The sequence below is a fragment of the Craterilacuibacter sinensis genome, assembly GCF_009831765.1.
GTDB classification, from domain to species: Bacteria; Pseudomonadota; Gammaproteobacteria; order Burkholderiales; family Chromobacteriaceae; genus Craterilacuibacter; species Craterilacuibacter sinensis.
On sequence record NZ_WSSB01000001.1, the window covers coordinates 280,029 to 335,442 of the forward strand.

The 55,414-nt window shown below is 58.9% G+C and carries 56 protein-coding genes and 7 tRNA genes (2 of these 63 only partly in view); 29 read left to right on the plus strand and 34 right to left on the minus strand.

Translation table 11 applies throughout. The annotated features are described in order from the left end of the window. Positions 1-201, plus strand: the end of a protein-coding gene (coq7, locus tag GQF02_RS01430; RefSeq protein WP_124734139.1) for a 2-polyprenyl-3-methyl-6-methoxy-1,4-benzoquinone monooxygenase. The gene continues 420 nt to the left of window position 1, outside the view; 201 of the gene's 621 nt are visible here — the last part of the coding sequence; its start codon lies off the left edge, out of view; its stop codon occupies positions 199-201. A gap of 37 nt (positions 202-238) precedes the next feature. On the opposite strand, the gene GQF02_RS01435 is transcribed toward coq7, so the two are convergent. The 7 genes from GQF02_RS01435 to GQF02_RS01465 form a co-directional block, all read right to left on the minus strand. Then, positions 239-1,531 (minus strand): L-cysteine desulfidase family protein, encoded by a 1,293-nt coding sequence (locus GQF02_RS01435; RefSeq protein ID WP_160794341.1) that lies wholly within the window; start codon positions 1,529-1,531, stop codon positions 239-241. Between the two features lie 142 nt (positions 1,532-1,673). Beyond that, positions 1,674-1,748: transfer RNA gene (locus tag GQF02_RS01440), tRNA-Ala, on the minus strand. A 4-nt stretch (positions 1,749-1,752) separates the two neighbouring features. Then, positions 1,753-1,829, minus strand: a tRNA-Arg gene (locus tag GQF02_RS01445). Between the two features lie 31 nt (positions 1,830-1,860). After that, a tRNA-Ala gene (locus GQF02_RS01450) sits at positions 1,861-1,935 on the minus strand. A 5-nt stretch (positions 1,936-1,940) separates the two neighbouring features. Beyond that, positions 1,941-2,017 (minus strand) — tRNA-Arg (locus GQF02_RS01455). Positions 2,018-2,048: 31 nt separating this feature from the next. Further along, positions 2,049-2,123, minus strand: a tRNA-Ala gene (locus GQF02_RS01460). Between the two features lie 5 nt (positions 2,124-2,128). Further along, a tRNA-Arg gene (locus tag GQF02_RS01465) sits at positions 2,129-2,205 on the minus strand. A 241-nt stretch (positions 2,206-2,446) separates the two neighbouring features. On the opposite strand from GQF02_RS01465, the gene GQF02_RS01470 reads away from it, so the two are divergent. Next, positions 2,447-3,850, plus strand: a complete 1,404-nt coding sequence (locus GQF02_RS01470) for an exonuclease domain-containing protein (RefSeq protein WP_160794343.1) — start codon at positions 2,447-2,449, stop codon at positions 3,848-3,850. Here GQF02_RS01470 and GQF02_RS01475 read toward each other — a convergent pair. The 6 genes from GQF02_RS01475 to flhB are packed head-to-tail and all read right to left on the minus strand — an operon-like array spanning position 3,847 to position 10,948. After that, a complete protein-coding gene (locus GQF02_RS01475; protein ID WP_124734142.1) occupies positions 3,847-4,596 on the minus strand; it encodes a flagellar motor protein in 750 nt (249 codons plus the stop codon). The two genes, GQF02_RS01470 and GQF02_RS01475, sit on opposite strands and share 4 nt — an antisense overlap. A 15-nt stretch (positions 4,597-4,611) precedes the next feature. Next, positions 4,612-5,358, minus strand: coding sequence for an RNA polymerase sigma factor FliA (locus GQF02_RS01480; protein WP_160794345.1), 747 nt, complete (start codon positions 5,356-5,358; stop codon positions 4,612-4,614). 2 nt (positions 5,359-5,360) lie between these two features. Next, the gene (locus GQF02_RS01485) at positions 5,361-6,224 is read right to left on the minus strand and encodes a MinD/ParA family ATP-binding protein (RefSeq protein ID WP_124734144.1); all 864 of its coding nucleotides are present in this window, start codon (positions 6,222-6,224) and stop codon (positions 5,361-5,363) included. A 1-nt stretch (position 6,225) separates the two neighbouring features. Further along, a complete protein-coding gene (gene flhF, locus GQF02_RS01490) occupies positions 6,226-7,656 on the minus strand; it encodes a flagellar biosynthesis protein FlhF (protein WP_160794347.1) in 1,431 nt (476 codons plus the stop codon). Positions 7,657-7,670: 14 nt separating this feature from the next. After that, the gene (flhA, locus tag GQF02_RS01495; protein ID WP_160794349.1) at positions 7,671-9,773 is read right to left on the minus strand and encodes a flagellar biosynthesis protein FlhA; all 2,103 of its coding nucleotides are present in this window, start codon (positions 9,771-9,773) and stop codon (positions 7,671-7,673) included. Positions 9,774-9,781: 8 nt separating this feature from the next. Continuing rightward, positions 9,782-10,948: a flagellar biosynthesis protein FlhB gene (gene flhB, locus GQF02_RS01500; protein ID WP_124734147.1), complete on the minus strand. Its 1,167-nt coding sequence runs from the start codon at positions 10,946-10,948 to the stop codon at positions 9,782-9,784. 193 nt (positions 10,949-11,141) lie between these two features. On the opposite strand from flhB, the gene GQF02_RS01505 reads away from it, so the two are divergent. Further along, positions 11,142-11,936, plus strand: coding sequence for a thymidylate synthase (locus GQF02_RS01505; RefSeq protein ID WP_124734148.1), 795 nt, complete (start codon positions 11,142-11,144; stop codon positions 11,934-11,936). After that, a complete protein-coding gene (locus tag GQF02_RS01510; RefSeq protein WP_124734149.1) occupies positions 11,933-12,421 on the plus strand; it encodes a dihydrofolate reductase in 489 nt (162 codons plus the stop codon). Before GQF02_RS01505 ends, GQF02_RS01510 begins: the two co-directional genes overlap by 4 nt. Positions 12,422-12,447: 26 nt before the next feature. On the opposite strand, the gene GQF02_RS01515 is transcribed toward GQF02_RS01510, so the two are convergent. From GQF02_RS01515 to GQF02_RS01540, 6 genes are all read right to left on the minus strand, one after another. Next, entirely contained in the window at positions 12,448-13,113 is a 666-nt protein-coding gene (locus GQF02_RS01515) for a GntR family transcriptional regulator (protein ID WP_160794351.1), read from the minus strand. A gap of 337 nt (positions 13,114-13,450) precedes the next feature. Continuing rightward, complete coding sequence (gene ubiG / locus GQF02_RS01520) at positions 13,451-14,149, minus strand: bifunctional 2-polyprenyl-6-hydroxyphenol methylase/3-demethylubiquinol 3-O-methyltransferase UbiG (protein ID WP_160794353.1); 699 nt, start codon at positions 14,147-14,149, stop codon at positions 13,451-13,453. Next, positions 14,146-15,477, minus strand: coding sequence for a TRZ/ATZ family hydrolase (locus GQF02_RS01525; protein WP_124734152.1), 1,332 nt, complete (start codon positions 15,475-15,477; stop codon positions 14,146-14,148). The genes ubiG and GQF02_RS01525 overlap by 4 nt, the downstream gene beginning before the upstream one ends. Before the next feature lie 321 nt (positions 15,478-15,798). Beyond that, the gene (gene lysS, locus GQF02_RS01530) at positions 15,799-17,304 is read right to left on the minus strand and encodes a lysine--tRNA ligase (protein WP_124734153.1); all 1,506 of its coding nucleotides are present in this window, start codon (positions 17,302-17,304) and stop codon (positions 15,799-15,801) included. 63 nt (positions 17,305-17,367) lie between these two features. Beyond that, a protein-coding gene (prfB, locus tag GQF02_RS01535; protein WP_220789270.1) for a peptide chain release factor 2 occupies positions 17,368-18,475 on the minus strand; the annotation gives its coding sequence in 2 pieces (ribosomal slippage) (positions 17,368-18,390 and positions 18,392-18,475; 1,107 coding nt in all). Between the two features lie 113 nt (positions 18,476-18,588). After that, positions 18,589-19,575: a malate dehydrogenase gene (locus tag GQF02_RS01540; RefSeq protein WP_124734154.1), complete on the minus strand. Its 987-nt coding sequence runs from the start codon at positions 19,573-19,575 to the stop codon at positions 18,589-18,591. A gap of 201 nt (positions 19,576-19,776) precedes the next feature. Here GQF02_RS01540 and GQF02_RS01545 point away from each other — a divergent pair, with 201 nt between their 5' ends. From GQF02_RS01545 to sucD, 14 genes are all read left to right on the plus strand, one after another. Then, positions 19,777-20,502 carry a GntR family transcriptional regulator gene (locus GQF02_RS01545; protein WP_124734155.1) on the plus strand — a complete coding sequence of 242 codons (726 nt, stop codon included), beginning with the start codon at positions 19,777-19,779 and terminating at the stop codon, positions 20,500-20,502. Positions 20,503-20,717: 215 nt separating this feature from the next. Then, positions 20,718-21,092, plus strand: coding sequence for a succinate dehydrogenase, cytochrome b556 subunit (gene sdhC / locus GQF02_RS01550; protein WP_124734156.1), 375 nt, complete (start codon positions 20,718-20,720; stop codon positions 21,090-21,092). After that, positions 21,086-21,433, plus strand: a complete 348-nt coding sequence (sdhD, locus tag GQF02_RS01555) for a succinate dehydrogenase, hydrophobic membrane anchor protein (protein ID WP_160794355.1) — start codon at positions 21,086-21,088, stop codon at positions 21,431-21,433. The genes sdhC and sdhD overlap by 7 nt, the downstream gene beginning before the upstream one ends. Beyond that, complete coding sequence (gene sdhA / locus GQF02_RS01560; RefSeq protein WP_160794357.1) at positions 21,430-23,217, plus strand: succinate dehydrogenase flavoprotein subunit; 1,788 nt, start codon at positions 21,430-21,432, stop codon at positions 23,215-23,217. Before sdhD ends, sdhA begins: the two co-directional genes overlap by 4 nt. A gap of 13 nt (positions 23,218-23,230) precedes the next feature. Beyond that, on the plus strand, positions 23,231-23,941 hold the full coding sequence (locus GQF02_RS01565; RefSeq protein WP_124734159.1) for a succinate dehydrogenase iron-sulfur subunit: 711 nt from the start codon (positions 23,231-23,233) through the stop codon (positions 23,939-23,941). Further along, positions 23,938-24,189 carry an FAD assembly factor SdhE gene (locus GQF02_RS01570; protein ID WP_124734160.1) on the plus strand — a complete coding sequence of 84 codons (252 nt, stop codon included), beginning with the start codon at positions 23,938-23,940 and terminating at the stop codon, positions 24,187-24,189. The genes GQF02_RS01565 and GQF02_RS01570 overlap by 4 nt, the downstream gene beginning before the upstream one ends. Positions 24,190-24,232: 43 nt before the next feature. Next, positions 24,233-25,522 (plus strand): citrate synthase, encoded by a 1,290-nt coding sequence (gltA, locus tag GQF02_RS01575; protein WP_124734161.1) that lies wholly within the window; start codon positions 24,233-24,235, stop codon positions 25,520-25,522. A 128-nt stretch (positions 25,523-25,650) separates the two neighbouring features. Then, the gene (locus GQF02_RS01580) at positions 25,651-28,479 is read left to right on the plus strand and encodes a 2-oxoglutarate dehydrogenase E1 component (RefSeq protein WP_160794359.1); all 2,829 of its coding nucleotides are present in this window, start codon (positions 25,651-25,653) and stop codon (positions 28,477-28,479) included. A 59-nt stretch (positions 28,480-28,538) separates the two neighbouring features. Beyond that, positions 28,539-29,771, plus strand: coding sequence for a 2-oxoglutarate dehydrogenase complex dihydrolipoyllysine-residue succinyltransferase (gene odhB / locus GQF02_RS01585; protein ID WP_160794361.1), 1,233 nt, complete (start codon positions 28,539-28,541; stop codon positions 29,769-29,771). Positions 29,772-29,842: 71 nt separating this feature from the next. Then, positions 29,843-30,028 carry a hypothetical protein gene (locus GQF02_RS01590; RefSeq protein ID WP_124734164.1) on the plus strand — a complete coding sequence of 62 codons (186 nt, stop codon included), beginning with the start codon at positions 29,843-29,845 and terminating at the stop codon, positions 30,026-30,028. 51 nt (positions 30,029-30,079) lie between these two features. Next, the gene (gene lpdA / locus GQF02_RS01595) at positions 30,080-31,510 is read left to right on the plus strand and encodes a dihydrolipoyl dehydrogenase (RefSeq protein WP_124734165.1); all 1,431 of its coding nucleotides are present in this window, start codon (positions 30,080-30,082) and stop codon (positions 31,508-31,510) included. Between the two features lie 45 nt (positions 31,511-31,555). Further along, complete coding sequence (locus tag GQF02_RS01600; protein WP_124734166.1) at positions 31,556-31,819, plus strand: hypothetical protein; 264 nt, start codon at positions 31,556-31,558, stop codon at positions 31,817-31,819. A 102-nt stretch (positions 31,820-31,921) separates the two neighbouring features. Continuing rightward, positions 31,922-33,091, plus strand: a complete 1,170-nt coding sequence (sucC, locus tag GQF02_RS01605; RefSeq protein ID WP_124734167.1) for an ADP-forming succinate--CoA ligase subunit beta — start codon at positions 31,922-31,924, stop codon at positions 33,089-33,091. A gap of 27 nt (positions 33,092-33,118) precedes the next feature. Continuing rightward, complete coding sequence (gene sucD / locus GQF02_RS01610) at positions 33,119-34,003, plus strand: succinate--CoA ligase subunit alpha (protein WP_124734168.1); 885 nt, start codon at positions 33,119-33,121, stop codon at positions 34,001-34,003. 52 nt (positions 34,004-34,055) lie between these two features. Here sucD and GQF02_RS01615 read toward each other — a convergent pair whose 3' ends face one another. Next, a complete protein-coding gene (locus GQF02_RS01615; RefSeq protein WP_160794363.1) occupies positions 34,056-35,135 on the minus strand; it encodes a glycerol-3-phosphate dehydrogenase/oxidase in 1,080 nt (359 codons plus the stop codon). Positions 35,136-35,279: 144 nt separating this feature from the next. Here GQF02_RS01615 and GQF02_RS16045 point away from each other — a divergent pair, with 144 nt between their 5' ends. Next, positions 35,280-35,411, plus strand: coding sequence for a hypothetical protein (locus GQF02_RS16045; RefSeq protein WP_268890983.1), 132 nt, complete (start codon positions 35,280-35,282; stop codon positions 35,409-35,411). Between the two features lie 38 nt (positions 35,412-35,449). Here GQF02_RS16045 and GQF02_RS01620 read toward each other — a convergent pair whose 3' ends face one another. The 4 genes from GQF02_RS01620 to GQF02_RS01635 form a co-directional block, all read right to left on the minus strand. Further along, entirely contained in the window at positions 35,450-35,701 is a 252-nt protein-coding gene (locus tag GQF02_RS01620) for a hypothetical protein (RefSeq protein ID WP_124734171.1), read from the minus strand. 94 nt (positions 35,702-35,795) lie between these two features. Continuing rightward, a complete protein-coding gene (locus GQF02_RS01625; RefSeq protein ID WP_160794365.1) occupies positions 35,796-36,044 on the minus strand; it encodes a hypothetical protein in 249 nt (82 codons plus the stop codon). Positions 36,045-36,324: 280 nt separating this feature from the next. After that, positions 36,325-36,789 carry an LEA type 2 family protein gene (locus GQF02_RS01630; RefSeq protein WP_160794367.1) on the minus strand — a complete coding sequence of 155 codons (465 nt, stop codon included), beginning with the start codon at positions 36,787-36,789 and terminating at the stop codon, positions 36,325-36,327. After that, complete coding sequence (locus GQF02_RS01635) at positions 36,786-37,685, minus strand: LysR family transcriptional regulator (RefSeq protein ID WP_160794369.1); 900 nt, start codon at positions 37,683-37,685, stop codon at positions 36,786-36,788. The genes GQF02_RS01630 and GQF02_RS01635 overlap by 4 nt, the downstream gene beginning before the upstream one ends. A gap of 101 nt (positions 37,686-37,786) precedes the next feature. Here GQF02_RS01635 and GQF02_RS01640 point away from each other — a divergent pair, with 101 nt between their 5' ends. Further along, positions 37,787-38,206 carry a CidA/LrgA family protein gene (locus tag GQF02_RS01640; RefSeq protein ID WP_124734175.1) on the plus strand — a complete coding sequence of 140 codons (420 nt, stop codon included), beginning with the start codon at positions 37,787-37,789 and terminating at the stop codon, positions 38,204-38,206. After that, entirely contained in the window at positions 38,194-38,877 is a 684-nt protein-coding gene (locus tag GQF02_RS01645; protein WP_160794370.1) for an LrgB family protein, read from the plus strand. The genes GQF02_RS01640 and GQF02_RS01645 overlap by 13 nt, the downstream gene beginning before the upstream one ends. A gap of 67 nt (positions 38,878-38,944) precedes the next feature. Here GQF02_RS01645 and GQF02_RS01650 read toward each other — a convergent pair whose 3' ends face one another. Further along, entirely contained in the window at positions 38,945-39,601 is a 657-nt protein-coding gene (locus GQF02_RS01650; protein ID WP_160794371.1) for an OmpA family protein, read from the minus strand. A gap of 254 nt (positions 39,602-39,855) precedes the next feature. Between GQF02_RS01650 and GQF02_RS01655 the strand changes: the two genes are divergently transcribed. Together GQF02_RS01655 and GQF02_RS01660 are read left to right on the plus strand one after the other, a co-directional pair. Beyond that, entirely contained in the window at positions 39,856-40,332 is a 477-nt protein-coding gene (locus tag GQF02_RS01655; RefSeq protein WP_220789271.1) for an acyl-CoA thioesterase, read from the plus strand. A gap of 26 nt (positions 40,333-40,358) precedes the next feature. Next, positions 40,359-41,015, plus strand: coding sequence for a TIGR01621 family pseudouridine synthase (locus GQF02_RS01660; RefSeq protein ID WP_160794616.1), 657 nt, complete (start codon positions 40,359-40,361; stop codon positions 41,013-41,015). On the opposite strand, the gene GQF02_RS01665 is transcribed toward GQF02_RS01660, so the two are convergent. The 3 genes from GQF02_RS01665 to GQF02_RS01675 form a co-directional block, all read right to left on the minus strand. Beyond that, positions 40,989-42,260 (minus strand): DEAD/DEAH box helicase, encoded by a 1,272-nt coding sequence (locus GQF02_RS01665; RefSeq protein WP_220789272.1) that lies wholly within the window; start codon positions 42,258-42,260, stop codon positions 40,989-40,991. The two genes, GQF02_RS01660 and GQF02_RS01665, sit on opposite strands and share 27 nt — an antisense overlap. 133 nt (positions 42,261-42,393) lie before the next feature. Next, positions 42,394-44,160, minus strand: a complete 1,767-nt coding sequence (feoB, locus tag GQF02_RS01670) for a ferrous iron transport protein B (protein ID WP_160794372.1) — start codon at positions 44,158-44,160, stop codon at positions 42,394-42,396. Continuing rightward, positions 44,157-44,384, minus strand: a complete 228-nt coding sequence (locus GQF02_RS01675) for a FeoA family protein (protein WP_124734179.1) — start codon at positions 44,382-44,384, stop codon at positions 44,157-44,159. The genes feoB and GQF02_RS01675 overlap by 4 nt, the downstream gene beginning before the upstream one ends. 64 nt (positions 44,385-44,448) lie before the next feature. Here GQF02_RS01675 and GQF02_RS01680 point away from each other — a divergent pair, with 64 nt between their 5' ends. From GQF02_RS01680 to GQF02_RS01695, 4 genes are all read left to right on the plus strand, one after another. Next, the gene (locus GQF02_RS01680) at positions 44,449-44,604 is read left to right on the plus strand and encodes a hypothetical protein (RefSeq protein ID WP_160794374.1); all 156 of its coding nucleotides are present in this window, start codon (positions 44,449-44,451) and stop codon (positions 44,602-44,604) included. After that, positions 44,601-45,170, plus strand: coding sequence for a dCTP deaminase (dcd, locus tag GQF02_RS01685; protein WP_124734180.1), 570 nt, complete (start codon positions 44,601-44,603; stop codon positions 45,168-45,170). Before GQF02_RS01680 ends, dcd begins: the two co-directional genes overlap by 4 nt. Before the next feature lie 116 nt (positions 45,171-45,286). Continuing rightward, a complete protein-coding gene (locus GQF02_RS01690; protein ID WP_124734181.1) occupies positions 45,287-45,565 on the plus strand; it encodes a hypothetical protein in 279 nt (92 codons plus the stop codon). Positions 45,566-45,751: 186 nt separating this feature from the next. After that, on the plus strand, positions 45,752-46,366 hold the full coding sequence (locus tag GQF02_RS01695; protein ID WP_160794376.1) for an RBBP9/YdeN family alpha/beta hydrolase: 615 nt from the start codon (positions 45,752-45,754) through the stop codon (positions 46,364-46,366). Here the strand turns inward: GQF02_RS01695 and mutL are convergent. The 6 genes from mutL to tgt form a co-directional block, all read right to left on the minus strand. After that, positions 46,350-48,269, minus strand: coding sequence for a DNA mismatch repair endonuclease MutL (gene mutL, locus GQF02_RS01700; RefSeq protein WP_160794378.1), 1,920 nt, complete (start codon positions 48,267-48,269; stop codon positions 46,350-46,352). The two genes, GQF02_RS01695 and mutL, sit on opposite strands and share 17 nt — an antisense overlap. Further along, positions 48,266-48,913, minus strand: coding sequence for a DedA family protein (locus tag GQF02_RS01705; RefSeq protein WP_220789292.1), 648 nt, complete (start codon positions 48,911-48,913; stop codon positions 48,266-48,268). Before GQF02_RS01705 ends, mutL begins: the two co-directional genes overlap by 4 nt. Before the next feature lie 118 nt (positions 48,914-49,031). Continuing rightward, on the minus strand, positions 49,032-49,967 hold the full coding sequence (gene secF / locus GQF02_RS01710; RefSeq protein ID WP_124734185.1) for a protein translocase subunit SecF: 936 nt from the start codon (positions 49,965-49,967) through the stop codon (positions 49,032-49,034). 9 nt (positions 49,968-49,976) lie between these two features. Further along, on the minus strand, positions 49,977-51,821 hold the full coding sequence (gene secD, locus GQF02_RS01715; RefSeq protein WP_160794380.1) for a protein translocase subunit SecD: 1,845 nt from the start codon (positions 51,819-51,821) through the stop codon (positions 49,977-49,979). A 55-nt stretch (positions 51,822-51,876) separates the two neighbouring features. Further along, positions 51,877-52,197, minus strand: coding sequence for a preprotein translocase subunit YajC (gene yajC, locus GQF02_RS01720; RefSeq protein WP_124734187.1), 321 nt, complete (start codon positions 52,195-52,197; stop codon positions 51,877-51,879). Positions 52,198-52,357: 160 nt separating this feature from the next. Then, positions 52,358-53,470 carry a tRNA guanosine(34) transglycosylase Tgt gene (tgt, locus tag GQF02_RS01725; protein ID WP_160794382.1) on the minus strand — a complete coding sequence of 371 codons (1,113 nt, stop codon included), beginning with the start codon at positions 53,468-53,470 and terminating at the stop codon, positions 52,358-52,360. A 121-nt stretch (positions 53,471-53,591) separates the two neighbouring features. Here tgt and GQF02_RS01730 point away from each other — a divergent pair. Both GQF02_RS01730 and thrS read left to right on the plus strand, forming a co-directional pair. Beyond that, positions 53,592-53,668: transfer RNA gene (locus tag GQF02_RS01730), tRNA-Val, on the plus strand. Between the two features lie 184 nt (positions 53,669-53,852). After that, positions 53,853-55,414, plus strand: partial view of a threonine--tRNA ligase gene (thrS, locus tag GQF02_RS01735; protein ID WP_124734189.1) — the 5' portion only. Its footprint extends 340 nt past the window's final position; the window shows 1,562 of its 1,902 coding nt (coding positions 1-1,562); the start codon lies at positions 53,853-53,855; the stop codon falls past the right edge of the window.

A 55,414-nucleotide genomic window follows, 5' to 3' on the forward strand; every position in this document is an offset into this window, starting at 1 on the left:
GGCGCGCATCTGGATAGCCATTTGCAAAGCCTGCCCGAAGAGGATGGCAAAAGCCGGGCCATTGTGACGCAGATGCGTGATGACGAGCTCAGACACGCGGATATGGCGCATGCGCTGGGCGCGGCGCGTTTGCCCCTGCCGGTGCGCCAAGGGATGAAGCTTTCATCCAGGCTGATGACAGCCGCCAGCTACCGCATCTGATGGCTGTTCAGGGCGACCGTTACCGGTCGCCTGTTTTTTAACGCGCTTTTTGCACCATGATTTCGATAATCTGGCGGTCGGTTTCCAGCATGCTGCGGCTGGCGAGTGCGCACAGATTGCTGATCGACTCGTCGACATCATGCGCCACAATGCCTTCGTGGCCGGTGACACGGCTGTCGTCCAGTGCCATCAGTACCGACTTGTAGGCCGATGCGGCCGAGGTTGAGACTTTCATGGCGCAGCTATTGGATGCGCCATCGCAGATCATGCCTGCCAGGTCGCCTACCATGCTGCAAATTGCCATCTTGACCGACTCTTCCTTGCTGTCCAATAGCCAGGCCATGCCGGCGGCGGCCCCCATGGAGGCGGTGGTGACTGCGCACAGGGCGGACAGGGCAGGCAGCTTGCTGTGGATGTAGACGGCCGTCAGGTGGGACAGCATGAGCGCACGCGCCAGCTTTTCATTGTCGGCATTCAGGTGGCGGGCAACCACGACGACCGGCAAGGTGGCGGCGATGCCCTGATTGCCCGAACCGGAATTGCTCATGGCCGGTAGTGGGGCGCCGCCCATGCGGGCGTCCGATGCTGCCGTGGTGCGCATCATGATTTCGGTCAGCAGGCCCTGGGAGAGCAGGCCTTGTTTGACCTGACGCTGCAAGGTTGCACCGATATGCAGGCCGTAGCGGCCGCTCATGCCTTCATCCGATAATGCATTGTTCAGGTGCGCGGCCTCCAGAATGAATTCGATCTCGCTCAGTGGCGCCTGGGTGGCGAATTCGTAGACATCATGCATGCGGGCATGGCCTAGCGAATAGTGGCCGCCTGCTGTCGTGCTCTGACTGGCGGCCTGCCACAGGGTTTCGCCGTTTTTCTCGATCAGGATTACATTGGTGTGGGCGTTGGCAATGCAGACGCGCACCGATTCGCCTCCGGCGTAGAGTGTCGCTTCGCTGTAGAGGATGTTGGGAACGTCGGTGATGCTGACGCTGACTTGCCTGGCATCCAGCATGGCTTTGCCCGATGCGACCTGTTCGGGGGTCAGCTTCTTCAGTACCTGCAAGCCGCCTTGCGGATCGCCGCCAATGGCGCCGACGGCTGCGGCAATGGCCAGGCCGACCATGCCGGTGCCGGGGACGGTCACTGCCATGCCGTTTTTCATCAGGTTGGAGGATACTTTGGCGTCGATGCGTTCGGGCAGGGTGCCCAACTGTTCACGCGCGATGGCGGCGGCCAGTGCCAGCGAGATGGGTTCGGTGCAGCCTAGTGCCGGAATGACTTCGTGTTTGACGGCCTTGATAAACTCGGCCCAGAGTGGTGTCGGATTGCTCATGATGTGCAGCCTCTTGTGCGGAACAGGCCCGGCCGGAGGGCGGGCAAGCAAATGGCGGATATTTTATACAGAAATGAAGTGCGGGGATGGTGTGTAAATGCAATAAGGCCACTATCGGGTGATAGTGGCCTTATTTTTATTCTGGCGTCCCCACGGGGAATCGAACCCCGGCCGCCGCCGTGCAAGGGCAGTGTTCTAACCGCTAAACTATAGGGACTATGTGGTGCACCCGGAGCGATTCGAACGCCCGACCCTTTGGTTCGTAGCCAAATACTCTATCCAACTGAGCTACGGGTGCACAGGTAAAACATCTTACAAGCAAGTGGTGCTGGCGTCCCCACGGGGAATCGAACCCCGGCCGCCGCCGTGCAAGGGCAGTGTTCTAACCGCTAAACTAGAGGGACTTCGCTGGTGCACCCGGAGCGATTCGAATGCCCGACCCTTTGGTTCGTAGCCAAATACTCTAGCCAACTGAGCTACGGGTGCACAGGTAAAACATCTTACAAGCAAGGGGTGCTGGCGTCCCCACGGGGAATCGAACCCCGGCCGCCGCCGTGCAAGGGCAGTGTTCTAACCGCTAAACTATAGGGACTTCGCTGGTGCACCCGGAGCGATTCGAACGCCCGACCCTTTGGTTCGTAGCCAAATACTCTATCCAACTGAGCTACGGGTGCACTGTTTCTTGCTGTGTCTCGCTGCGTTGTCTGCTGCGAGAGATGCGAACTATACGGAATCCTTCTTTTTTCGTCAACACTTTTTCTGATTAAATTGTTCGTCGTCGTTTAGAATACGCCCTTATTGTTGCCATTTTCCGACAGTATCGCGTTAAAAATGCCTTATTTGTCAGTGGTTTGTGAATCTCTGTTTTTGGCCGGCCAGGCTGAAAAATATTTCGGTTTTTAAGCGGATCTGCCCATGTTGTTTGAACAAGCTTACGTAATTGTCGATCTGGAAACGACGGGAGGCCACATTACCCGCGACCGGATTACTGAAATCGGCCTGATTCTGGTGGACGGCGAAAACGTCGAACGCATCGAAATGCTGGTCAACCCCGGCCAGCCCATCCCGCCCTTCATCGAAGACATGACCGGGATCAGCAATGCGATGGTGGCCGATGCGCCGGCATTCGCCGAACTGGCACCAGCCTTGTGGAAAAAGCTGGAAGGGCGCTTGCTGATTGCCCATAACGCGCGTTTCGATTACGGTTTTCTCAAAAATGCATTTCGCCGTGCCGGCTTGGCGTTCAACGCCAATACCCTGTGCTCGGTCAAGTTGTCGCGCCGCTTGTACCCGCAATACTTCAAACACAGTCTGGACAGCATTATCGAGCGGCACCAGCTCGTGCTGCCGGCACGACACCGTGCGCTGGCGGATGCCGAGGCCGTATACCGGTTTTTATGTCTGGCACGGAACGAATTGGGTGCCGAGGCTGTGTGCTCTGCGGCAGCAGCCTTGTTGGCGCTTCCTAGTGTGCCGGAGGGCATGGCGCAGGAGCTGGCTGATACCCTGCCGGATACGCCGGGGGTGTACACCCTTTATGCCGCCAATGGCGAGGCGCTCTATGCCGGGCGTTGCCTTAACCTCAGGCAAAGGGTGTTTGCCCACTATGGTGCGGGGACGCTGGACGCCAAACTGCCGCGCATTCATGAGCGCATCGCCCATGTAGCGTGGCAGGAAACACTGGGTGAGTTTGGCGCAGCATTGCTTGAGTTGCAGCAGTTGTCCGCCTTGCGGCCGCGTTACAACCCGCGTGCGCGCCAGACGAACGAATTGTGTGCCTTGCAATTGAGCGAAGCGGGGGAGGATGGCTTGTTGCGGGTGAGTGTCAGCCTTGCGCGCACGCTGGACTTTTCGCGTACGGCCGATTTGTATGGCCTGTTTCGTAGTCCGCGCGAAGCCAAAAAGGCATTGAGCGAGCTTGCGCGTGCACATCAGCTATGTCCGGCCATTCTGGAGGTCGAAACGGTCACGACCCGCAAAGGTGCACCATGCCAAAGCTTTAAAAACCGGCGCTGTCTGGGGGCCTGTTGCGGCAAGGAAAGCGCCGCTGCGCATAATGCGCGCTTGCAAAATGCTTTGCTGCGCCTGAAAACCCAAAGCTGGCCGTATGCCGGCGCGATTGCATTGACCGAAAACGACGAGGTGACCGGCGAGTCGGTGTCCCATGTATTCGAGCGTTGGTGCTACTTAGGCTCGGGCGATGATGTGGCCTGCTTGCAAGGCACGCCGGTGTTTGATCTGGCGGTATACAAACTATTGCAGCACTGGCTGAAAAAGCCGGCACCCGGGGTCACGCTGCACGAGTTGCCGGCAGCTTAGGCATACATGGCAAGGAAGCCGCGCAGGCGGCTTTCGATAATGCGCGGGTTCTCGCCGTTGGCAATAGCGATAACGCCTTCCAGTATCAGCTCCTTGGTGGCAATTTCGGTCGCGATCAGGTTTTTGAGTTTGACGGCGACCGGCAGGAAAAACAGGTTGGCCGAGCCGACGCCGTACACGGTGGCGACAAAGGCAACGGCAATACCCGAGCCCAGTTTGGTCGGGTCGGACAGGTTTTCCATGACATGGATCAGGCCAAGAACCGCGCCGATAATGCCGATGGTTGGCGCGTAGCCGCCGGCGGATTCCCAGATTTTGGCGGCTTGTTTGCGCGCATGTTCAAACATGGTGATCTCGACTTCCATCACTGAACGCAGTGTTTCGGGGGCCGCACCGTCAACCAGCATCTGCAGGGCTTTTTTGGTGTAAGGATCGTGCTGCAGGGAGACATAGCCCTCCAGCGACAGCAAGCCGCCTTTGCGCGCACTTTGGCTCCACTGGATGATGTCGCGTATCATTTTTTCATGATTGAACTGCGGCGGGTAAAACACCCACTTGAGCATTTTCAGGCCGTTGACGAACTGGCGTGGTGTGCTTTGCAGCATGACGGCGCTGGCCGTGCCGCCGATGACGATCATAAAGGCGGTAAGTTGCAGTAGCGAGCCTAAGTGGCCACCTTCCAGTGCTTGTCCTGCCAGAATGGCGGTCAGCCCGCCCATGATGGCAATGATGCTGAGTTTATCCACGTCTATCCTTGTTGTTTACAGCCATTCGCGTAGCTTGCTGCGAATGCGGGTGACGGCCTGGGTATGCAGTTGGCTGACGCGGGATTCGGAGACCCCCAGTACCGCGCCGATTTCCTTGAGGTTGAGATCCTGCTCGTAATACAGGCTCATCACCAGCTGGTCACGTTCGGGCAAGGTCGCGATGGCGTCTATCAGCGCCTGGCGAAAACCGCTGTCGGCCAGCGTCAGGAGCGGGTCCGGCGTATTGTCGTCCGCGATATTGGCCAGTGCATCATTCAGTTCTTCGCCGTCATGGCTATGAAAGTCTTCAAAGTACACCAGACGCACGCCCATGCAGTCGCCCAGCATGGCCTGGTAATCCTCCAGCGATACCGCCAGCTCGTCGGCAATTTCACTTTCACTTGGCGCATACCCCAGCGTTTGGGTCGCGCGTTTGATCGCGTCTTCAATCATGCGGGCATTGCGCCTGAGCTGGCGCGGCATCCAGTCTATGCGCCGCAGCTCATCGAGCATGGCGCCCTTGATGCGCGTGCCGGCAAAGGTTTCGAACTGTACGCCTTGCAGCGGATCGAACTGGCGTGCGGCTTCCAATAGCCCGATCATGCCGACTTGTACCAGATCATCCAGTTCGACCGATGCCGGCAGGCGGGCCATCATCAGGCTGGCAATCTTCCTGACCAAAGGGGTGTACTGCATTACATCCGGGCGATCGGTGGCAGCCGCTTGTGCGTAGGCGTGGGCTTGATGCGTGGCCAGAGCCATGGTTAACGATCCGTGATTTCGGTAAGGGTCTTACTGGTGCTCAATAATTGTTCCAGATAACTGGAGCGGGCATGGCCGGTGTCCGGTGCATGCCATAAAGGCAGCATGGCGGCCAGCTGGCTGAATGCCTGGGCCGCTTCGCTGTCCGGAAAGGCTTCCACCACTGGCCGGCGTAATGCCTGACTCTTGCGTATGGCCTGATCTTCCGGCACAAAACCGACCCAGCGCAAGGAAACGCCGAGATAGTCGCCGGCTACGGATGACAAGCGGGCGAACACGTTTTGCGCTTCTTCCTGCCCGCTTGCCCGGTTGACCAGCACATTGAAACGGCGGCGGCCGAATTCGCCGGCCAGCCGTTTCATGCTGGCATAGCCGCGCGTGATGGATTCGGCTTGCGGGCTGATGACCAGAATCAGGTTGTCGGCAATCACCAGTGGTGCTGCATCCTGGGTCGGGTCCGGCGCATCGACCAGCGTCAGGCCGCAGTCTTTTTCCAGCGCGGAAAATTCGCTGGCCAGACGTTGCCACACGCGGGCAGACAGGCGGTGGCGTTCTTCCGGCTGGGCATACAGATTAACCAGCGTTACGCCATGACGCGAATTCACCATCAGGTCAGTCAGACCGCCGCGGCTGATGTTCAGGCTGGCCAGCGACGCGGAGGGGGGAACGCCAGCCAGGCGTGCCAGCTCCTGGCCATTCTGGTGATCCAGCAACAGGGGGCGCTTCCCCTGTAGCGCGCTGGCCGCGGCCAGCCCCGCGCACAGGGTCGAGATGCCGCTATGGCTGGCACCGGTGAGGGCGAATAAGGGCGGCAGGTGCGCGCTTTGCTGGCTGAGTTGCCTTAGGCTGGCGGCCTGGTCACTCATGTTACAACCAGCCTGACTGTGCGGCATTGATCATCGGGATTTCATCGGCCTGCCCGTGAAACGGGGTCGCCAGTTGCCCTGCGCGCAAGGCCCGATCAATCAGAAAGTCCGCATTGGCACAATGCAGGTCTTCCGGTACGCGCTGGCCATTGGTGATGTAAAACAGGCGCAGGCGGTTGCGGATGATGACGTCCAGGCTGGCACCCAGCATGACGGCTTCGTCGACCTTGGACAGTACGCAACCGGTCAAGTCATCACTGCGAAAATGTTTGACCACGTCTTCCAGCGTGCGGCCATCGGCATTGGCAGCCAATAGCAGCAGACGGCGTACCGGCCGCCCGGCCGTGGCAAACATGCGGATTTGCTGCAGGACGCGCTGATCGCGCTGACTCATGCCGACTGTATCGATCAGCACCACCCGGCGCTGGGTCAGATCGGCCAGTGTCAGCTGTAAATCGCCTTCGTTTTGCACCGAGAATACCGGCACACCCAGAATCTTGCCGTAGATGCGCAGTTGATCCTGTGCGCCGATACGATAGCTGTCGGTGGTGATCAGCGCCACACCCTCGGCACCGTAGCGCATGGTGGCGCGGGCGGCGAGTTTGGCGACTGTTGTTGTTTTGCCAACACCGGTGGGGCCGACCAGTGCAAAAATCCCGCCCTGGTCGATGATGTCGCTGGCCGGATCCATGCATTTCAAATTATGCATCAGTGCCGAACGCGCCCATTTTTGCGCGACTTCGGCATCGTACTGCGGGGGGAGTTTCTGGGTGAGCTGGCGTATCAGCGCCGGGCTAAAGCCTGCCGTCAGCAAATAGCGGAACAGCTCGGCACGATTGGGTGTTTGCCCTTCCATTTCCGACCAGGCAAAGGTTGCCAGCTGGTTTTGCAGCAGGCTTTTCAGCAGGCGGATTTCTTCACCGATATGGCGGATGTCGTCGGCAATGTCTTCTTCTGGCGGCTGGGGCGCGCGTGCGGCTTGTACGGCTGCCGATGGCTTGGTTTCTGCTGCCGGGGCAGGGGGCGGGGCTACGGGCGCTGGCGGGGCCGGCCGTGCTGCGGCGCTGAAAACGGCAGGGCGTGCAGGCTCGGCGGCTGCGGCTTGCCTGTGTTCCGGCTGCGCCGTGGCCGGTGGCTCTTCCAGCGGTTCGATCGGCATGGCATAGCTGCGCGACAGGGCGCGTGCGGCTGCATTGCCTTGAGCGGGCAGGATGGCCGCCGGCGCCGGCGTCTTACGCGGCGGGTGGCGTGTGGCGGCAGGTGCCAGCGTATCCGACAGGGCGGCAACATCGGCATCGGCTACGGCCATGATCTCTACGCCACCGCCCTGGGTTGGGCGGTTGGACAGGATCAGCGCGTCTGCGCCCAGCGCCTCGCGGACCTGGCGCAAGGCATCGCGCGTAGTTTTACCGTAAAACTTTCTGACCACCATCTGTTATGTCGTCCTCAACCCTTGCCGGCTCCAATAACTGCGATTATACGGATGGTTTTGCTATCCGGTATTTCATTATGCGAAATCACGCGTAACTGCGGCAGCGCCCGACGCAGAAAACGCGCAAGCAGGGGACGCAAACCCGGAGGTGTCAGCAACACCGGATTCAGGCCCTGGTTTTCGACTTCTTCGGTCTGGTGGGCGGCATTGGCCAGCAGGTTTTCAGCCAGCCCTGGCTCCAGTCCGCCGCCGGCCTTGGACTGCACCGCCTGCAACAGAATGTTTTCCAGCTGTGGGTCCAGCGACATGAGCGGCAGTTCGTTCTCGCCGGGGAACAGTTGCTGGACAATGGCGCGCGACAGGGCGGTACGCACGGCCGCGGTCAGCTCGTCGATGTCCTGGGTAATGGGGACATGGTCGGCCAGCGTTTCGATAATGGTGCGAAAGTCACGGATATTGAGGCCGTCGCTCAGCAGTTGCTGCAGAACTTTTTGCAAAATGCCGACCGCAATGACTTTGGGTACCAGATCTTCGATCAGCTTGGGCGACTCTTTGGCCTGATGGTCGATGAGTGCCTGTACTTCTTCGCGTCCCAATAGTTCGGCGGCATGTGACTGCAGCAGGTTGGACAGATGGGTGGCGACCACGGTGCTGGCATCGACCACGGTGTAGCCCAGGCTTTGTGCCTCTTCGCGCCGGGCTGCATCTATCCATAGCGCGGGCAGGCCGAAAGTCGGGTCGGTGGTCGGCGTGCCGGGCACTTCAGCGCTGACATGGCCGGGGTTGATGGCCAGAAACTGACCGATATAGGCGTCGCCTACGCCGACTTCGACTCCTTTGAGCAGGATGCGGTAGGCATTGGGGCGGATTTCCAGATTGTCGCGGATATGGACGGCGGCGACCAGAAAGCCCATCTCTTGCGCCATTTTCTTGCGTATGCCGCGAATGCGGCGCAACAGCTCGCCATCCTGATCGCGATCGACCAGTGGAATCAGCCGGTAACCGACCTCCAGCCCCAGCATGTCCACCGGCTGTACATCATTCCAGCTTACCTCGGTCATGGCCTGTTCGCCGCCCGAAGCCGACAAAGCGGTGGGTGTGGCGATCTGGCTGGATTGTGCTTGCGCCAGTTTTTCCCTTTGCTGGCGCTTCTCTTGCCACCAGGCCAGCGCCGCCAGTGAGCCGGCAATCATCAGGAAAGCCGTATGCGGCATATTGGGGATCAGGCCGATCAGGCCGATCACACCTGCCGTGATATAGAGCACATGCGGGTTGGAGAATAGCTGGCCGATAAACTGCTCGGACAGGTCCTTGTCGGTGCCGACGCGTGCCACCACGATGCCGGCGGCAGTGGAGATGATCAGGGCCGGAATCTGGGCGACCAGGCCATCGCCAATGGTGAGCAGGGTATAGGTCTTGGCGGCTTCGCCTGCCGGCATATCATGCTGCATCATGCCGATGATCAGACCGCCGACAATATTGATCACGATGATCATGATGCCGGCCATGGCATCGCCACGGACGAATTTGGACGCACCATCCATGGCGCCGAAGAAGTTGGCTTCTTCGGTAATGGTCTGGCGACGGTTTCTGGCATCGTCCTCGCCGATCAGGCCAGCATTGAGGTCGGCATCAATCGCCATCTGTTTGCCCGGCATCGCGTCCAGCGTAAAGCGGGCCGATACTTCGGCAATCCGGCCTGCACCTTTGGTGATCACCATAAAGTTGATGATGGTCAGGATAATGAACACGATAATGCCGATGGCGACATTCTCGCCGATCAGGAAGTGGGCAAAGGATTCGATCACCTTACCGGCGGCGGCCGGGCCGGTATGGCCTTCCATCAGAATCACCCGGCTGGAGGCGACGTTAAGCGACAGCCGCAACAAGGTGGTGATCAGCAGCACGGCGGGAAAGGCGGAAAACTCCAGCGGATGGCGCGTGTTGATGCCGACCATCAGCACAATGACCGAAATCGCGATATTGAAGGTAAAGAAGATATCCAGTATTACCGGCGGTAGCGGCAGTACCATCATCGCCAGAATCAGGATGATCAGTACCGGCCCTGCCAGTTTGCTCAACTTGAGCATCTTCAGTGAATCTAGAATCTGGTTCATGCCGTCAGTCAGTGCGCATCAGCCGGTCTGGCTGCTGCTTTTTGTTTATTGTTCGGGTCCAGTTCAGGCGGGACTTCCAGCTTTTCCGGGTAAACCGGTGCCAGACCGCCCTGGCTTTCATAGACCTTGAGCTGGTAGATATAAGCCAGCACCTGCGCCGCCGCCGAGAACAGTTTGGGCGGAATGTCAGCGCCCAGTTCGGCATGAAAATACAGGGCGCGGGCAAAGCTGGGCGCGCGCATGGTGGCAATCTTATGCTCGCTGCCGGCGGCAATGATGCGCTCGGCCAGTTTAAGCGTGCCCTTGGCCACGACTTGCGGCGCGCGCATATCGTCGCTGTATTTGAGTGCCACAGCGTAATGGGTCGGGTTGGTGACGATCACATTGGCGCCCGGAATTTCCTGCATCATGCGCCGCCGCGCCGCCTCGCGCTGCAGCTGGCGGATACGGCCTTTGACTTCGGGCGAGCCTTGCTGCTCCTTGCTTTCCTGCTTGAGCTCTTCCTTGGTCATCCTGAGCTTTTTGTGGTACTGCCACAGCTGCAGCGGCACATCCACCGCCACCAGCAACAGCATGGCACCGACCACGATCAGGAAAGTGTGTTCGATCAGCCCCATCATGCTGCCCAGTGCCTGCTCCAGCGGCTGGCTTACCAGCCCCATCAGCTCGCCGCGCTCGCTCCAGATCACCCAGGTGGCGACTCCGCCGATCAGTGCGCTTTTCATAATGGCCTTGCCGCCCTCGGCCAGCGCCTGTACCGAAAACATGCGCTTGATGCCTGAGGCCGGGTTGAGCTTGGAAAATTTCGGCTCAATCGCCTTGAGCGTCAGATTCCAGCCGCCGATCAAGAGCGGTGTGAATAGGGCGACGATGGCCAGGCCGCCTAAAAAGGGCAGTAGCGCCATAAACATGTCGATACTGGCGCTTTTGAATGCCTCGACCGCCAGTTCCGGCGTTTTCAGCTTCTGGTTGTCAAAGCGCAGCATGCCTACTGCGATGTCGCCCACCGCGCGGTAAAGGGCCGGCCCCTGCGCGATCAAGAGCGCAACCCCGGTCATGGTGACGGCAAAAGTCGCCAGCTCACGCGAGCGTGGCACATTGCCGTCTTCGCGCGCCTGTTGCAGCCGGCGCTCTGAGGCGGGTTCTGTGCGTTCCAGATCGGAGTCTTCTGCCATGCGTGCTGCCGGTTTTTTTATTCAGGGTTCAGGGTATGGCGGCGAGTTTACCATTGACGGAGTTTCAAGTCCCTCATATTCAAAATGCTTGAATTGTTGTTGTATTTTTTGCAAATAAGCTGGTTTTTCAACGCTGTTGGACGCGCTTTTTTGCCTGTAAACTAGATAGCCTGAATTTTAACGGATGTGCGCCATGAAGCAGTACCAAGACCTGATGCGCCATGTGCTTGAACATGGCGATGAAAAATCCGACCGCACCGGTACCGGCACCCGTTCGGTGTTCGGCTATCAGATGCGTTACAACTTGCAGGACGGCTTTCCATTGGTCACGACCAAGAAGCTGCACCTGAAGTCCATCGTGCACGAATTGCTGTGGTTTTTGTCCGGCGACACCAATATCCGTTACCTCAAGGAAAACGGCGTGCGCATCTGGGACGAGTGGGCCGATGAGAACGGCGACCTGGGGCCGGTGTACGGTTACCAGTGGCGTTCATGGCCGGCGGCCGATGGCCGTCATATCGACCAGATTGCCAATGTGGTGCAGATGATCAAGACCAATCCGGACTCGCGCCGGCTGATGGTGTCGGCGTGGAATCCGGCGCTGGTAGACGAGATGGCCTTGCCGCCTTGCCACAGCCTGTTCCAGTTCTATGTGGCGGGTGGCCGCCTGTCGTGCCAGCTGTATCAGCGCTCGGCCGATATCTTCCTGGGCGTACCGTTCAATATCGCCAGCTATGCCTTGCTGACCATGATGGTGGCGCAGGTGTGCGATCTTGAACCGGGGGACTTCGTGCATACGCTGGGCGATGCCCACCTCTATAGCAATCATCTGGAGCAGGCCGAGCTGCAGTTGTCACGCGCACCGCGCGCTTTGCCGCGCATGAAGATCAATCCGGCGGTCAAAGACCTGTTTGCCTTCCGTTTTGAAGACTTCGAGCTGGAAGGCTACGACCCGCATCCGCATATCAAGGCGCAGGTGGCGGTATGAGTACGCCACTGATGACCTTGGTGGTCGCCATGGCAAACGACAGGGTGATAGGCGTGGACAACCGCCTGCCTTGGCATTTGCCTGAGGATCTGAAACATTTCAAGGCGGTGACGCTGGGTAAGCCCATTATTATGGGGCGCAAAACCTGGGACTCCATCGGCCGGCCTTTGCCCGGGCGGCGCAATATCGTGGTGACGCGCCAGATGGACTGGCAGGCCGAGGGCGCCGAGGTTGTGCACTCGCTCCCTGAAGCGCTGGCCTCTGTTGCCTCGGTGGCCGAGGCCTGTGTGATCGGTGGCGGCGAGCTGTTTGCACAGGCTTTGCCGCTGGCGGCAAAAATGGAGCTGACGCTGATTGATCTGGATGTCGCGGGAGATGCCCATTTTCCGGCTTGGGCTGAAAATGAATGGCAGCAGACGGCAGAAGAAGGGCATAGCCGGGAAGACGGTTTGCGCTGGTCGTATCAGACCTGGTTGCGCAAATAAGGCTGACGGGGCATGGCCCCGTTTTTTTATGCCTTGGCCAGTGTCGCAGTGGCCTCTTGTACCAATGCGCGGTAGGTGTTGCTTAAATGCTGGGTGACCGCATCCAGACGCGCAAGGTCGCGTGCGATGATGGCTTTAAGCAGGTCACTGATAAAACATTGCGCGCGCTCCAGTTGCATGTCGCCGCTACGGAAAATGGCGTACAGGCAGCGCTGGGTCACCGGCTGCAGGTTATTCAGGGCATCCTCGAGATAGCGGTTGCCGGCAAAGTCGTACAGCGTCTGTAAAAAGATAAAGCTGGTGTCAAAAAAAGCATTGAAATCGGCATGCAGCTTATGCTCGGCCAGCTCCGCTTCCAGCGCAAAAAAATGCGCCAGATCATCATTTTTCCAGGACAGGGCCAGATTGGTGGCGGCCCGGTTTAGCAATAAAAACCACAGCTCAAAAAATGCCCTGACATCTTCCTGCGTCAGGCTGGCGACGACGGCGCCGCGGCGCGGGTAGATCTCGACCAGATGACGCCTTTGCAGAATCAGCAGGGCTTCGCGTACCGAGCCGCGACTGACGTCCAGTTCGGTGGCGATTCGTAACTCCTGAATACGCTCTGCCGGGGCGAGCGTGCCCTGGATAATGAGTTTGCCCAGATGCTGGGCGATTTGCTCGGTCAGTGAGTCGTTGGCTTTAAAGGACATGCAGGCTTGGCGTGATCTGTCGGGTTGGCTGTGGCGGCTATTTTAGCATTCACCACAACTTTGTAGTTGTGGCGGAAAACCATCACTTATGTCTTGGTTGGCGTGAAATGCCTTGCGGGTATTTTGCTGTGGACGTAGGATTCAAACGCTTGTTTGATCTGGGCCGCGCGAGGGTAAAAACAGGGGCTAACAGTTCTTCGCTAAATTCATATCATGCAAGCAAGTCTGGCTGCCATTTCGGGATGGCAACAGGCGCTCCTCTTGGGGAGTCTTGCAGGAACGACACGGGTGTTGACCTCTCCGGCCATAGGCTGGAGAGGTTTTTTTCATTGATGTATCAGTCAATGCGGCGGCAAGCCATCAGATAATTGACGTCGGTGTCGGATCCCAGCTTGTGGATGCCGGTAACCGGGTTGTAACTCATGCCGCGGATATCCAGTAGCTCCAGCCCGGCGTTGCGTGCCATGCGTGACAGCTCGGAAGGCTTGAGGAAGCGGGCATAGTCGTGGGTGCCGCGGGTAAGCAGATTGAGTACGTATTCGGCACCTACCACCGCCAGCAGGTAAGCCTTGGGGTTGCGGTTGAGCGTGGAGAAAAACACGGTGCCACCCGGTTTGACCAGACGCGCGCAGCTACGCACGATGCTTTGCGGATCCGGTACATGCTCGAGCATTTCCATGCAGGTCACCGCGTCGTAATAGCCCGGCTTTTCTGCCGCCAGATCTTCCACCGCCACGCAGCGGTATTCGACAGGCACACCCGATTCCAGACTATGCAGCTGCGCCACTTTCAGTGATTTCTTGGCCAGATCAATACCGGTCACGCTGGCACCGCGCTCTGCCATGCTTTCGGCCAGAATGCCGCCGCCGCAGCCCACATCGAGTACGGTCTTGCCGGCGAGCGCAGCATAGCCATCGATAAAATCAAGGCGCAGCGGGTTGATCTCGTGCAGCGGCTTGAACTCGCTGTCTTTGTCCCACCACTTGTGGGCTAGCTGGCTGAATTTTTCCAGTTCTTGTGCGTCGACATTGCTCATGCGTTTTGATCTCCTGCCAGAATGCGTTCACGCCAGCTTCTGCCGCTGGCTATCAGTTGTGCTTCGTCCAGTGTCTTGAGCTGGCGCTGTGCCATCAGGGCTTGCCCCTTGACCCAGACATGGCTGACCTGCTCGCGCCCTGCGGCGTAAACCACATGGGAAATCGGGTCGAACACGGGAGCGGTTTCTACGGTGGCCAGATCAATGGCAATCAAATCGGCCTGTTTGCCGACCTTGATGCTGCCAACCTTGTCGGCAATGCCCAAAGCCTGTGCACCATTGAGTGTCGCCATGCGGATGGCGGTGGCCGCCGGCACGGCGGTCGGGTCCATCGCGCCGACCTTGGCCAGCAAGGCGGCCATGCGCGTTTCGGCCAGCATGTCCAGCTTGTTGTTGGAGGCTGCGCCATCGGTGCCGATGCCGACATTGACACCACCGGCCAGCAACTGGGGAATGCGGGCAATGCCCGAGGCCAGTTTCATATTCGAGCTTGGGTTGTGGGCGACCGAGATGCCGTGGCGGGCGGCCAGCTCGATCTCATCGTCCGAGAGATGCACCATATGTGCGGCAATCAGGCGCGGAGAGAGCAGCCCCAGTGCTTTCAGGCGTGCCAGTGGCCGCTGGTGGTGGTCGCGCATGCTGTCGCTGATTTCGCCTGCCGACTCATGGATGTGGCAATGGATCAGCATGTCCTGTTCTTCTGCCAGCATCACCACCTTGCGGAACGTGTCGTCGGCAACGGTGTAAGGCGCATGCGGTGCCAGGGTAAAGGTAATCAGCTCTTCACCCAGAAATTCACGCCGCTCATCCAGCGCGCGGCTGATGTATTCGTCGGCATTGTTGGCGTAATTGGTCGGAAACTCGAGGATGGAGGCGCCGACAAAGGTACGCATGCCCGCGGCGAGGCCGGCGCGCGCCATGGCCCCGTGATAGAAGTACATGTCGTTGATGGTGGTGGTGCCGCCACGGATCATTTCCGCCATGGCAATCAGCGCGCCATCAAAGACAAATTCGTCCCGCACATGTCGGCCTTCGGCGGGCCAGATGTGATTGGACAGCCAGTCCATCAGCGCCTTGTCGTCTGCCAGGCCACGCAGCAGGGTCATGGCGCTGTGGCCGTGCAGATTGATCAGGCCGGGCATCAATACATGATTATCCAGCCGCACATGCTGCTTGGCGGTGGCGGCAGCCGACTCCGAGGGCGTCAGCAGGGCGACAATCGTCCCGTTATTGATGGCCAGGGCATGGTCTTCCAGGATTTCACCATCTTGTTCAACGGTGATCATCCAGCGGGCAGAAATCAAGAGATCAAAAACAGGGTTCGACATGGTAGGGGTCCTGATGGCTGAGCTTGGCGCGATTGTAGGCACGGCATGACACTTCGGCAACCTGAGGCTTGCAATGGACATGATGACTGGCATGCCTGTGTGCGAAGTAAATATCCTCGGCGCAGGCGTCTTTATGCGCTGGCGGCAGGATTTGTGCGAAATGAGCCACGGGTATGGCTACCGCTATGAGCCGGCATGCAAATCGCTGGCGGCACTTGCAATATGCCGGGAGCAGGAAGCGGCGAGTTTTCGGCATAAAAAACCCCCGGCAGTCTTGGCTGGCGGGGGTGTGGTCAAGCTAGGCAAGCAATGCGTTCAAACTCACTCCGGGCGCATGTGCGGGAACAGGATCACATCGCGGATCGATGGTGCGTCGGTCAGCAGCATCACCAGACGGTCGATACCGATGCCGCAGCCGCCGGTCGGTGGCAGGCCGTATTCCATGGCGCGGATGTAGTCGGCGTCATAGTGCATGGCTTCGTCGTCGCCGGCGTCTTTCTGTTCAACCTGGCTCATGAAACGGGCAGCCTGGTCTTCCGGGTCGTTCAACTCGGAGTAGCCGTTGGCCAGTTCGCGGCCGACGACAAACAGTTCGAAACGCTCGGTGATCGACTGGTCTGCATCCGAGCCGCGTGCCAGTGGCGACACTTCGACCGGGTAGTCGATGATGAAGGTCGGGTTCCACAGCAGGCCTTCGGCGCACTCTTCGAACAGGGTCAGCTGCAGGCTGCCAAGGCCCGGCGCCGGTGGCAGTTTGCCGCCCAGCTTCTTGATCTCGCTCTTCAGCCATTCGGCGTCGGCCAGCTGTTCATCGCTGTATTGCGGGTTGAAGTGCTGGATAGCGCCGACGATGGTGAAGCGCGCGAACGGGCTTTCCAGGTCGACATCTTTGCCACCGTAGCTGATGCGCGTGGTGCCGCAAGCCGCCATGGCGCAGGCACGGATCACTTTTTCCGTCATTTCCATCATGCGTTCGTAGCCGCTATAGGCTTCGTAGAACTCCATCATGGTGAATTCTGGGTTGTGACGGGTGCTCATGCCTTCGTTGCGGAAGTTGCGGTTGATCTCGAATACACGCTCAAGACCGCCGACTACCAGACGCTTCAGATACAGCTCGGGTGCGATACGCAGATACAGCGGCATATCCAGCGCATTGTGGTGCGTGGCAAACGGCTTGGCTGCGGCGCCGCCCGGGATCGGGTGCATCATCGGCGTTTCGACTTCGAGGTAGTCTTCGCCCACCATCACGTCGCGTACCGTTTGTACGATCTTGGAGCGCTTGATGAAGGTGTCGCGCGAGGCTTCGTTGACGATCAGGTCGACATAGCGCTGGCGATAGGTCGTTTCCTGGTCGGCCAGACCGTGGTGCTTGTCCGGCAGCGGACGCAGGCTCTTGGACAAGAGGCGCAGCTCGGTGACATTGATCGACAGTTCGCCCTTGTTGGTGCGGAACAGTTCGCCCTTGGCGCCCAGAATGTCGCCCAGGTCCCAGTGCTTGAAGGACTCGTGCTTTTCGGCGCCGACGCCCTGGTCGTTGATGTAAAGCTGGATACGGCCGCTGCTGTCCTGCAGCGTCGCGAAGCTGGCCTTGCCCATGACACGCTTGAGCATCATCCGTCCGGCTACGACTACCTGGATCTTCTGGGCTTCCAGATCTTCCTTGCTCTTGTCGCTGCACTTCTTGGCCAGGTCGCCGGCCATGTCTTCGCGGCGGAAGTCGTTCGGGAAGGCCACGCCGCCTTCACGCAGCGCTTTTAGCTTGCTGCGGCGCTCGGCCATGATCTGGTTTTCATCCTGGATGGGTGATGCGGTTTCGTGTTCAGACATTGTGTCTCCAGTCATTACGGATTGACGCAGCAGCGGGGCCGCATTTCGGTTGTTGTAGCCAATTTAGACCCCTTGCTTGAGGCTGGCTTCGATAAATGGATCGAGGTCGCCGTCCATCACGCCCTTGATATTGCCGACTTCATAGCCGGTACGCAGGTCTTTGATGCGCGACTGGTCAAAGACATAGGAGCGGATCTGGTGTCCCCAGCCTACATCGGTTTTGCTGTCTTCCAGTTCCTGCTTGGCGGTGTTGCGCTTTTTCAGTTCCAGTTCGTACAGCTTGGCACGCAGCATCTGCCACGCTTCATCGCGGTTGCGGTGCTGCGAGCGGTCATTCTGGCACTGCACCACGATACCGGTCGGGTTGTGGGTCAGGCGCACGGCCGAGTCGGTCTTGTTGATGTGCTGACCACCGGCGCCGGAGGCACGGTAGGTGTCGGTACGCACGTCGGACGGGTTGATGTCGATTTCGAACGAATCATCCACTTCCGGGTAGACGAAGACCGAGGAAAACGAGGTGTGGCGGCGCGCGTTGGAATCGAACGGCGACACGCGTACCAGACGGTGTACGCCCACTTCGGTGCGCAGCAGGCCATAGGCGTATTCGCCTTCGATTTTGATGGTGGCGCTGGTGACGCCGGCGACTTCACCTTCGGACTCTTCCAGTACTTCGACCTTGAAGCCGCGGCGTTCGGCCCAGCGCACATACATTCTGAGCAGCATGCCGGCCCAGTCCTGTGCTTCGGTACCGCCTGCACCGGCCTTGATGTCGACGAAGCAGTTGTTCGGATCCATCGGATCGCTGAACATGCGGCGGAATTCAAGGTTGGCCAGCTTGGCTTCGGCTTCGGCCAGATCGGCCTGTACGGCGAGGATGGTGTCGTCGTCTTCTTCTTCGCGACCCATGTCGAACAGTTCGCGGCTGTCGGTCAGTGCCGACTGTATGCCTTCGATGACCAGTACGACATCTTCCAGCATCTTGCGTTCGCGCCCCAGTTCCTGGGCTTTTTTCTGGTCATTCCAGATGTTCGGGTCTTCGGTCAGGCCGGTGACTTCTTCCAGACGGTCTTTTTTGCCGTCGTAGTCAAAGATACCCCCGAATATCGGTGTTGCGGGTCGTCAGATCGGTCAGCTTGGCATCGATCTGGTTGAGGATTTCGGCTTCGATCATGGTGGTGATCTCCATTTAGTTCAGAGAATAATTAAATACAAATGTATCGCGTGTCTAGATGCAAAGACAAAAAAGCGCACCAAAAGGTGCGCTTTTTTTAGCGGGGCGGGAAATCAGCCCAGCAGGTGAGCAATCGCTGCGCGCTCTTCTTCCAGCTCGTTCAGGGTGAAGTTCATCCGGTCGCGGCTGAATTCATCAATTTCCAAGCCTTGCACAATCTCGTATGCGCCATTTTCGCACGTTACCGGGAATCCGTACATCACACCCTCAGGGATGCCGTAGCTGCCGTCGGACGGAATGCCCATGGTGGTCCACTTGCCGTTGGTGCCCAGTGCCCAGTCGCGCATATGGTCGATGGCGGCATTGGCGGCGGAGGCGGCGGAAGACAGACCGCGTGCTTCGATAATGGCGGCGCCGCGCTTGCCTACGGTTGGCAGGAATACGTCGCGGTTCCAGGCTTCGTCACCAATCATGGCCTTGACGCTTTCGCCATTGATGGTGGCGAAGCGGTAGTCGGCGTACATGGTTGGCGAGTGGTTGCCCCAGACCAGCAGTTTTTCGATGGAGGCAACAGCCTTGCCGGTTTTGGCCGCGAGCTGGCTGGCTGCACGGTTGTGGTCCAGGCGCAGCATGGCGGTGAAGTTCTTGGCCGGCAGGTCCGGTGCGCTCTTCATCGCGATATAGGCATTGGTGTTGGCCGGGTTGCCGACAACCAGCACCTTCACGTCGCGGTGGGCAACGTCATTCAGTGCCTTGCCTTGTGCGGTGAAGATCTTGGCGTTTTCCTGCAGCAGATCGGCGCGCTCCATGCCCGGGCCGCGTGGACGGGCACCGACCAGCAGAGCGTATTCGGCGTCCTTGAAAGCCACCAGCGGGTCATCGGTACCAACCATATCAGTCAGCAGCGGGAAGGCGCAGTCCTGCAACTCCATCATCACGCCCTTGAGCGCCTGCTGTGGCTTTTCAAACGGCACTTCCAGCAACTGCAGGATGACTGGCTGGTCTTTGCCCAGCATTTCACCGCTGGCAATGCGGAACAGCAGGCTGTAGGCGATCTGGCCGGCAGCGCCGGTAACGGCAACACGTACGGGGGCTTTCATTTCTCGCATTCTCCTTTGATATTCACAGCTCGGAATGGTGCTTTGCAATATTGCGGCAAATGAGTTTACCACGGCCATTTATTTATTTGTGCTGGTTTGTGTGTGGATTGATACAGGTATTTTTAGAGTTGTGCGTCAACTTGTGTGTCTTATATAAGACTTGTATTTACTCGGCGGAAATTTGGTGATAAAAAGCATGCGATGAATGCAAATGCCATCAGTAAAGAACCGCTCTATCGCCAGGCCAAGGCGCATCTGTTGCAAAGGGTGTGTGCCGGGGAGTGGGGCGAGAGCGAGATGCTGCCCAGCGAGTGGGATCTGGCTGCCGAACTGGGGGTGAGCCAGGGGACGGCGCGCAAGGCGCTGGCGGAGCTGGTCGCGGATGGTGTGTTGCTGCGTTTGCAGGGTAAGGGGACTTTTGTCGCGCCGCTGCCGGGAGACTGGGGCGGCGGGGCGGTTGTGATGCCGGGTGTGTTTGGCGGGCCGGCCGATGTACTGGTGCGGGAATTTCTCGGCGTGTCGCGATTGAGTGCCGGCGAGGAGGTTGCATCGGCCCTGTTGCTGAGGCGGGGAGCGCCGCTGTTTCGGGTGCGCTTGTTGTGGCGGCATCAGGGCTTGCCGGTTGCGACCGACGAGATCCTGCTCAGCGCCGAGCGTTTTGACGATCTGGATGCGCGCGCTTTGCGTGCGCGTTCGGCCAGTCTGCATGAGCTCCTGTTGCGACGCTATGGAGTGAGGGTGCATGTGCATGCCGAGCAGTTCCGGGTCGAGCACTTGCCGCGGGAAGAAGCGGCGCTTTTGAGTGTGGAGCCAGGACGTGCAGCGTTGTCGGTGCTGTCCTTGTCCGGTCCGCTGATGGGGGATGCGGTGCTATGGCGGCAGCGTTACTGCCTGACCGACGCCTTGGCTTATACGGTAATGCCTTAAGGTTATCGCATAGCACAAAATAATGACGAACTCGATGATAATGTCGTTTGTGTTTGGTAGAATGGCGCAGCCATCTAGTCGATGGCGCACTGCGTCAAGCAGGGTTGGTCAGGCTTTTGTCTCCGGCTTTGCAAGATGAAGCACTGGTTTGGTGGGCTTGTCGTCCAGAGCCCGGTTACAACGGTTTGGTCAAAAAAACATACTTAGGAAGCCATATGCAGAAGCAACGACCAAAGCACCTAGATCTTGGCAAGATCAGATTGCCCGTGCCGGGTATCGTCTCGATCCTGCATCGGGTCAGCGGTGTGGCGCTCTTTTTCTCCCTGCCTCTTTTGATGTACCTGTTTGCAGGTACGCTGAGTTCTGCTCAGGACTTCGATACTTTTCGCGCCATCATCGCCTATCCGCTGATGAAGCTGGTGCTGATCGGCTTTTTGTGGGCTTACCTGCACCACTTCTGCGCCGGCATCCGTTTTCTGTTTCTTGATGTGCACAAAGGCTTGGAGCTGGAAACCGCGCGTGCGACCGCCAAGCTGGTGCTGATTGTCAGCCTTGTCCTGACCGCTATTCTGGGGTTCTTGTTATGGTAAACCGCAACGTGGTTGGTGCCCATTACGGCTTGCGCGACTGGATCATGCAGCGCGTGACCGCTGTCGTCATGCTGGCTTACACCGTAGCACTGGTCGTGCTGCTGCTGGCCATGCCTTCCGATTTCGACAGCTGGAAAGCCCTGTTCAGCCAGACCTGGGTGCGCCTGTTTACCCAGATCACCTTGCTTGCGCTATTTTTGCACGTCTGGGTCGGTATCCGTGATGTCTGGATGGACTACATCAAGCCTACCGGTCTGCGCCTGAGCCTGCATGTGTTCACTATCGTGTGGCTCACGGGCTGTTTCATCTATTCGGTTAAAGTTGTCTGGGGTCTGCAATGAACGTACCAGTTCGCCATTTTGATGCAGTAATCGTCGGCGCCGGCGGCGCCGGCATGCGCGCAGCCTTGCAGTTGTCTGAAGCCGGTCTCAAGACCGCAGTCATTTCCAAGGTTTTTCCGACCCGCTCGCATACCGTAGCGGCGCAGGGCGGGGTGTCCGCCAGCTTGGGCAACTCCGAAAAGGATCACTGGCACTGGCATATGTACGATACCGTCAAGGGTTCGGACTGGCTGGGCGACCAGGATGCCATCGAATACATGTGCCGCGAAGCACCGAAAGTGGTGGTTGAGCTCGAACACTTCGGCATGCCGTTTGACCGCAACGACGATGGCACCATCTACCAGCGTCCGTTCGGCGGCCATATGTCGAACTTTGGCGAGAAGCCGGTGCGCCGTGCCTGTGCCGCTGCTGACCGTACCGGTCACGCCATGCTGCATGCTTTGTATCAGCGTAATGTACGCGCCAATACCCAGTTCTTTGTTGAATGGATGGCGCTGGATCTGATTCGCGACGCCGACGGCAATGTCCAGGGCGTGGTCGCCATGGAAATGGAAACGTCGGAAATCGTCGTATTCCAGGCCAAGGCCACCTTGTTCGCCACCGGCGGTGCCGGCCGTATTTATGCTTCGTCCACCAATGCCTTCATCAATACCGGTGACGGCCTGGGTATGGCGGCACGTGCCGGCATCCCGCTGGAAGACATGGAATTCTGGCAGTTCCACCCGACCGGCGTTGCCGGTGCGGGCGTGCTGATTACCGAAGGCGTGCGCGGCGAAGGCGGTATTTTGCGTAACTCGGACGGCGAGCGCTTTATGGAGCGTTACGCGCCGAACGCCAAGGATCTCGCTTCGCGTGACGTGGTGTCGCGCGCCATGGTGACTGAAATTAATGAAGGCCGTGGTTGCGGCCCGAACAAGGATCATGTGCTGCTGGATATCACCCACCTCGACCCCGAGGTGATCATGTCCAAGCTGCCGGGCATCCGCGAGATTTCGATCAAGTTTGCCGGTGTCGACCCGATCAAGGCGCCGATTCCGGTGGTGCCGACCTGCCACTACCAGATGGGCGGCATTCCGACCAACTACAAGGGCGAAGTGGTGCTGTCCACCACCGACAACCACAGCGATATCGTCAAGGGCTTCTACGCCGCCGGCGAATGCGCGTGCGCCTCGGTGCATGGTGCCAACCGGCTGGGTACCAACTCGCTGCTCGACTTGCTGGTGTTCGGCAAGAGCTCGGGCAACTCGATGATCGACTTCATCAAGACCCAGCCCGAGAATCTGCCTGAGCTGAATATGGCGGCCATCGAGCGTTCGGTAGCGCGTGTGGCGCGACTGGACGGCCAGAAGAACGGCACCAATGTGCACGAAGCGCGCAGCGCCATGCAGCGCACCATGCAGGCGCATTGCGGCGTGTTCCGCTTCAAGGACATGCTGGCCCAGGGCGTGGCCAAAATTCTCGAAGTCGAAGAGATGATCAAGACCATCGAAATCGCCGACAAGTCCAAGGTATTCAATACCGCCCGCCTGGAAGCGCTGGAGCTGGAAAACCTGATCGAAGTGGCCAAAGCCACCATGATCTCGGCCAATGCCCGTACCGAAAGCCGTGGTGCCCATGTGCGCGACGATGCCGAGGATACGCCGGCCAATCCGAACGGCCGTGATGACCAGAACTGGCTCAAGCACACGCTGTGGCACCGCGATGGCAACAAGCTCGACTACAAGCCGGTCAATATGACCCCGCTGACCGTCGAAGCCATCGCCCTGAAGACCCGTTCCTACTGAGGCGACAGACATCATGACTAACGAAACCATCCAGTTCCGCGTCTATCGCTACAACCCGGATCAGGACGCCAAGCCCTATATGCAGGATATTTCGGTCGAAATCGATTCGACCGACCGTAAACTCCTGGACGCGCTGGTCAAGCTCAAGGTCAAGGACGAGACCATTTCTTTCCGCCGCTCCTGCCGCGAAGGCGTGTGCGGTTCGGATGCGATGAACATCAACGGCAAGAACGGCCTGGCCTGCCTGACCGATGTGCGTGACCTGAAGCAGCCGATCGAACTGCGTCCGATTCCCGGCTTGCCGGTGATTCGCGACCTGATCGTCGACATGACCCAGTTTTTTACCCAGTACCACTCGATCAAGCCGTATGTGGTCAACAACAGCCCGGCGCCAGAGCGCGAGCGCCTGCAGTCGCCCGAAGACCGCAAGGAGCTGGACGGCCTGTACGAGTGCATCCTGTGCGCCTGCTGCTCGACCTCGTGCCCGAGCTTCTGGTGGAACCCGGACAAGTTCGTCGGCCCGGCCGGCCTTTTGGCCGCCTACCGCTTTATCGCCGACACGCGCGACGAAGCAACCAGCGAGCGTCTGGACAATCTGGAAGACCCGTACCGCCTGTTCCGCTGCCACAGCATCATGAACTGCGTCGATGTCTGCCCTAAAGGCCTGAACCCGACGCGCGCCATCGGCAAGATCAAGGACCTGATGGTCAAGCGTGCGGTATGAGTGAACTCATCGATCCGATCGAAAAAAAGCGGGTGCGCTGGCGCTCGCGCCGCGGCCTGCTGGAGCTGGATCTGGTGCTGACGCGTTTTCTGGCCGAGCGTTACGACCAGCTGACGCCTGACGAGTTTGCCGCCTATGTGCGGATTCTGGATCTGCCGGATACGGAATTTCTGGAACTGGTGAACGGCAAGGTGGAAACCGACGATGTGACGCTCGCGCCTATCGTCGCCATGTTGCGCAGTGTCTGAGTAGTGGTCGCAAAACAATACCTATATACCAGGGAGTAAGTCTGTGGAAACGAACAAGAAAGTTACGCTGTCCTACAACGAAGGCCGCGACCAGATCGAAATGCCGGTGCTGGCTGGTACGTTGGGGCCGGAAGTGGTGGATATCCGCTCTTTCAACAAGACCGGCATGTTTACCTTCGACCCGGGCTTCTTGGCGACGGCTTCGTGCGAATCCAAGATCACCTTTATCGATGGCGATCTGGGCATGCTGTACTACCGCGGCTACCCGATCGAGCAGCTGGCCGAGAAGTGCGACTACCTCGAAGTCTGCTATCTGCTGTTGAACGGCGAGCTGCCTAATGCCGCCCAGCGCACCGAGTTCGTGCGCGGCATCATGCGTCACAATATGCTGCATGATCAGCTGTTCAGCCTGTTCAAGGGCTTCCGCCGCGATGCACACCCGATGGCAGTCATGGTGGGTGTGGTTGGCGCGTTGTCTGCCTTCTATCACGACTCGCTCGACATCACCAATGCCGAACACCGTCGCATTTCGGCGCATCGCCTGATCGCCAAGCTGCCGACTATTGCCGCCCAGGCTTATCGCTACAGCAAGGGTCTGCCGTTCTCCTATCCGAAGAACGGTCTGACCTATGCCGAGAACTTCATGCACATGATGTTCTCGACCCCGTGCGAAGAGTACAAGGTCAATCCGGTACTGGCGCGCGCGCTGGACCGTATCTTCACGCTGCATGCCGATCACGAGCAGAACGCGTCGACTTCGACCGTGCGTCTGGCCGGCTCGTCCGGTGCCAACCCGTTTGCCTGTATCGCTGCCGGTATCGCCTGCCTGTGGGGTCCGTCGCATGGCGGCGCCAACGAGGCGGTACTGAAGATGCTGGACGAAATCGGCAGCGCCGACAATGTGGCCGAATTCATGGATGGCGTGAAGGACAAGCGCTACAAGCTGATGGGCTTCGGTCACCGCGTGTACAAGAATATGGACCCGCGTGCCGCGATCATGAAAGAGACCTGCGACGAAGTACTGCGCGAACTGGGCCTGCAGGATGATCCTAAGTTCAAGCTGGCGATGGCGCTGGAGAAGATTGCGCTGGAAGACCCGTACTTCGTCGAGCGCAAGCTGTATCCGAACGTCGATTTCTACTCCGGCATCGTGTTGTCGGCCATTGGTATTCCTGTCTCCATGTTCACGCCTATCTTCGCGCTGGCGCGTACCGTGGGCTGGATTGCACACTGGACCGAAATGATTGCCGACCCGCAACAGAAAATCGGCCGTCCGCGCCAGTTGTACACCGGCGCCGAGCGTCGCGATGTGGCACCGGTCAGCGACCGCTGATTGATGCAAGGCCGGCTGCCCGTACCTTGGGTGGCCGGTTTTTTCCACGGGAGCGTTGCGGCAAGCCAAAGGGGTTTGCCAGAACGCTTCTGGTAGCTGTCTTAAACCGAATCAAAGGGCCCGAACCCATGATGCAAGCCATGTTTGGCCATTCCTACCTGTTTGGCGGGAATGCACCTTTCATCGAGGAGCTGTACGAGCAGTACCTTGCTGATCCGAGCTCCACCCCTGACCAGTGGCGTGAATATTTTGACAAGCTGTCCCTTGCCCCGGGTGCGGCCGAGCGCGATGTGCCGCATCTGCCCATCCAGCAGTCGTTTATCCAGCTGACGAAAAAGCCGGTAGCCGGCCAGCGTGTGAGCGCGGTAGGCGACTGGGAGTCCATGCAAAAGCAGGTGGCGGTACTGAAGCTGATTTCGGCTTACCGCGTACTGGGTTCGCGTCACGCCAACCTTGACCCGCTCAAGCGCATGGATCAGGTGCAGTTGCGTGAACTCGATCCGGCCACCCATGGCCTGACCGATGCGGATATGGCTTTGCAGTTCAATATCGGCTCAATGATCGGCCCGCAGCAGTTGCCGCTGTCCGAGATTCTGGCCCGCTTGAAGCAGACCTACTGCGGCAATATCGGCGTCGAGTATATGCATGTCACCCAGACCGAGGAAAAGCGCTGGGTACAGCGCCGCTTCGAGGGCGACCTGTCCACGCCGCATTATGATGCCCAGAGCAAGCGCCGCATCCTCAAGCAGATTACCGCCGCCGAAACGCTGGAGCGCTATCTGCATACCCGCTATGTCGGCCAGAAGCGCTTCTCGCTCGAAGGTGGCGAAAGCATGATCGCGGCGCTGGATCATCTGATCCAGAACGCAACGGCGCAGGGCGTGCAGGAACTGATTATCGGCATGGCCCACCGTGGCCGTCTGAACGTACTGGTCAACACGCTGGGCAAGCTGCCGCGCGACCTGTTTGCCGAGTTCGAAGGCAAGCCGGCGAAGGAGTTGGCTTCCGGCGACGTGAAATACCATATGGGCTTCTCCAGCGACATTCCGACGCCTAACGGCCCGATGCATGTTTCGCTGGCGTTCAACCCGTCCCACCTCGAAATCGTCAACCCGGTGGTTGAAGGTTCGGTGCGCGCGCGCCAGCAGCGACGCAAGGATGGCGAGCGCAAGACCGTGGTGCCGGTGCTGCTGCACGGCGACTCGGCCTTTGGCGGCCTGGGTGTCAACCAGGGTACGTTCAACCTGTCGCAGACGCGCGGTTACGGTACCGGCGGCACCATCCATATCGTGATCAACAACCAGGTCGGTTTCACCACCTCGGACACGCGCGATATCCGCTCTACCAGCTACTGCACCGACGTAGCCAAGATGATCGAAGCACCGATTTTCCACGTTAACGGCGATGACCCGGAAGCGGTGTGCTATGTGATGCAGGCGGCTCTCGACTACCGCATGACCTTTAACAAGGACGTGGTGATCGATCTGGTGTGCTTCCGTAAACTGGGCCACAACGAGGGCGATGATCCTTACCTGACCCAGCCGATGATGTACAAGAAGATCGCCAAGCATCCGGGCTCGCGTGCGCTGTACGCCGAGCGTCTGGTGGGCGAGGGCGTGATGAGCGCCGAAGAAGGGCAGGCGCTGATTCAGGCTTACCGCGATGCACTGGACAAGGGCGAGCACGTCGAGCAGACCGTGCTGACCAACTACCGCCGTGAGTTTGCCGTCGACTGGACCCCGTTTATGGGGACGGACTGGGCGCACCCGACCGATACCTCCTTGCCGCTGGCCGATATCCAGCGCCTGACCGAGAAATTCACCCAGGTGCCGGAAGGCTTCAAGCTGCACAATACGGTGGATCGCGTGGTCAAGGGCCGTATCGCCATGGCCGCCGGCGAGCAGCCGGTAGACTGGGGCATGGCCGAAACGCTGGCTTACGCATCCCTGGTCGAGTCCGGCTATGGCGTGCGTATCTCGGGTGAAGACTCGGGACGCGGCACCTTCAGTCACCGCCATGCGGTGTTCCATGACCAGAACCGCGAGAAGTGGGACGACGGCAGCTATGTGCCGCTGCGCCATATGTCGGAAAACCAGGGCGACTTCCTGGTCATCGACTCCATCCTCAACGAAGAGGCGGTGCTGGCCTACGAGTATGGCTATGCCTGCAACAGCCCGGACCAGCTGGTGATCTGGGAAGCCCAGTTCGGTGACTTCGCCAACGGCGCCCAGGTGGCCATCGACCAGTTTATCGCCTCGGGCGAAACCAAGTGGGGCCGCCTGTGCGGTCTGACCACCATCTTGCCGCATGGCTACGATGGTCAGGGCCCTGAGCACTCGTCGGCTCGTCTGGAGCGCTGGTTGCAGCTGTGCGCCGAGCACAATATGCAAATCGTGATGCCGTCCGAAGCCAGCCAGATGTTCCATGTGCTGCGCCGCCAGATGCTGCGTCCGTTCCGTAAACCGCTGGTGATCTTCCTGTCCAAGCGTCTGTTGCGCTTCAAGGATTCGATGAGCGCGATCGAGGATTGCAGCAACGGCTCCTTCCGTGCCGTGATTGGCGACAACGCGATGGCCGACCCGAAAAAGGTCAAGCGCGTTCTCTTGTGTGCCGGTCAGGTGTATTACGACCTGGTTGCCGGCCGCAAAGAGCGCGAACTGGAACAGGATGTCGCCATCGTGCGCATCGAGCAGCTCTATCCCTTCCCGACCGAACAGGTGGCCGCAGAGCTTGCCCGCTTCCCTAAGGCGAGCGAGGTGGTGTGGGTGCAGGAAGAGCCGAAGAATCAGGGCGCCTGGTACCAGTTGCGTCACCGTCTGGAAGACCTGATGGGGGCCAAACAGACGCTGTCTTATGCGGCCCGCCCTTCGTCCGCATCGCCGGCGGTTGGCTATATGAGCAAACACGTAGCCCAACTGAAGGCTTTTGTCGAAGAAGCCCTGTCGTTCGGCAAATAAGATCACACCTGAAGTGCTAGTTCCGGGGCCGCATGCAGCGGCCCCCAACGGAGAAGAATATGATTATCGAAGTCAAAGTTCCGCAACTGCCCGAGTCCGTATCCGAAGCCACGCTGATGAGCTGGCACAAAAAGGTCGGTGAAGCCGTCGCCCGCGACGAAAACCTGATCGATCTGGAAACCGACAAAGTCGTGCTGGAGTTGCCGGCACCGCTGGCAGGTGTGATCGTTGAAATTATCGAAGCCGATGGCGCTACCGTCGTGTCCGGTCAGCTGATTGCCCGTATCGACACCGCAGCCAAGGCAGGCGACGTTGCCCCTGCTGCCGCGCCGGAAGTGGCGGCAGTTGCCGCTGCGCCTGCTGCAGCCATGCCGTCGGCCGCCAAACTGGCCGCCGAGAGTGGCGTGAATCTGGCGAATGTTGCCGGTTCCGGTCGTGATGGCCGCATCCTGAAAGAAGATGTACAGGCTGCCGCTGCCAAGCCGCTGGCGCCGGTACAGGCCGGCCCGGTACTGGCTGCGCCTTCCAGCGTGAGCGGTGCAGCGCTGGCCAGCACCCCATCGGTGGTAAACGCCGGTGCGCTGCTGTCTGATCGTCCTGAACAGCGCGTGCCGATGAGCCGCCTGCGTCAGCGCGTAGCCGAGCGTCTGCTGCAAAGCCAGGCTCAAAACGCCATCCTCACCACCTTCAATGAAGTGAATATGAAGCCGGTGATGGATCTGCGCGCCAAGTACAAGGACAAGTTCGAGAAGGAGCACGGCGTCAAGCTGGGTTTCATGTCCTTCTTCGTCAAGGCGGCAGTCGCAGCACTGAAGAAATTCCCGGTGGTGAACGCCTCGGTTGACGGCAATGACATCCTGTATCACGGCTACTTCGATATCGGTATCGCCGTGGGCAGCCCGCGCGGTCTGGTGGTACCTATCCTGCGCAACGCCGACCAGATGTCTATCGCCGAAATCGAGAAGCAGATTGCCGAGTTTGCGGTCAAGGCACGCGACGGCAAGCTGTCGATGGAAGACCTGACCGGCGGCACCTTCTCCATCACCAACGGTGGCACTTTCGGCTCGATGATGTCCACGCCTATCATCAACCCGCCACAATCGGCGATTCTGGGCATGCACGCGACCAAAGATCGCGCAGTTGTTGAGAATGGTCAGATCGTTGCGCGCCCGATGATGTATCTTGCGCTCTCTTACGACCACCGTATCATCGATGGTCGCGAGGCGGTGCTGACGCTGGTGACGATCAAGGATCTGCTAGAAGACCCGGCCCGCCTCATTCTTGATTTGTAATCCGGCCTGCCGGCTGCGGCGCCCGTGAAGGGCGCAGCAGCCGGTGCGCCACAAGACATGAACGGAGCTTTATGAATATCCCCGACTGGTTCTACGGCATTGCTTCCATCCTCGCCGCTTTTGCTTTGGCTTTCTTGATGATCAAGAAGCGCAAAATGGGGGTGAAGGAAGACTGGTTCTCGACCTTCGGTAAATCCATCCTGATCCTGTTCATGATTGCATTCGGTATCTTGCTGCTTGCTGTCAGCAAGACCTGAGCCGGCGCCTGCCCACTGCGGGTAGCGCTTGGCCTATCAAGGGAATACACCATGAGCCAACAATTCGACGTCGTTGTGATCGGCGCCGGCCCCGGCGGTTATGTTGCCGCTATTCGTGCCGCCCAGCTGGGCTTTAATACTGCCTGTATCGATGCCTTTGTCGGTAAAAGCGGCAAGCCATCGCTGGGCGGTACCTGCCTGAACGTCGGTTGCATTCCATCCAAGGCGCTGTTGCAGTCGAGCGAAAACTTCCACGCCATTGCCCACGATTTTGCTGAGCACGGCATCAGCGTGGAAGGCGCCAAGTTTGACGCGGCCAAGATGATTGCGCGCAAGGATGGCATCGTCGACAAGCTCACCGCCGGTATCGGTTTCTTGTTCAAGAAGAACAAGGTGACCAGTCTGCATGGCCTGGGCTCGCTCAAGGGCCGCAGCGGCGAGAAGTGGCAGCTGGAAGTGAAAAACGGCGACACGGTCGATGCCATTGAAGCGACGCATGTGATTGTTGCCACCGGCTCCAGCGTGCGCCAGTTGCCGGGTGTCACCATCGACAACGTCACCGTGCTCGACAACGAAGGCGCGCTGAATGTAGATGCCGTGCCTGCCCGTCTGGGCGTGATCGGTGCCGGTGTGATCGGTCTGGAAATGGGTTCGGTGTGGAAGCGCGTCGGTGCCGACGTCACCATCCTAGAAGCCATGCCGACCTTCCTCGCCGCGGCCGACCAGCAAATTGCCAAGGAAGCCTTCAAGACGCTGACCAAAAACACCGGGCTGGATATCAAGCTGGGCGTGAAGATAGGCGAGATCAAGAATCTGGGTGACAAGGTCAGCGTAGCTTATGAAGTCGGCGGCGAAGCGACGGTGGCCGAATTCGACAAGCTGATCGTCTCCATCGGCCGCGTGCCGAATACCAGCGGCCTGGGGGCCGACGCGGTCGGCTTGCAGCTGGACGAGCGCGGCTTCGTGGTGGTGGACGACAACTGCCACACCAATTTGCCGAATGTGTGGGCGATTGGCGATGTGGTGCGTGGCCCTATGCTGGCACACAAGGCGTCCGAAGAGGGCGTGGCGGTGGCCGAGCGCATCGCCGGTCAGAAGCCGCATGTCGACTTTAACGTGATCCCGTGGGTGATTTACACCAGTCCGGAAATCGCCTGGGTCGGCAAGACCGAAGAGCAACTCAAGGCCGCAGGCATCGAGTACAAGAAGGGCTCTTCCGGCTTTGCCGCCAACGGTCGCGCGCTGGGTCTGGGTCAGGCACAAGGCACGGTTAAAATCCTGGCCTGTGCCAAAACCGACCGCATCCTGGGTCTGCATATGATCGGGCCTATGGTGTCCGAACTGGTGACCGAAGGCGTGGTATCCATGGAATTCAAGGCAGCCAGCGAAGATCTGGCGCGCATTATCCATGCCCATCCGTCCTTGTCCGAAGTGGTGCACGAAGCGGCGCTGGCCGTTGACAAGCGCGCACTGCACGGTTGATTGAATCCGGCCGGCTCTTCGGGGCTGGTCTTATGAAAGTGCCTGATGGAGTTGATTGCCAACGCAGTCATGCTGGGCGTGCTGATGCTGGTGGCAGCCTTGATGTGGCTAGTGAAAATCGGCTTTGATGAGGCCGGCGTATTCGACCGTATGCGGGGGATCAAGCTGTTTCTGGCTGGTGCGACCTTCCCCGTTTCGGTCTATGTCATGTCGGGTGCCGCCAGACGGCGCCTGAAATGGCCTGTGTTGCTGGCGTGTGTGGGCGGCATTTTGCTGATTGCCATCCGTGTGCGTTACGCCGCGCCCTGATTTCCCGTAGCGAAGCCCAGGCTCTAAGGCGCAAGCCTTAGGGCAAAAAAAATCAGGATGGCTCATGAAGGCCGTCCGATTTCCAATAAAAGGAAACCATAAATGAACCTGCACGAATACCAAGCGAAAGAGCTGCTGGCCCGTTACGGCCTGCCGGTACAAAAAGGCATTCTGGCCGCTACGGCTGAAGAAGCTGCCGCCGCCTACGATGCGCTGGGCGGCAAGTTTGCCGTGGTCAAGGCCCAGGTGCATGCCGGTGGTCGTGGCAAGGCAGGCGGTGTGAAAGTGGTGAAAAGCCGCGAAGAAGCCGCTGCCGAAGCCGCGCGCCTGATCGGCACCAATCTGGTGACCTACCAGACCGACGCCGCCGGCCAGCCGGTGCATTCGGTACTGGTGTGCGAAGACATGTATCCGGTTGAGCGCGAGCTGTATCTGGGTGCCGTGGTTGACCGTGGCAGCCAGCGCGTAGTGTTTATGGTCTCCACCGAAGGCGGTGTCGAGATTGAAAAAGTCGCCGAAGAAACCCCGGAAAAAATCATCAAGGTCGAAGTCGATCCGCTGGTTGGCATGCAGCCATTCCAGGCACGCGATTGCGCCTTTGCTTTGGGTCTGAAGGGCGCGCAAATTGCTGCATTCAGCAAGCTGATGCTGGGCGCGTACGACGCGTTTATGGAAAACGACTTTGCCCTGTTCGAAGTGAACCCGCTGGCGCTGCGCGAAAACGGCGAACTGGCTTGCGTGGACGGCAAGATCAACCTCGACTCCAACGCGCTGTACCGCCACCCGGAACTGCTGGCGATGCGCGACAAGAGCCAGGAGAACGAGCGCGAAGTGAAAGCGTCCGAGTTTGACCTCAACTATGTGGCGCTGGAAGGCAATATAGGCTGCATGGTGAACGGTGCTGGCCTTGCGATGGCCACCATGGACATCATCAAGCTCAAGGGTGGTCAGCCGGCCAACTTCCTTGATGTAGGCGGTGGCGCTACCAAGGAGCGCGTGGTTGAAGCGTTCAAGCTGATTCTGGCCGACAGCTCGGTCAAGGGCGTGCTGATCAACATCTTCGGCGGCATCGTGCGTTGCGACATGATCGCCGAAGCCATTATCGCGGCCGTGAAGGAAGTCAATGTCACGGTACCGGTAGTGGTGCGTCTGGAAGGCAATAATGCCGAACTGGGTGCCAAGATCCTGGAAGAATCCGGTCTCAAGCTGACTTCGGCCCAAGGTCTGAACGACGCGGCCGAGAAGATTGTTGCCGCCGTAGCTGCCCTGTAATCACCCGCACCGAACAAGGATATCAAGATGAGCGTTCTCGTAAATAAAGACACGAAGGTGCTGGTGCAGGGCTTTACCGGCAAAAACGGGACTTTCCACGCCGAGCAGGCGCTGAAAGTCGGCACCAAGGTGGTTGGCGGTGTGACCCCGGGCAAGGGCGGTTCCGAGCATCTGGGTCTGCCGGTGTTCAACACCATGAAGGATGCGGTACGTGAAACCCAGGCCGATGCTTCGGTAATCTATGTACCGGCAGCTTTTGCCAAGGATTCCATCCTCGAAGCCGTCGCCTCCGGCGTGAAACTGATTGTCTGCATCACCGAAGGCGTGCCGACACTGGACATGCTGTATGTGAAAAAAGCCGTCGACGAAGCCGGCGTGCGCCTGATCGGCCCGAACTGCCCAGGCATCATCACCCCGGGCGAGTGCAAGATCGGCATCATGCCATGGCACATCCACAACCCGGGCCGTATCGGCATCGTCAGCCGCTCCGGCACGCTGACTTATGAAGCCGTGGCACAGACCACCGCTCTGGGTCTGGGCCAGTCGACCTGTATCGGTATCGGTGGCGACCCTATCCCGGGTCTGTCGCATATCGATGCGCTCAAACTGTTCCAGGATGATCCGGATACCGACGCCATCGTAATGATCGGTGAAATCGGTGGTTCGGCCGAAGAAGAAGCGGCCGAATTTGCCAAGTCCTATGTGACCAAGCCGGTCGTTGGCTATATCGCTGGCGTGACCGCCCCTAAAGGCAAGCGCATGGGCCACGCCGGTGCCATCATCTCCGGCGGCAAGGGCACGGCCGAAGAGAAATTCAAGGCTTTCGAGAAAGCCGGCATCGCCTACACCCGCAGCCCGGCCGAGATCGGCAAGACCATGTACGAGCTGCTCAAAAGCAAGAACATGATCTGATAGATCGTCCAGTCAAAACCAGAAGCCGCCCGGGTAAACCGGGCGGCTTTTTTCATGTTCTGAGTTGCTGCTCCACACACAAAGCCACCTCGCGTGCCAGCGAAGGCGAGGTGGTCCACTTGCCGCCGAACACCGACAGCAAGCGGCCCTGCGTAATCAGCGCATGTTCGCGCTGCGCGCGGTTAGGGTCGCGTGCGCTTTTCAGTAGCGGCCTTATACCGGCATAACGCCCGCAAATCTCGGTTTCGCTTGCCGGCGGGAAGTAGTCGTTATAAAGCCTCAGCAGATAGATGGCCTCGGCATCGCTGCACGCGACTGGCGCATCGGGCGCTTGCCGCTGTTCGGTGGTGCCGATCAGGGTTTGTCCTTGCCAGGGCAGGACAAACACCACCCGCCGCTCGCCCGTTACTTCCAGCAGATAGCCTTGCGACAAGGGACGATCAAGCACGATATGGCTGCCGCGTACCGTGTCCAGCATTAAGGGGCTGGCGATCTGGCTCTCGGTGAGTAAGCGCTCGGCCCACGGGCCGCAGGCATTGACGATGGCGTCAAACTGCAGGCGCTGCCCGCCTAGCTGCAGGCTGCCATCGCAGTTGATCCGGCTGACGAGCGCATGTTCATTGAGGCTGACGCCTGCCGTACGGGCTTGTTGTGCTGCCCATAAGCCCAGTCTGGCATCGTCCATCTGCGCATCGTAGTAGCGGTAGCCACCCAGCAACTGGTGCGGGCAAAGCCGGTCGCCGTTTTGCAATAGGGCAGCGGGCGGCACAAATGCATGACGGGGCAGGGCGGAATGCCCGGCCAGGTGGTCATAAAGCCACAAGCCGGCCTTGAGCTGCCAGCGCGAGCGGCGGGCGTGGCGATAGAGCGGCAGACAGATAGCCAGCGGGCTGGCCAGTTTGCTGTTTTGTGCCAGCCACCAGTCGCGGTCGGCCAGCGCACGCCGCACCAGCGCAATCTCGCCGTTTTCCAGATAGCGCAGCCCGCCGTGCAACAGCTTGGATGAGGCCTGGCTTGTGTGTGAAATCAGCGTATCGCGTTCGAACAAGGTGACCGTGTGGCCTGCGCGCGCCAATGTCCATGCGCTCATCACGCCATTGATGCCACCTCCAATCACGGCAATTGCCGGCATGCTCTCCTCCACAGGCAATAAGGCGGCGCTTTTCCTGTCGCAAGCGCGAGGGATTGGCCGGGGCTTGATCTTGATCAAGTTGGCATTTTGCGTGCCAATTTAATCTTAATGCATATTTTGTGAGCGAGCCGGGAGGAAAGTCAGATGGAACTGTGGACGCTGTTATTGTCGGATAATGTGGGCCGGGCGAGTCTGGCTGTGATCGGGACAACGACTGTGATCGTATGCGTGCTGATCGGAATCATGATCAAGCGTGCGCGTAGCGCTAAGGGCTAAACAGATACTGGACGCTTCGGCGTCCAGATGCTTTTTGCTTAGGGTTGTTTGTGCGGCTTTTCGCTGAGGAAGGCGAACAGATAGATGGCGGCGGGGATGCCGGAGAATAGCAGGACGGCCTGACCGGTTTCACCCTGTATCTGGCTGGCGATAAAGCCAAGATCCAGTGCTGCAAACAAAAATGCCAGTAGCCAGTTGGCGCGGCGCAAGGGTTTGCCGTGTAGTTGCCAGTACCAGATGGGCCAGCAGATATGGGCGGCAACCAGCACGCCTAGCAACGCAGCCATCATGGCATCCTCCATTTTAATGATAAAGGTTAATAATTTTATATCAAATATGGCGAGTGATCGCAATTAATTATTGCGCCGGGCCGGTCTTACAGAATTAAGACTCTGCTGAAAACATGTCCAGTGATGTGGCAAGCAGATAGGTGGTAGCGGGGATGCCGGCAAACAGATAGGTGGTCGCTGCCGAGATGGAATGGTATTGCATGGCCATCAGTCCCAGTTCCAGCGTGCCGATGGCCAGTGCCAGCACATAATCGCTCGCATATAAACTGCGACTGGCTAGCTGTTTACGCCAGACTGGCCAGCAGATATGTAGCGCAATCAGCAAACCAAGCACAATGGGCATCATGGTCACCTTGTCGCATCGCCCCCATGCAAGCTTGTGGCGGGTGCGGCCGGATTGTTTATGTGTATGTGCTACGAATGGTATGACTAATGGGTGTGCATGTCCATTCGCTTGGTGCCAAGGAGTGGAAAGGCTAAAGCGTAGTGCGGGGGGAGGGTGTGTCTGGCTATGCGGGTAAACTTGCCAACGGTGACAGTGGTTGTCGTGCTGCAGTTAAGGCGCAACTGACACGATGGTGTGGGAAAAGGCGGCGTACGCTGGTGCGCCGCCTTTTTGTCTATTAAGGTTTGAGTCCAATTTTTTCGGCCAAAGACCAGTTGCCCTTGCTGCTAAAAGGCAGGCTGGCAATGCCGTTCACATCGGTAATCTGCCCCTCCAGCTGGTAGGCGATACCGCGATTCGGGCTGGTCAATGCATTGCCCAGTTGCTTGAGCCAGTCCGCTAGCGAGGTGTGCATTCTGACGGTGATGACACTGCTTGAGCGGGCCGGAATTTCAAATGCTTTGTTGCTCATGCCGTCTGCCAGCCTTTTGTCATCTACCTGCAGTGTGAATTTCACACCCTTGCCCGACAGCGCAAAACCGTTGGGGTTGCTGATGCGCAGGCTGACATCGAAAGCTTGTTCGAATAGTGTGCTTTTGCTGCTGGGCTTGATATCGACCAGACTGACTTTGGGTTTTTCCAGTCCCAGGGTCGAACAGGCGCTCAGCAAGGTGAGCGTCAGTAGCAGTATCCAGCGTTTCATGATTTGTCCTTAGTAGGGGGCAATACGCTGCGCGTGGTCTCGATCCAGGCGCGGGCGGCATGTGAGAGGTAGGCGCCGTTGCGCCAGATCAGCGCAAGATGCCACCTCAAATCGGGGTCGGCAAGTGCTATCAGGTCGAATTTGGCCGGATCCAGGCGCTGGGCGACCGAGTGTGGCAGCAAGGTAATGCCAAGGCGGGCGCCGACCAGTTCGGCCAGAAAGTCCCATTGTGCGCTCGTGCCGACAATATTCAGCGGCTTGTCCATCTGGCGGAAAGCGTTGGCAATGTGCGCGGTCAGGGTAAAGTCCGGCGGATAGAGTACAAAAGCCTGCTCGGTGAGCTCCGCCAGCAAGACGGATTCCCGGCCATGCCAAGCCGAGTTGGCAGGCGCTACCAGACAGAGCGGTTCGTTGACTACGGCCAGCGAGCTGAAATCGTCGGTATTGACCGGCAGTACGGCAATGCCGAGTTCGACCTCTCCTGTGCGTATCTGGCTTTCTACTGCCAGCGCCCCGGTTTCAACCAGCTTGAGTTCGATCTTGGGGTAGTGCTCGCGAAAGCGGCTGACAACAGGGGCAAAGTAGGCCGCGCCCACCATGGGTGGCAAGCCGAATACCAGTTCGCCGGATTTGAGTTCAGACAGGTCAATTAGCTCGCGTTTGAGCAACTGCATGCTGTGCAGCATGTCTTCGGCGCGGGCAAGCGTCACCTTGCCGGCATCTGTCAGCGAGATGCTTTTCCCCTGTCGCAGCAATAGTGGTGTTCCCAGCTCGTCTTCCAGTTGGCGCACCATTTTGCTGATGGTGGGCTGGGTGACAAACAGGCTGTCGGCAGCACGGGTAAAGCTTTGTTCGCGTACCACCGCGGCAAAGTAACGTAAGGCACGAATATCCATGCATTCCTTTCTGGAATGTTTATTGTTAGTTTAATTCATTTTATCTATTTGTAGACCGCGCATACACTGGATAGTTCAGTCCACTCGACAGTATAACGACCATGTTCCCCGCGCTTAAAAAAACGCTATGCACGGTATGGCAAGTTGCCTTGCTTTCCTTATGGTGGTGGTGTGCTCAGGCTTTGTGCGAGCGCTTTATGCCAGTGCTGCCTGGTGGCGTGTTGGGGCTTGTACTGCTGTTTCTGGTCTTGCAAGCCAAGTGGCTGCCTGTGAGTTGGGTGGAGCAAGGTTCGCGCTGGCTATTGGCCGAGATGTTGCTGTTTTTCATCCCTGCGGTGGTGGCGGTGGTGCAGTTTACCGCGCTGTTCGAGCAGAATGGGATACGCATTATGGCGGTGATCGTGCTGTCGACGGCATGCGTGATGCTGTCAACGGCGCTGGTCGTTGATCGCTGTTACCGCTTGCTGCGTTTCAGGCATTTGCGTGCCAAGCGGGAGGAGGGCGCGCTATGTTTGCGCTAAGTTCGGTGTTGTGCCTGCTGGTGACGCTGCTGCTGTATGTATTGGTCAAGTGCCTGCACCAGCGCCTGAAGCGCTGGTGGTCTGCACCTATTTTTCTGGTGCCGGTATTGCTGGTGTCTTTGCTTTTGCTGTGCGACATACCCTTTGCCCACTATTGGCAGGATACACGCTATCTGACCTGGCTATTGGGACCGGCGACCGTGGCTTTTGCGATCCCCATCTATCAGCAACGTGCACTGATTCGCGCTAACTGGATCACCTTGCTTGCTGGTGTACTTACCGGCATCGTGGTCGGTGTAGGCAGCTCGGTCTGGCTGGCACATGCTTTTTCCCTGCCGGAAATGGTGGTGCGTAGTCTGGCGCCGCGCTCGGTCAGTACGCCGTTTGCCCTGGCGAGTGCCGCCCATCTTGGGGCGAACCCGCAACTGGTGGCGATCTTCGTGGTAATAACCGGTGTGGTCGGCATGTCGCTGGGCGAGTTGCTGTTACTGCTGTTTCGGGTGCGTAGCCCTTTGGCGCGCGGTGCTCTGTTTGGTGCGGCAGCCCATGGTGCGGGTACGGCCAAAGCCAGTGAGATTGGCGAGGAAGAAGGCGTGGTCGCCAGCCTGACCATGATGTTGTGCGGAGTGGCGATGGTGCTGCTGGCGCCTTTGATCGGCCTGCTGCTTTAAGCGTTGTAAGATAAAAAACCGCCGCCCCCTTGCCGGGAGCGGCGGTTTTTTGCGTAGGAAAGCCGGCTTATTGTGGCTTGGGATTGATCAGGATTTCCACGCGGCGGTTCTGGGCGCGTCCTGCTGCCGTGGCATTGCTGGCGACCGGGCTTTCCGGGCCATAACCCTGGGTTGCGATGCGGCTGCCGCCTACGCCATTGTTGCGCAGGATATTGGCCACCGATTGCGCGCGCTCGCGCGACAGCTTCATATTGTAAGCCAGCGCACCGGTGCTGTCGGTGTAGCCGTTGACGGTGATGGTGGTTTCCGGGTACTGGTTGAGCACGCCGGCCACATCGGCGAGCGAGCGCTGTGCGCCGCTATTGAGCGAGGCGCTGTTAAGTGCAAAAGTGATGTTTTCCGGCATCACCAGTTTGATCTGGTCGCCGACGCGGTTAACCTGAACCTGGGTATTGGCCAGTTTGGCACGCAGTTCTTTTTCCTGGTTGTCCATGTATACGCCGACGCCGGCACCGATGGCACCGCAAGCCAGCGCTGCATTACGTGCACCCTTGCTGCCGGAGACCAGTGCGCCGATGGCACCGCATACAGCCGCACCACCCAAGCCGTAGGTTGCGGTTTTGTTCATTTCACTCTGGCCGGTCATCGGGTTGGTGGTGCACGCGGTGAGGGCAAGGGCGCCGGCTACAACGGTAGCGGTCAGGCGCAGAGACAGTTTAGACATGGCGAGTTTCCTGTTTTTGTTGGATAGGCGTTGCGGGAGAAGGCCAGAGTGTTTATTGGCCTCTGATGACACGCTTGCTTTATGGTAGATAGCCCGCATTGCGCTTACCAGTGGCTTGTCACTGTATTTTGCGGCAGGATGTCGGGCTTTTCGTGTGATTGGGCGCAATTGTCGTCCATTTGCATTATTTTTGCATTATAGAATGTGCTAATAATTGTTTCGGCCCTGTTGCCGGATCTGGAGTGGAAACCAAGATGGATGTTTTGATGGGGCAGCGCGAGCTGAGCATGACGGTGCTGATGACACCGGATATGGCGAATTTTTCCGGCAATGTGCATGGCGGCTCTTTGCTCAAACTGCTGGATCAGGTGGCTTACGCCTGTGCCAGCCGCTATGCCGGCCATTACGCGGTGACGTTGTCGGTGGATCAGGTGCTGTTCAAGCAGCCCATTCATGTGGGCGAGTTGGTGACTTTTTTGGCCATGGTCAATTATGTGGGGCGTACTTCGATGGAGATAGGCATCAAGGTGATTGCCGAGAATATCCGTACCCGTGTCGTGCGCCACACCAACAGCTGCTATTTCACCATGGTGGCGATGGAGCAGGGCAAGTCCATGCCGGTGCCGCCTTTGCTGCTGGAAACCGATGAACAAAAACAGCGCTTTGCTGCCGCTCAGATACGCAAACAGATGCGTATGGCTGCGGCCGAGCAATTGAAAAACCCGCTATGAGTGATGCCCCTGCCGTCTTGCCGCCTATGTACAGGCTGATTCATACCGATCCGCGCTTTTACATCATCAGCAAGCTGCCCGGCATCAGCTTCCATCGCGAAGGCGAGGAGGCCGGCTTGATGGAGGGTTTACGCGCAGGGCTGTCGGATGAAGCTTTGTGGCCGGTGCACAGACTGGACCGGATGACATCGGGCCTGTTGGTGGTGGCACGCTCGGCAGCGGTGGCCTCGGCCTTGTCGGCGGCATTTGCCGGGCGTGAAGTCGAAAAAGTGTATCTAGCCTTGTCCGAGCGCAAGCCGCAGAAAAAACAGGGCTGGATCAAGGGGGATATGGAAAAGGGCCGCGGCGGGGCATGGAAGTTATGCCCGAGCCAGCTAAAACCTGCCGTGACCCGCTTTACGACCGAGTCGGTCGCGCCGGGCTTGCGCCTGTTTGTGCTGCGTCCGCATACCGGGCGCACCCACCAGTTGCGTGTGGCGATGAAAAGCCTGTCTGCGCCGATACTGGGCGATGCGCTATATAGCGGCAGCCCCGCCGACCGGGGCTATCTGCACGCCTATGCTTTAAGTTTCATGCTGGACGGCGAGCGCCATGCCTTTGTGTGCCCGCCCGAGGTGGGCGAGCTGTTTGGCTCGGACGCTTTTGCCGCTGCCCTGTCACGCGTCGGTGCTGTCTGGGCTTGAGCTAGCAGCCTGTGCCGCGCGCAGCTTGTCCTTCTTGCTCATGCGCTTGCCCTTGATGCCGCCCTTGTCATCGGTCACCGCTTTTGCGGGGGTGACGACAGGCATCTCGGGCTCGAAGCCGGCAATCTGCTCGCGCGCCACGCGCTGCTGCTGGCGTTTTTCGATCAGATAAAAGTGTGCTTCGTTTTGTGCCGTGACAAAGCTGATGGCCAGACCGCTGGCGCCGGCGCGCCCGGTGCGGCCGATGCGGTGGGTATAGTCATCGCTGGCGCGCGGCAGATCATAGTTCACCACCACATCCAGCGCGGCGATATCCAGCCCGCGCGCCGCCACATCGGTGGCCACCAGAACCTGCAGCTTGCCATCCTGAAATTCAGCCAATACCCGGTTACGCCGCCCTTGGCTTAGCTCGCCGTGGAAGGCTTCTGCCCTAAGCCCCGCCTTGACCAGCTTTTCGGCCAGGTGGCGCGCACCATGCTGGCTGGCGACAAATACCAGTGTCCGCTGCCAGGCTTCGCTGGCAATCAGGTGGCGCAGCAAGGCGGTGCGGCGTGTGGTGTCAACCGTGAGGGCGCGCTGGCGGATGGCCGGGCGTGGGGCGGCTAAGCTTGCCGGTACGTCAATCAACACCGCCTGCTGCAATAAGCCGCTGGTCAGCGCCTTGACGCCGGGCGGGAAGGTGGCCGAAAACAGCAGGTTCTGCCGTTTGGCCGGCAAAAGTGCGAGGATCTGGCTGATTTCATCGCTGAAGCCCAGTTCCAGCAGGCGGTCTGCTTCGTCCAGTACCAGTGTCTTGACGTGATTGAGCCTGAGCGCATTGTGCGCGAGTACATCCAGCAAGCGCCCCGGAGTCGCCAGAACGATATCGGCGCCGCCACGCAATACCATCAGTTGCGGATTCAGTGCCACGCCGCCTACCAGTGTGATGATTTTGGGGGTATGGGGCAGGTGGCGGGCGAAAAAAGCCAGGCTGTCGGCAACCTGGATCGCCAGTTCGCGCGTGGGCAGCAGGATCAGCGTCTGGGTCTTGCGCGGCATCTCGTGCCGGCTTTGGCTGTAGGCCTGCAGTAGCGGCAGGGCAAAGGCCGCGGTTTTACCCGAACCGGTTGGCGCCGAGCCTTGCACATCGCAACCTTGCAAGATCGCGGGGATGGCGGCTTGCTGGATGGGGGTCGCTTGCAAATAATTTTTTTCGCCGGCGGCGCGGGCGAGGTCGGGCATAAGGCCCAAAGCAATAAATGGCATGAGTACGATCAGGGGGAAGCAAAGAGGAAGCGCGATCCGGTTTATGGCAGATCAGGGCGCTGTAGCGGCGGCCAGTGTAAGGCCGCAAGGTTCGCGCGGCAAGCCGCCTGGCCTGGTTGCGATCGTGCGGGCTTTACACCAGACGGCTGGTGATCTGATAGAACACCAGGCACAAGACCCAGGCCAGAGCGACAGACCAGCTGACCGACAAGGCGGTAAAAGACAGGCTGTGCGATTCGCGGCGTATGGCAGCGACCGTCGACAAACAGGGCACATAGATCAGGGTAAACAGTACAAAACTCATGGCCGACACCCAGTCCAGGTGTTGCATGACGGCACCGGCAAGGCCGGCATCGCTGACGCCGTAGATCACCGCCAGACTGCCCAGCAGGATTTCCTTGGCGACAAAGCCGAACAAGAGCGCAATGGCCAGCTCATGACGGATGCCGATAGGGTCTAGCACCGGGGAGAGCAGCGTACCCAGGTGATCAGCCAGTGTATGTTCGCCCAGATAGATATGGGTCATCAGCCAGACCAGCACCACACCCAGCAGAATAAAGGTCGACGCCAGCTCGAAAAAGGCGCGCACTTCACCGTAGGCGCGGGTGAGTACATGCTTGAAGCCGGGCAGGCGGTAAGGCGGTACCTCCATCAGATAGGCTTCGCTGGCGCAATATTTATGCTTGAAAACCAGTGCGGTGAGTATCGCCACAGCGATACTCACCACGTAAAACGCCATCAGAACCCAAGGGGCGACTGCCGGTGAAAACAGCGTGCTGGCAAAAAACACCACCACTTGCAAACGGGCCGAGCACAGCGAAAACGGGATGATCAGCATGGACAACAGCCGCTGCTTTTTCTCGCGCATCACGCGCGTGCCCATAATGGCCGGCACATTGCAGCCGAAGCCCATCAATTGCATTACAAAAGCACGACCATCCAGCCCCAGGCGCGACATCAGCGCATCGGTCAGATAGGCCGCGCGCGCAAGGTAACCGCTGTCTTCCACCAAGGCCATCAGGACGAAAAACACAAACAGAATGGGCGCAAAAGTCAGTACCGTACTGAGCCCTTGCCATACTCCGTCCAGCAGCAAACTCTGCAGCCAGGTTGGCAAGGGGCTTACGGCAGCGGCGAGCCAGTGATTTTTGAGCCAGTCAAGGGCGCTGCCCAGACCATCCTGCAGTGGTCCGCCCAGCAGGTAAGTGCCGTTGAAAACCAGCGCCATGATAAGCACGAACAGCACCAGTCCCAGCAGCGGGTGCATCAGGTAATGGTCCAGGCGGTGGCTCAGGCGGGCGGGCAGGGTGGGCGGCAAATGCCAGGAGCCGGCAAGCGCCTGCCTGGCATGATTTTGTGCGGTACGGGTGTCGGCGATGGCATCAAGCCGGGCATTAACCGCCGGCTGGGGGGTGCGCGCAAGGCTATCCAGCCCTTTTTTGAAGGCGTCCCAGCCCTGCATGCGTTTGCTGGACACGAGGACAAGGGGCGCGCCCAGTTTGGCAGCGAGCTGTTGGGTATTGATATCGATGCCCAGTAGCTCGGCTTCGTCAGCCATATTCAGCACGACAAGGGCGGGAATGCCGGTGGCGATAGCCTGAATGGCCAGAGGAAGCTGCCGGTCAAGCTGGGCTGCATTGAGTACGATAAGCTGGGCATCAAAAGCCGTGGCGGACAGGACGTCTCGAACCACGGCTTCGTCTTCGGTATAACCGGACAGGTCATGAATGCCGGGCAGGTCCACAAGCTCCACCATCTGTCCGCCCAGCAATAGCTTGGCGTGCGCCAGTTCGACGGTCAGCCCCGGCCAGTTGCCCACACGCTGCGACAGGCCGGTCAAACGGTTAAATAACGAGGACTTTCCGGTATTGGGCTGACCGATCAGGGCAAAGCGTTTCATGCGCGAGTTTGGACTTCGATCTGGCGTGCCAGCTTGCCGCGCAGCATAAAGTGGGTGGTGCCGACTTCCAGCATGATGGGACCGCCGAAAGCTGCGCGCCGCGTGATATGGAAAGTCTGCCCCGGTATCAGGCCGAATGCCATTACGCGGTGCAGCGTATCCTCGTCCAGATTCAGGCGGGTGACCATGCCGTGAGCACCGGTGCGTAGTCTATCAAGCGTCATCCCTGTATAACTCGTTCTTATTGATAATTGTTCTCAAACATATGCCTGTAGTTAAGCTATGTCAATGATCTGGCTCAAGCTTTTCTGGCTATTATCTGGTCTGTTTTTGCTTGATGCGGGAAAAATGTCTGGTATTTCTCCCGGTATCGCCTGCGCAATCGCGCCGGCTTTTGGGGTAGAATCGCCCGCTACAGAATTTTGCCAAAGAGAAACGAAATGAGCATCAAGTCAGACAAGTGGATACGTCGCATGGCTGCCGAGCGCGGCATGATCGAGCCGTTCGAGCATGATCAGGTCAAGGTGGTGGACGGGCAAAAAGTCATTTCCTTCGGCACCTCGAGCTATGGCTACGATATCCGCTGCGCCGACGAATTCAAGGTGTTCACCAATATCAACAGCACGATTGTCGACCCGAAAAACTTCGACCCTGAGTCGTTTGTCGAGGTGTCGGGCAAGGGCTATTGCATCATCCCGCCCAACAGTTTCGCGCTGGCGCGTACCGTCGAGTATTTCCGCATTCCGCGCGAAGTGCTGACCGTGTGTCTGGGCAAGTCCACCTATGCGCGCTGCGGCATCATCGTCAACGTCACCCCGTTCGAGCCGGAGTGGGAAGGCTATGTGACGCTGGAGTTCTCCAATACCACACCGCTGCCAGCCAAGATCTACGCCAATGAGGGCGTGGCGCAGGTGCTGTTCTTCGAGTCGGATGAAGTGTGCGATGTGTCGTACAAGGACCGGGGCGGCAAGTATCAGGGTCAGGTCGGCGTGACGCTGCCGCGTACCTGATGCGAATGTGAAGCAAGTGTGTCGTGCGTAACAAATGGCAACACTTTGCCTCGCGCCCTGATGCAGACTTGGCCTTACAATGCCGCCATTGATAGCAAGTCAGCCAAGGGGCGGATATGAAATTAGCAGTATGGATAGTGGCGGCGGCGCTGGCCTTGCCGGCTGGCGGCGCACTGGCCGCATCCAGTACCGACGTGATTCTCGGTGGTGCACTGGGTGGCGCGACGGGCGCTTTGGTCGGTAATGCGGTGGGCGGGCGCGAAGGTGCCATTATCGGTGGTGCGCTTGGTGCCGGAACCGGTGTGGCGCTGACCACCAAAAAGAACAGTTATAAGGGCCATGGCCATTACCATGGCAAAAAACGCAAGAAACACAGGAAGCACTGGGACGACTGATCCCCGAGAAAATCCCTGCCGCCGAGCAGGGATTTTTTTGTCCGCCAGAAGCTGTGAACAGCGTTTCGATGGTTTTATAAGCTTATTTATTATTTTTGGTTATTTTAATCTTATTAAAAATTACTTTTTAATATAAAAAGGGTGTGGAACAATCACTTATCGCATTGCATAAAAAGGGTGGGCCGCATGCTGCAATCACGACCCGCACCAGGCGTTACGCTTGCTGCAAACCGTTTCGAGTTTCTGATTCAGCCGGGCTGGAATGACTCGTCACCCGAGCATTGGCAAAGCCATTGGCAACAGTGCTTGGGGGCGCGGCGTGTCGCCAATCGCGATTGGCATCTGCCTCGCTGTGAGGACTGGCTGGCGGGTTTGCATGCGGCCCTTGCGCAGGCTGAAAAACCGGTGATTGTGGTGGCGCACAGCTTGGGCTGCATTGCGGTGGCGCACTATGCCCGGCTTTATCCGCAGGCTATTGCCGGCGCCTTGTTGGTCGCACCGGCCGATGTAGAGCGGGAGGATGCACCATCGGCATTGTTGGACTTTGCTCCAGCGCCGCATGCCGCGCTGCCTTTTTCTGCATTGGTGCTGGCCAGCACCAATGATCCATTTTGCCGCAGCATGCGTGCCAAGGCGCTGGCCGACAGTTGGGGCGCAAGGCTGGAATGGCTGGAGCAGGCCGGGCATGTCAATGTGGCATCCGGCCATCAAAAGTGGCCGGAAGGGCTGGCTTATCTTGCGAAGCTTGTGTCCCTGCTGGGTCAGGATGGCGAGGCGCGTGCACTTACTGCCCGCGCATAAATAGCTTGTCCAGATCGCGCATGCTGAGCCGCGTCCAGGTCGGGCGGCCATGGTTGCATTGGCCGGAGCGCTCGGTGGCCTCCATATCGCGTAGCAGGGCGTTCATTTCGGTCAGCGTCAGCTGGCGGTTGGCGCGTACGGCGCCGTGACAGGCCATGCCAGCCAGTAGTTCATTGCGCCGCTCGGTCAGTACCGCACTCATGCCGTGTTCGCGTACATCTTTGAGTACCGCGCGCGCCAGTTCGACCGCATCGCCGTCTTTCAGCCAGATGGGGACGCCGCGTATGGCTATCTGGGTGGGCGAGAGCGGCGCCAGTTCTATCCCCAGCTTTTGCATGGCCTCGCCGTGCTCCTGCGCGCAGGCCGCTTCAAAACGATCCGCCCCGAAGGATACCGGCAGCAGCAGAGGCTGCATCGGGATGACATCGCTTTCCAGTGCATTTTTCAGCCGCTCGTACACGATGCGCTCGTGGGCGGCATGCATATCGACCAGTACCAGCCCATCTACCGCCTGCGCCAGAATATAGACGCCGTGCAATTGTGCCAGCGCAAAGCCCAGCGGCGGAATGCCGTCCCCGTTGTCTGGTGCTGGCGGGGCTGGTGTGAATGGCACCGGATCTGTCACCGGCTGCGGGGTGGTGGCGCGCTCTTCGTCACGCAGACCGGTAAACAGCTTGTCGTAGACGCCGACCGCCTCGCGTGCCACCGTGAGCGGAATGCGTTGCTGCTCGAAGCGTGGCGCAAACGGGGTGTGGCTGCGTGCCGGACTATCGGTGCGCACAGGCGGAAATAAGGGCGCTGTGGCTGGCGTGGGGTTGACCGGCATGCCGATGGGCGTAGGAACTGGCTTGCTACTCTCGTCGGTCGGTACCGCTGCTACGCTGGCATTGGGTGTGGCGGCCGTGGCATTGTTGCCGGCACTGGCGGCCAGCGCCTTGTGGACGCTGTGAAACAGAAACTGGTGGATGGCCTGGCTTTCGCGAAAGCGCACCTCGATCTTGGTCGGGTGGACATTGACGTCGACACCGGCCGGATCCAGCGTGAAAAACAGGGCGTAAGCCGGGTGGCGCTCATGATGCAGCACGTCGCGGTAGGCCTGGCGTAGCGCGTGCTGTGCGGTTTTGTCGCGTACAAAGCGGCCGTTGACGTAGAAATACTGTGCGTCACGGCTGGCTTTGGAAAAGGTAGGGGATGCCACCAGACCACGCAGGCTCAAGCCTGCCGCTGCGCTGTCTATGATCAGCGAGGCATCGACAAAGTCGCGCCCTAAGATGGCACCGACACGGTCGGCCAGACTTTGTGCCGGCAGGCGGCTGACCACCTTGCCGTTGTGGCGCAATATCATCTCGACCCCGGGGTGGGCCAGGGCGATGCGCTCGAAGGTGGCTGCACAATGGGCGTATTCGGTGGCTTCGCTCTTGAGGAATTTGCGCCGCGCCGGCGTGTTGAAATACAGATCCACCATCTCGACCGAGGTGCCCTCGGGGTGGGCGGCCGGCTCGACCGGATGCAGAGTGCCATCTATGGCGACAATCTGGTGGGCGTGGGGTTCGCCTTGCGGCCGGCTTACCAGTGTCAGGCGCGACACCGAGGCCACGCTGGCCAGCCCTTCGCCGCGAAAACCCAGTGTGGCAACCTGTTCCAGATCATCCAGACAGGCAATCTTGCTGGTGGCGTGCCTGTCCAGCGCCAGCGTCAGATCATCCGCCGCGATGCCCGAGCCGTTGTCGCTGACGCGGATCAGTTTGATGCCGCCTTGCGCCAGATCGACGCTGATCTTGCTCGCCCCCGCGTCCAGACTGTTTTCCAGCATTTCTTTCAAGGCAGATGCCGGGCGCTCGACCACTTCGCCGGCGGCGATCTGGTTGACCAGATGGTCGGACAGCTTCTGTATGCGTTTCATTGTGCCGCCTGCTTGTTTTGTGCGCGTTTATGGCGCCAGAGCTCGATCACGCCGGGCAGGATGGAGACGAAGATAATGCCGAATATCAGCAGCGTCAGGTTCTTTTTAACGATGGGCATATTGCCGAAGAAGTAGCCGGCATAGCCGAAACTGCTTACCCACAGCACCGCACCGGTGACATTGTAAAAGGCGAAATGGCGATAGCCCATCTTGCCGATGCCCGCGACAAAGGGCGCGAAGGTGCGCACGATAGGTACGAAGCGGGCGAGGATGATGGTCTTGCCGCCATGCTTTTCGTAGAAAGTATGGGTTTTGGCCAGGTACTCGGGACGGATCAGCTTGGGGTAGCGTGCCGCCAGCTTTTCACCAAAATAGCGGCCGATGGCGTAGTTGACCCCGTCGCCGATAATCGCCGCGCAGATCAACAGTGCCACCATGGCGTGGATATTCATTTCGCCCATTGCCGCCAGTGCGCCGGCGACAAACAGCAGCGAGTCACCGGGCAGGAAAGGCGTGACCACCAGCCCGGTTTCGCAAAACACGATCAAAAACAGGATGGCGTAGATCCATGGTCCATAGGCGGCGGCAAGTTCAGCCAGATGCACGTCGATGTGCAGGATAAAGTCGATGACGAATTGAATCAGTTCCATAAGGGGCTTTCCGGTTTGCTTGCCGCAAGGCTCGGTCTGGGGCCAAGCCTTCCGGCAAACACAGGGGTGAAAAAGGGCCGGCTAGGCCGGCCCTTGTCTGCGATCGGGTGGATCAGACCACCGCTTCCTGCTTCTGTTTGGGCGGCTTGATCATGTGTTCGCGCTTGATGCCCAGCCATAGCGCCAAGGGGCTTGCCACCAGTACCGACGAGTAGATGCCGAACACGATGCCGATGGTCAGTGCCATGGCAAAGCCGTGCAGGGCAGGGCCGCCGAACAGCAGCATGGACAGCACCATGGTTTCGGTCGAGCCGTGGGTGATCATGGTACGGCTCATGGTCGAGGTGATGGCGTTGTCGATGACTTCGGCCGTGCTCTTGTTGCGCATGCCCGGCTTGCGGAAGTTTTCGCGGATACGGTCGAATACCACCACCGACTCGTTGACCGAGTAGCCCAGCACCGCCAGCACGCCGGCCAGTACCGTCAGCGAGAACTCCCACTGGAAGAAGGCAAAACAGCCGAGGATGATCACCACGTCGTGCATGTTGGCAATGATGGCCGATACGGCAAAGCGCCATTCAAAGCGCAGCGCCAGATAGGCAATAATGCCCAGGCACACCATGCTCAGCGCGATCAGGCCGTTGGAGACCAGTTCGGCACCCACCGACGGGCCGACAAACTCGACTTTGCGCAGTTCGACCTGCGTGTCGCCGGCTTGCAAGGTGGACAGTACCTGATTCGACAACTGGGCCGAACTCACGTCTTTTTTCACCGGCAGGCGGATCAGTACGTCGCGGCTGCTGCCCAGACTCTGTACCTGTGCTTCGCCCAGTTTCAGGCTGTCCACACGCTGGCGGATGTCCTTCAGATTGGCCGACTGCGCGTATTGCACCTCCATCACCGTACCTCCGGTGAATTCGACGCTGAGGTTAAGCCCCTTGCTGAACAGGAAGAACACGGCAAGGATAAAGGTCACCAGCGAAATCGCGGTGGTGAGCTTGCCGTAGCTCATGAACGGGATGTCCCGTTTGATGCGGAAAAGCTCCATGGTAGTCCCTTACTTGGTTTCCGGTTTCCAGATCTGACCGACCGAGATCGAGGTCAGGCGGCGCTGGCGTCCATACCACAGGTTCACGAAACCGCGTGAAACCAGCACGGCCGAGAAAATGGAGGTCAGGATGCCCAGGCAGTGCACGACGGCAAAGCCGCGTACCGGGCCGGAACCGAAGATCAGCAGCGCAAGGCCGGCGATCATGGTGGTGACGTTGGAGTCGAGAATTGTCGACCAGGCATGGGCGTAGCCGGCCTGGATGGCCGAGTGCGGCGGCATGCCGTTGCGTAGTTCTTCGCGTACCCGCTCGTTGATCAGTACGTTGGCGTCAATCGCCATACCCAGCGTCAGCGCGATAGCGGCGATACCCGGTAGCGTCAGTGTCGCCTGCAGCATGGACAAAATGGCCACCAGCATCAGCACGTTGACGCCCAGTGACAGCACCGAGATCACGCCGAAGACGCGGTAGTAGATCACCATGAAGACGGCGATGGCGGCAAAGCCCCACAAGGTGGAGTTAAAACCTTTCTCGATGTTTTCCTTGCCCAGGCTTGGACCGACGGTGCGCTCTTCGATAATCTGCATCGGTGCCGCCAGAGAGCCTGCGCGCAGCAGCAAGGCGGTATCGTTGGCTTCGGCCGAGTTCATCGAGCCCGAGATCTGTACGCGGCCACCGCCGATTTCGGCGCGGATCACCGGTGCGGTCACGACTTCGCTCTTGCCTTTTTCCACCAGAATCATCGCCATGCGCCGGCCGACGTTTTCGCGCGTTACATCGCGGAAGATGCCGGCTCCGGTCGAGTCGAGGTTGATGCTGACAGCCGGGGCACCGTTTTCGTCGAAGGTCGGCTGGGCGTCATTGATATTGTCACCGGTCAGCTCGACATCCTTCTTCACCAGAATTTTCTGCGGGCCGCGCGAAGTCAGTTCGTCCAGTAGCTCGTAGCCGGCCGGCGGGTTGCCTGCCAGTGCTTCGGCCACTTTGGCGTTGTCGTCTTCCACCATGCGGACTTGCAAGGTGGCGGTACGCCCCAGAATATCCTTGGCCTTGGCGGTGTCCTGCACGCCGGGCAACTGCACCACGATACGGTTCGGGCCGGCTTGCTGGATCACCGGCTCGGCGACGCCCAGTTCGTTGACACGATTGTGCAGGGTAGTGATGTTCTGTTTGACGGCATCGGATTCGATGCGGGTGATCTCTTCCGGCTTGAGCGTAAGCAGCAGGCGGAAGTTGGTGTCATCCGCTTTGATGGTCAGGCCGGGCAGGGTGCGCACAATGGCTTTTTCTGCTGCGGCCAGCGTTTCAGCATCTCTTAGCTGTACGTCCAGCGTGGTGCCGGTACGGCGGATATTGCCATAGCGGATTTTTTTGTCTTTAAGTTCGCGGCGGATATCGCCGGCGTAGCGTTCCATTGTCTTGTCGGTCGCGGCTTTCATATCCACTTCCAGGAGGAAGTGCACGCCGCCCCTGAGGTCAAGACCGAGGAACATCGGGTTGGCATGTATCTTGGTCAGCCACTGTGGCGATGCAGCCAGGAGGTTGAGCGCGATAATGTAGTTGTCGCCCAGTGCCTGCTGGATGACATCGCGCGCCTTGATTTGCGTGTCGGGATCCTTGAAGCGGACTTTCAGGCTGCCGTTGTCGAGATAGAGACCATCCGCTGCGATCTGATGGCTTTTGAGGGCATCTTCCACGCGCGCCATAACGGCTGTGTCGACCGGTATCGACTGGCGTGAGCTGGAGATCTGTACAGCCGGTGTCTCGCCGTAAAAGTTGGGCAGCGTATAGATCGTCGATACGATCAGGGCCACCGCGATGACGAGGTATTTCCAGAGCGGGTAGCGATTCATGGGGAGGGTACTAGGCAAAAAGCAGGCCGCGACAAAGGCGGCCTGCTCCTGGGGTTTACAGGGACTTCATCGTGCCTTTTTCCAGCTTGGCCGCTACGGCGCCACGCTGGATGGTGATTTCCACACCGCTGGTGATTTCCAGTGTCAGGTACTGGTCGGTGACTTTGGTCACGCGCCCTATCATGCCGCCCTGGGTAACGACTTCATCGCCCTTTACGATCTCGGACAGCATTTTCTGCTGTTCCTTCATGCGTTTCTGTTGCGGGCGAACCAGCAAGAACCAGAACAGCACGAAGATCACGATCATGGGCAGGAACTGCATGATATCGAAGCCGGCTACAGCGGCGTCTGCTGCATAGGCAGGGGCAATAAACATCTGTGAACTCCCTCGGGTAGTGTCAGGCCGGAATACGGATAGACCGGTGATTGTAACGATGACGCGATGCTTTTCCAACCGCGATGGTGGCGGATTGGTCAGCGCTATCCGACCCGTCATGTCATGACGGGTTCCATCGGCGTCAATTTATTGTTTTGATTCAGGCGCCACGGGCACGCTTTTCGTGGAAAGACGCACGCCAGTCTTCAAAGCGATCCGCGTCGATGGCATCGCGCATTTCCTGCATCAGTTCCTGATAGTAATGCAGGTTGTGGATGGTATTGAGGCGGGCGCCGAGGATTTCGCCGGTACGGTGCAGGTGGTGCAGATAGGCGCGGCTGAAGTTGCGGCAGGCGTAGCAGCTGCATTCTTCATCCAGTGGTGCATGGTCCAGCTTGTGGCGTGCGTTCTTGATCTTGATGTCGCCGTAGCGGGTGAAGATCCAGCCGTTGCGTGCGTTGCGGGTCGGCATTACGCAGTCGAACATATCAATGCCGTTGGCCACGCCTTGTACCAGGTCTTCCGGTGTGCCGACGCCCATCAGATAGTGTGGTTTTTCTGTTGGCAGCATGTCGCGCATTTCTTCCAGCATGCGGTACATCTCGGGCTTGGGCTCGCCTACCGACAGGCCGCCAATGGCGATGCCGTCAAAGCCGATTTCCATCAGGCCTTCCAGCGACTTCTGGCGCAAGTCGGTATAGAGGTTGCCCTGCACAATGCCGAACAGGGCATTCGGGTTGTTCAGGTCGTCAAACGCCTGACGCGAGCGCGCTGCCCAGCGCAAGCTCATCTGCATCGAGCTTTCTGCCGTCTTGTGGTCAACCTGACCCGGTGTACATTCGTCCAGCTGCATCACGATGTCGGAGTTGAGCACCGTCTGGATCTTCATCGAGATCTCGGGCGACAGGAACAGTTTGTCGCCGTTGACCGGGCTGTGGAAAGTGCAGCCTTCTTCGGTCAGTTTGCGCAGGGCACCGAGGCTGAATACCTGAAAGCCGCCGGAGTCGGTGAGTATGGGTTTGTCCCAGCCCATAAAACCGTGCAGGCCGCCGAACGATTCGATGACTTCCAGCCCCGGGCGCAACCACAGATGGAAGGTGTTGCCAAGGATGATCTGGGCGCCGATTTCATTCAGTTCCAGCGGGCTCATGGCCTTGACCGAGCCGTAAGTGCCGACCGGCTGGAAAACGGGGGTTTCTACCGTGCCGTGGTTGAGTTCCAGTGTGCCGCGGCGTGCGCCGCCCGATGTTTTGTGCAGGGTAAACTTGAGCATGGGTGCAAATCTTGTGCAAAATCAACGCGCCAGTATAGCGCAAAGCCGGCTTTTCAAGTTTTCCGGATAAAATCCTTGCCAAGTCGTGCCGGAATGATTAATATCTGTGTCTCAGATTTACAGGCGGTTAGCTCAGCTGGTTAGAGCGCCACGTTGACATCGTGGAGGTCGCTGGTTCGATTCCAGTATCGCCTACCAAAAATATTCGCATGGAGCTTCAGGTGGATATGTCCAGTACAACCACTACCCTTTAAACTCGTTACCATTCGAGCCTTGGGTTGCTTCATGATAAAAAGCGCGGCTCGGCCGCGCTTTTTTTTATTCTTTTTTCCAATGCATGCTCGCCCTGTGGCGCATTTCCTTATTTAGAGTTGGAGTTGCGATGCCTGATATCCGCCTGCCAGACGGTTCTGTTCGTTCTTTCGATGCCGCTGTTACTGTTCATGAAGTCGCCGCATCCATCGGCACCGGTCTTGCGCGCGCTGCGCTGGCTGGGCGTGTAGATGGCGAGCTGGTTGATACTTCTTTTTTGATCGAAAAAGACGCGAGTCTGGCGATCATTACCGATAAAGACGCCGACGGCCTGTCGGTGATCCGCCATTCGACTGCCCACTTGCTGGCGTATGCGGTGAAAACGCTGTTCCCGGATGCGCAGGTGACCATCGGGCCGGAAATCGAAAACGGTTTCTACTACGACTTCAGCTACAAGCGCCCGTTTACGCCGGAAGATTTGCTGGCGATTGAAAAGAAAATGGCCGAACTGGCCAAGCAGGATATCCCGGTCGAGCGTCTGACCATGGGGCGGGATGAGGCGGTTGCCTACTTCAAGAGTATCGGTGAGGCGTACAAGGCCGAGATTATCGAGTCCATTCCGCAGGGTGAGGTGCTCTCTCTGTATAAGGAAGGTGACTTCACCGACCTATGCCGTGGCCCGCACGTGCCGTCGACCGGCAAGCTCAAGGTGTTCAAGCTGATGAAGCTGGCCGGTGCTTACTGGCGCGGCGACAGCAAGAACGAAATGCTGCAGCGTATCTACGGTACGGCCTGGGCCAAGAAAGAAGATCTGGCGGCTTACCTGCATATGCTGGAAGAGGCGGAAAAGCGCGACCATCGCAAGCTGGGCAAGGTGCTGGATCTCTTCCATCTGCAGGACGAGGCGCCGGGCATGGTGTTCTGGCATCCCAAGGGCTGGAACCTGTGGCAGAACATTGAGCAGTACATGCGCAAAACGCTGGATGCGGCCGGTTACCAGGAAATCCGCACCCCGATGATGATGGACCGCTCCTTGTGGGAGAAGTCCGGCCATTGGGAGAACTACCGCGACAATATGTTCACCACCGAGTCGGAAAAGCGCGACTACGCGGTGAAGCCGATGAATTGCCCGGGGCATGTGCAGGTGTTCAATCAGGGCTTGCGCTCTTATCGTGATTTGCCGCTGCGTCTGGCCGAATTCGGTGCCTGTCACCGCAACGAGCCGACCGGTGCCTTGCACGGCCTGATGCGCGTGCGTGGCTTCGTGCAGGACGATGCGCATATTTTCTGTACCGAAGAACAGGTCAATGCCGAGGCGCAGGCTTTTAACGAGCTGACCATGGCGGTGTATCGGCATTTTGGTTTCGATAATGTCGCCATCAAGCTGTCTTTGCGTCCGGAAAAGCGTGCGGGCTCTGATGAGGTATGGGACAAGGCCGAGCAGGGTCTGCGCGATGCGCTGTCTGCTTGTGGCGTAGAGTGGGAGGAGCTGCCGGGCGAGGGTGCGTTCTATGGTCCCAAGATTGAATACCATATCAAGGATGCGCTGGGTCGCTCCTGGCAGTGTGGTACGCTGCAGCTGGACTTCGTGCTGCCGGAGCGTCTGGATGCCGAGTATGTGACCGAAGAAAACGGCCGCAAACGTCCGGTGATGCTGCATCGTGCCATCCTGGGTTCGCTTGAGCGTTTTAT

Bases quoted from the DNA above. Each gene is read 5' to 3' on its own strand.
- GQF02_RS01435 (WP_160794341.1), bottom strand. From the start codon at position 1,531: ATGAGCAATCCGACACCACTCTGGGCCGAGTTTATCAAGGCCGTCAAA.
- GQF02_RS01470 (WP_160794343.1), top strand. From the start codon at position 2,447: ATGTTGTTTGAACAAGCTTACGTAATTGTCGATCTGGAAACGACGGGA.
- GQF02_RS01480 (WP_160794345.1), bottom strand. From the start codon at position 5,358: ATGGCTCTGGCCACGCATCAAGCCCACGCCTACGCACAAGCGGCTGCC.
- GQF02_RS01485 (WP_124734144.1), bottom strand. From the start codon at position 6,224: ATGAGTGACCAGGCCGCCAGCCTAAGGCAACTCAGCCAGCAAAGCGCG.
- flhF (WP_160794347.1), bottom strand. From the start codon at position 7,656: ATGGTGGTCAGAAAGTTTTACGGTAAAACTACGCGCGATGCCTTGCGC.
- flhA (WP_160794349.1), bottom strand. From the start codon at position 9,773: ATGAACCAGATTCTAGATTCACTGAAGATGCTCAAGTTGAGCAAACTG.
- flhB (WP_124734147.1), bottom strand. From the start codon at position 10,948: ATGGCAGAAGACTCCGATCTGGAACGCACAGAACCCGCCTCAGAGCGC.
- GQF02_RS01505 (WP_124734148.1), top strand. From the start codon at position 11,142: ATGAAGCAGTACCAAGACCTGATGCGCCATGTGCTTGAACATGGCGAT.
- GQF02_RS01510 (WP_124734149.1), top strand. From the start codon at position 11,933: ATGAGTACGCCACTGATGACCTTGGTGGTCGCCATGGCAAACGACAGG.
- GQF02_RS01515 (WP_160794351.1), bottom strand. From the start codon at position 13,113: ATGTCCTTTAAAGCCAACGACTCACTGACCGAGCAAATCGCCCAGCAT.
- ubiG (WP_160794353.1), bottom strand. From the start codon at position 14,149: ATGAGCAATGTCGACGCACAAGAACTGGAAAAATTCAGCCAGCTAGCC.
- GQF02_RS01525 (WP_124734152.1), bottom strand. From the start codon at position 15,477: ATGTCGAACCCTGTTTTTGATCTCTTGATTTCTGCCCGCTGGATGATC.
- lysS (WP_124734153.1), bottom strand. From the start codon at position 17,304: ATGTCTGAACACGAAACCGCATCACCCATCCAGGATGAAAACCAGATC.
- GQF02_RS01540 (WP_124734154.1), bottom strand. From the start codon at position 19,575: ATGAAAGCCCCCGTACGTGTTGCCGTTACCGGCGCTGCCGGCCAGATC.
- GQF02_RS01545 (WP_124734155.1), top strand. From the start codon at position 19,777: ATGAATGCAAATGCCATCAGTAAAGAACCGCTCTATCGCCAGGCCAAG.
- sdhC (WP_124734156.1), top strand. From the start codon at position 20,718: ATGCAGAAGCAACGACCAAAGCACCTAGATCTTGGCAAGATCAGATTG.
- sdhD (WP_160794355.1), top strand. From the start codon at position 21,086: ATGGTAAACCGCAACGTGGTTGGTGCCCATTACGGCTTGCGCGACTGG.
- sdhA (WP_160794357.1), top strand. From the start codon at position 21,430: ATGAACGTACCAGTTCGCCATTTTGATGCAGTAATCGTCGGCGCCGGC.
- GQF02_RS01565 (WP_124734159.1), top strand. From the start codon at position 23,231: ATGACTAACGAAACCATCCAGTTCCGCGTCTATCGCTACAACCCGGAT.
- GQF02_RS01570 (WP_124734160.1), top strand. From the start codon at position 23,938: ATGAGTGAACTCATCGATCCGATCGAAAAAAAGCGGGTGCGCTGGCGC.
- GQF02_RS01580 (WP_160794359.1), top strand. From the start codon at position 25,651: ATGATGCAAGCCATGTTTGGCCATTCCTACCTGTTTGGCGGGAATGCA.
- odhB (WP_160794361.1), top strand. From the start codon at position 28,539: ATGATTATCGAAGTCAAAGTTCCGCAACTGCCCGAGTCCGTATCCGAA.
- GQF02_RS01590 (WP_124734164.1), top strand. From the start codon at position 29,843: ATGAATATCCCCGACTGGTTCTACGGCATTGCTTCCATCCTCGCCGCT.
- lpdA (WP_124734165.1), top strand. From the start codon at position 30,080: ATGAGCCAACAATTCGACGTCGTTGTGATCGGCGCCGGCCCCGGCGGT.
- GQF02_RS01600 (WP_124734166.1), top strand. From the start codon at position 31,556: ATGGAGTTGATTGCCAACGCAGTCATGCTGGGCGTGCTGATGCTGGTG.
- sucC (WP_124734167.1), top strand. From the start codon at position 31,922: ATGAACCTGCACGAATACCAAGCGAAAGAGCTGCTGGCCCGTTACGGC.
- sucD (WP_124734168.1), top strand. From the start codon at position 33,119: ATGAGCGTTCTCGTAAATAAAGACACGAAGGTGCTGGTGCAGGGCTTT.
- GQF02_RS01615 (WP_160794363.1), bottom strand. From the start codon at position 35,135: ATGCCGGCAATTGCCGTGATTGGAGGTGGCATCAATGGCGTGATGAGC.
- GQF02_RS16045 (WP_268890983.1), top strand. From the start codon at position 35,280: ATGGAACTGTGGACGCTGTTATTGTCGGATAATGTGGGCCGGGCGAGT.
- GQF02_RS01620 (WP_124734171.1), bottom strand. From the start codon at position 35,701: ATGATGGCTGCGTTGCTAGGCGTGCTGGTTGCCGCCCATATCTGCTGG.
- GQF02_RS01625 (WP_160794365.1), bottom strand. From the start codon at position 36,044: ATGCCCATTGTGCTTGGTTTGCTGATTGCGCTACATATCTGCTGGCCA.
- GQF02_RS01630 (WP_160794367.1), bottom strand. From the start codon at position 36,789: ATGAAACGCTGGATACTGCTACTGACGCTCACCTTGCTGAGCGCCTGT.
- GQF02_RS01635 (WP_160794369.1), bottom strand. From the start codon at position 37,685: ATGGATATTCGTGCCTTACGTTACTTTGCCGCGGTGGTACGCGAACAA.
- GQF02_RS01640 (WP_124734175.1), top strand. From the start codon at position 37,787: ATGTTCCCCGCGCTTAAAAAAACGCTATGCACGGTATGGCAAGTTGCC.
- GQF02_RS01645 (WP_160794370.1), top strand. From the start codon at position 38,194: ATGTTTGCGCTAAGTTCGGTGTTGTGCCTGCTGGTGACGCTGCTGCTG.
- GQF02_RS01650 (WP_160794371.1), bottom strand. From the start codon at position 39,601: ATGTCTAAACTGTCTCTGCGCCTGACCGCTACCGTTGTAGCCGGCGCC.
- GQF02_RS01655 (WP_220789271.1), top strand. From the start codon at position 39,856: ATGGATGTTTTGATGGGGCAGCGCGAGCTGAGCATGACGGTGCTGATG.
- GQF02_RS01660 (WP_160794616.1), top strand. From the start codon at position 40,359: ATGTACAGGCTGATTCATACCGATCCGCGCTTTTACATCATCAGCAAG.
- GQF02_RS01665 (WP_220789272.1), bottom strand. From the start codon at position 42,260: ATGCCATTTATTGCTTTGGGCCTTATGCCCGACCTCGCCCGCGCCGCC.
- feoB (WP_160794372.1), bottom strand. From the start codon at position 44,160: ATGAAACGCTTTGCCCTGATCGGTCAGCCCAATACCGGAAAGTCCTCG.
- GQF02_RS01675 (WP_124734179.1), bottom strand. From the start codon at position 44,384: ATGACGCTTGATAGACTACGCACCGGTGCTCACGGCATGGTCACCCGC.
- GQF02_RS01680 (WP_160794374.1), top strand. From the start codon at position 44,449: ATGATCTGGCTCAAGCTTTTCTGGCTATTATCTGGTCTGTTTTTGCTT.
- dcd (WP_124734180.1), top strand. From the start codon at position 44,601: ATGAGCATCAAGTCAGACAAGTGGATACGTCGCATGGCTGCCGAGCGC.
- GQF02_RS01690 (WP_124734181.1), top strand. From the start codon at position 45,287: ATGAAATTAGCAGTATGGATAGTGGCGGCGGCGCTGGCCTTGCCGGCT.
- GQF02_RS01695 (WP_160794376.1), top strand. From the start codon at position 45,752: ATGCTGCAATCACGACCCGCACCAGGCGTTACGCTTGCTGCAAACCGT.
- mutL (WP_160794378.1), bottom strand. From the start codon at position 48,269: ATGAAACGCATACAGAAGCTGTCCGACCATCTGGTCAACCAGATCGCC.
- secF (WP_124734185.1), bottom strand. From the start codon at position 49,967: ATGGAGCTTTTCCGCATCAAACGGGACATCCCGTTCATGAGCTACGGC.
- secD (WP_160794380.1), bottom strand. From the start codon at position 51,821: ATGAATCGCTACCCGCTCTGGAAATACCTCGTCATCGCGGTGGCCCTG.
- yajC (WP_124734187.1), bottom strand. From the start codon at position 52,197: ATGTTTATTGCCCCTGCCTATGCAGCAGACGCCGCTGTAGCCGGCTTC.
- tgt (WP_160794382.1), bottom strand. From the start codon at position 53,470: ATGCTCAAGTTTACCCTGCACAAAACATCGGGCGGCGCACGCCGCGGC.